Consider the following 57,671-nt stretch of genomic DNA (forward strand, 5'->3'; position numbering starts at 1 on the left):
GTAACTGCGTTAACCATTGCCGGGTGACAGTGACCCAAACAGCTCACAGCGATACCACCAGCAAAGTCGATATACTCTCGGCCTTGTTGGTCCCAAACGCGTGCGCCTTCCCCTTTTACTGGGATCATTTCCATTGGGTTATAACAAGGCACCATCACCTCATTAAACAGACTACGTTCTACTTTATTTTCCACTGTCATCGTACATTCCTTCTCGATACCGCAAGCTTCGCAAATAAGCGTAATGGTTCATAAGTGAGACAAAGATATTTTGTCTCGCCATAATCCCGCTGCAGCATTATATTTACATTTAATTAACCTTTTCAATAGTAGATTATTCTTTAGCCATCCCTCACAACCAGCTAAACGTCACTACCTATGACTATTTATGCATCAATTAATCTGTTTTATGAAGCTTTTTTTACCTAAACGTATGACTAGTAATAGCAAAGCCTTACTGGCACAGCGGTATATAGGGTTCGAGAGGAAATAACGCGAATAATTTTGCATAGGCTAAAAACTTAGCGAAGCGAGAGAGAAATGTTATAAAAAGTGATCGGCGTCAGAGGGAGAGAGGCGTGTAAAGCCCGAATTTAAACGCTTAACGAATGGGCTGACAGGTTTAACTGGCTTATTTAGGCGGAGAAAGGGTCAAATTTAAACACTTAGCGTGCTAGGAAGTTAGCGAGAAGTTGGTGTCCTTGCTCTGTTTTAATCGATTCAGGGTGAAATTGCACCGCATCAATCGGCAAGGTTTTGTGTTGATAACCCATGATCTCATCCATGCTGCCATCTTCAAACTCCGTCCAAGACGTCAGTTCAAAGCAATCTGGTAGCGTGCCATTTTTCACCACGAGTGAGTGGTAACGTGTCACGGTCAATGGGTTGTTCAATCCCTGAAAAACACTCTTGCCATTGTGGCGTATCGGAGAGGTTTTACCGTGCATCACTTGTCTGGCTCTCACCACTTCACCACCAAACACTTGGGCAATGGCTTGATGACCAAGACACACTCCTAAGAGCGGCAGTTTACCAACGAAGTGTTCGATGACTTGTAGAGAAATGCCCGCATCATCCGGTGTACAAGGACCCGGCGAGATAACAAGATGACTAGGATTTAGCGCTTCGATGCCCGCAATATCAATCTCATCGTTGCGAACAACTTTTACAGTTACCCCTAACTCACAGAAATACTGATACAAGTTATAGGTAAAGGAGTCGTAGTTATCGATGATAAGTAACATGGGTCGAAATCGTTTGCTAAATACTAAAGGATTGGGAGATATAGGGGCGGTATTGTGCAATACCCATAGCGAAAGGCAAGTGGAAACTGCATTTCGCTAATAATTAAGGCCAACCTAAGTTGACCTTAATTGTTTACAGATAGCCTTAAGTTATCTGAATTGGCTTGCTTGTATGGCTTGCCAATCTACAGACGATTTAGCTACTTGCGACGACGCCACATTGCTAGGCCAAACAATGACATCAATGCACCCAAGCCGAATGAACCGCCGACTCTTAGCTCAAGAACCGCAGGATCATGATCCGATGAACGGAAGTGATCTTGGTACTTAGGCAGATCGCCTTTGTACTCTTCGTTGTAGTCAAACAACGTCGATTCGCCACCGTTAATGTGCCAGTCAGTTGCATCCACAACCATGTCTTTCAGGCTGTCGCTGATCAACAGGTGATCCAGTGCGCCCACTTCGTCATTGTATGAGTAGCTCCAGCTGTCTGGGTGCTTTTGAGCCACAGCATTAATGTAACCGTAGTTCTTAGTAATCACCGCGCCGTTATCACCAAACTGTTCAACACCATCAATGTAAGTGTTACGAGCCGCTTTGATTTGCTTACCGTATTTCTCTTCAGAGTAATCGGTTAGCACCAGCATTGGATCTTCCATGCCGTACGAGTTCATATCACCCAGGATCACTTTGTGACCTTTGATACCATCGAGCGCTTCACCCAGTGCCACCGCCGCAGCTACGCGGAAGTTCTCACATGAGCCTTGCTTGTCGGCATCAACACCACCTTGACCACCCTGTTCAACCGGTGCTGCATCTTCCCAACACTTAGAGCCTTTAGATTTAAAGTGGTTAATCGCTACGGTCAGTTTCTCTTTGGTACCTTTGACCTTGAAGGTTGGCGCTAATGAGTCACGCTGGTAGTTCTTACCGTCCTCAATCACCTTACCTGAATCGTCTAACACCTCTGGTGCTTGTTGGCTTGGCATCGCGATAACGCGGCTGTCTTTTAGCTTAACTACCTTCTTACGGTAAATAACACCGGTTGTGATTACGTCAGTACCAATCGAGTCCATCTCGTCGGTTACGCCATCTTCATTTGAATCAACAGCGACAAACGTATAACGGTCTTTCTTACGCTCAATGCGATCATTCAGCTGGTTAACAAGCTGTTGAATGGCAGAACCTTCACCAAAGCCGTTGTTCTCAATTTCCATCAAACCAATGATGTCAGCGTCTAGACGAAGAATCGCGTTCACAATCTTATCTTGCTGCATTTCAAACTCAGTAATGGTGTTCGCGCCACGGTTGTTGCCGTGCTGGTTCGCGTCACCGCCAAATGGAGAGTTGAAGTAGTTCAGTACATTGAAGGTCGCGATACGTAGGTCACCTTCATCCATATCTGGCTTGTCAGTACGTGGGTCGTTACGAACGAAGTTTTCAGCCGAGATCTGGTTAGTCGCAATTAAACGGTACTCACCGTAGCTGTAAGTCAACACACCTTCTAGGCCAACAATGGTGTCATCGATACGGATGTAGTCTTCGGTCGAACCATCTTGGTCAATGTCGGTACGACCAAAATCTGGATAAAAAGGAACTTGGCCATCACCCGCTTTTTGATCCGTTTCTACGAAAAGACGACGATCAGCGTTATCTTCTGTTTGCTGTTTCGCTTCATCAGAACCTGCGGCGAAAAGCTGGTTCGGTTGCATGTTGATACGCTCATGGGCCAATACCATGTTGTTACGACGACCTGCGTAGTCATAACCAAAGGTACGCGTCACACGCATATCAAGCGCTTCGGTTGTTTTCACCAACATGCCTTCGTAGCGTTCAAGCGTTGCAGCGAAGTTCTCATCACTGTCTAGCGCTTCAATCGCCGTCGCTTCAGGGGCTTGTTGTTCGCCCTGCTTTAGCGATTGGTTATTTTCAACTTTAAGCTGAGTGTGGCTGTAGTATTCTTGAACCTTACCTTTCACACACACCACATCACCCGCAACTAAATCTGAGCTTGACTGGTTAGTGTGAATAAATAGACCTTCAGAGGTACTTGAATTGAAGTCATCCTCAATCGCTTGCAGATAGAAGCCTTTGGTTAGGCCAGTAGTCACTGCGCTAACTACACCTTTTACGAAGTATTCATCGTCGGTGATGTACGGGTAGCCATCGATGAACGGTGATGTTGCACCCTCGCCTTGGATCTCTTGAATGGTGGTAAATACCGGATCTGAGCCATCTTCTGTACAAGTAAAGGCTTCTGGCAGCTCAACACTGTCTAGTGAACCTAGCCCTTCAATACTGTCTTTTGGTAGCGATACCCATTGTGAAGCATCAAACGTCGCAGAAGGTGTTTGTGTCGCACGAACCAAAGTAACATCTTTGCCCCAGTCCACATCGCCCATCAAACCAACAACATCATGCACCGAACCATCTGCATTCAAGATAGCTAGCGGGTCGTCACCATTATGATTAGCCAATGAAGCATTTAGAATGTCAGCGACCGCCTTAATCTCATCACTAGCACTGGTATGAGCAACAACAAGCACCTCACCGGGCGCCAAAACGTGGCCATCTAAAGGTAAAGTGGCGCCCCATGATCCGTTGCCATTGGCAGACTTCGCCAGTGAGTAACCATCTAAGTTAATGCTGCTACCGCCGTTATTGGCGATCTCAACCGCTTTGTTGTAGCTGCCGCCTTCCACATATTGTGAAATAAACAAATCAGCGTGTGCGCTTGTGGTCAACAAGCTACCAATTGCCACTGCTAGCAATGAAGGTTTGTGTAAAAGAGCCATCCGTTTCACCTGAGTTCATTGATTTATAGTCACTGCCATCTATGGGCAGTCATGTATTTTGTGGTAACTATCAGGTTTATTTATGAAAGGAATAAGTCAGTTGGCAAGAAAATGAGGAACTTATCACTTTGGAATCATCAATTGTTTGGCACGTTATATATTTCCAACATATATAGAAATGAGTATGAATTTATAAAGTTCAGAAGTGCTGAATAAGATCACCTGCACAGCATTAATATGATGGATATGCTAGTCAGATACTGCGTAAATTATCAATTCAAACAAGGGGGTTTCGAGGAAGGTAAATGGAATGGGCATTAAAAAGCCCAAAGTAAACAAAAGCTACTTTGGGCTCAAATTTTCAAGCGAGTCGTGTTAGTTCACCCTATGGGCGAGTAACAAAACCTACTGCTTCGTATGCTTTTTTCAGTGTTACTGCAGCACGCTCAGACGCTTTTTCAGCACCCGCTTTCATTACTGCATCCATGTAAGCACGGTCAGCACGGATACGGTGGTATTCAGCTTGAATCGGCTCAAGCATCTCAACTAATGCTGCGCCTACATCTTTCTTGAATGGACCGTACATCTCAACACCTTGGTATTGCGCTTCGATCTCTTCAAACGTTTTACCTGTCGCTGCTGAGTAAAGACCCATTAGGTTAGAGATACCCGCTTTGTTTTCCCAATCGTGAGCAATACGTGGCGGTGTTTCTGCATCAGTTTGCGCTTTGTTGATCTTCTTGATGATCGACTTAGGCTCTTCTAACAGAGTAATCACGTTCTTACGGTTATCATCCGACTTAGACATCTTCTTAGTCGCATCTTGCAGGCTCATTACACGTGCATTCACTGTTGGAATGTAAGGTTCTGGCACTTGGAAGATTGGCGTTTCAGGACCGTAGATGTTGTTGAAACGAGTTGCGATATCACGCGCTAGCTCTAGGTGTTGTTTCTGGTCACTACCTACTGGCACTTGGTGAGCACCGTAAAGCAGGATGTCTGCAGCCATCAACACTGGGTAGTCGTATAGGCCTACGTTTACGTCGTTTGAGTGACGTGCAGACTTATCTTTAAACTGAGTCATACGGCTCAGTTCACCCATTTGCGTGTAGCAGTTAAGAAGCCAACCAAGTTGAGCATGCTCTGGTACGTGTGACTGAACAAATAGCGTGCTCTTCTTTGGATCAACACCGACAGCAAGACAGATTGCGAGTGCGTCTAGAGTCGCTTCATGCAGTGCTTTCGGGTCTTGGCGAACCGTAATTGCGTGAAGGTCTACAACACAGTATTGGCAATCGTAATCATCTTGCATCTGTTGCCATTGACGTAGAGCACCCAAGTAGTTACCGATACTTAGTTCACCAGATGGTTGAACACCACTCAATACGATGGGCTTGCTCATGGTTTTAATTCCTTTGCTTATTCGCTAAGTTTATTGAACGCTTAGCTTCTTAACTTAAATATAGAAAAGCCGCACAGCTCTTTCTGCGCGGCTCATCCAGTGTACTCATTGATAAGTATTTTGCTAGTGGGTTAGCTAACTTTTGTCCGCTTTATGCTGAAACTAGAACGACATCTAGTAATTGAGCAACGTTATCCGCCACATAGTCAGGGTTTGATGCTGAAATTGGCTCACCGTGATTGTAGCCATAAGTCAGACCAAACGAGTGGCAACCCGCATTCTTAGCCGCTTTGATGTCGTTGCTTGAATCACCAACCATCAACATCTCTTCCGCTTTAACGTTGTGCTTTTCTAGCAACCAGTTCAGCGCTACTGGATTCGGTTTTTTCTCTGGGAAAGAGTCGCCGCCTAAAACATCAACAAAGTACTTATCGATACCGTGTTGCGCCAGAACGTCGGGTACAAACTTCGATGGTTTGTTGGTCACAAGCGCCATAGTGAAACCCGCATTATGCAGCTCTGCCAGCGTCTCTTTTACTGATGGGTAAAGGTGGCTCAGCTTGTGGCCGCCCTGCTCGTAGAAATCATCAAACAAGATGCGTGCTTTCTTCAGCAGCTCAGGATCTAGGCTTGGATCAACAGTTAGGTTACGGCTGAGTGAACGCCCGATAAGCACGTCAGCACCATTGCCAACATAGTCGCGAACTTGTTCTTCACTCACTGAAGGGAAACCCAGCTCCTGACAAGCTTGGTCAGCGGCGACAGCTAAATCAGGCACGCTGTCTAACAAGGTTCCATCCAAATCAAAGGCGATCAGTTTTATTGAGCTTAATGACATCTTACTTTCCTATTAATTATATTCGTCTCATGTGTTGAGCTATAAGACGTAAAAAAGGGGCCAATGAGCCCCTTTATCTAAATTTTTGATTTTAGGTCAATGACCCTAGTTCTACTTTTATGCGTTAACTTTTGCAAGCTCTGCACGCATCTCATCAATCACTTCTTTGTAATCAGGTTGATTGAAGATAGCTGAACCAGCAACGAACATGTCTGCACCCGCTTCTGCGATTTCACGGATGTTATCCACCTTCACGCCGCCATCAATCTCAAGGCGAATGTCACGACCTGATTCGTCAATTAGCTTACGAACAGCACGTAGTTTATCTAGCGTGTGAGGAATGAAAGATTGACCGCCGAAGCCAGGGTTCACAGACATTAGTAGAATCATGTCTACTTTGTCCATGATGTAATCTAGGCAAGAAAGCGGTGTTGCAGGGTTAAGAACCACACCCGCTTTACAACCGTGCTCTTTGATGAGCTGTAGAGTGCGATCGATGTGCTCTGAAGCTTCAACGTGGAAGGTAATCATTGATGCGCCCGCTTTTGCAAACTCAGGAACAATACTGTCCACAGGCTTAACCATAAGGTGAACATCGATAGGAGCAGTAATACCGTAGTCGCGCAGCGCTTTACAAATAGGCGCGCCAAAAGTCAGGTTAGGTACGTAGTGGTTGTCCATCACATCGAAGTGCACAACATCAGCACCAGCTGCGAGTACTTTTTCTACGTCTTCACCAAGACGAGCAAAATCTGCAGACAAAATCGATGGAGCGATTAGAAAATCTTTCATACCAAACCTCTTAAGAGTGAGTAAATTACGAATGTCACCGTCTTAGTGATATCTCATACACAAATACAAGACTCAAGCCCAAGACTATTTGGTGTGCAATTCTACCTAAGCACCTAAGCAGATCCTAGCAGTTCGAAAGATTAGTTTAAGAAAGTATCCGTTGGTCACTCAATTTAATGAGTTTGGCGGCTGTTCTGACCAGAACTATTCCGCTGATGTGTGTTGCTGGTTTTTCTCTTTATGGAAAAGCGCCAGCAGCTCATCAACTTTATTACGCCCAGCGCCATTACGGCTGATGGTGCGTTTCACCTTGACCACGTTTAACTCAGCACCATGATATAAGCGACGCGTTAGTGTCGTATCGTGGTTTGAAATCAAAACAGGAATACCACGCTCCATTGCTGCTTTTTCAGCAACATCCGCCAATGCAGCTTGGTCATCTAAGCTAAAGCCATTACCTGCGTATGAGGTAAAGTTAGCCGTGTTCGACAACGGTGCGTATGGAGGATCGCAGTAAACCACACAGCCTTTGCGCGCGCGGCTAAAGGTTTCATGGTATCCCTCACAGACGAAGGTGGCCTTTTTCGCTTTCTCGGCAAAAAACTCCAGCTCGGCTTCTGGGAAGTAAGGTTTTTTGTAAGAACCAAATGGGACGTTAAAGCCGCCCTTCTTGTTGTAACGACATAGGCCATTAAAGCCAAATCGATTCATATACAAGAAAGCCAACGAACGATACATGACGTTATCTGTACCATTGAACTCAGCGCGAATATCTAAGAAGGCTTCTTTGCGGTTGTTCTCAGGACAGAACCAGCGCTTCGCTTCCGTGATATAAGTTTCAGGATCGGTTTTAAGTAGGTTGTACAGGTTGATAAGATCGGGGTTGATATCTGCAAGCAGGTACTGTTCAAAGTCAGTATTCAGAAATACTGAGCCGGCACCGACAAACGGTTCTACCAATTTACGAGCAGGTGGCAGGTGACGTTGGATGTCTTCAACTAGGCCATATTTACCACCAGCCCATTTTAGAAAGGCACGCTGCTTTTTCATTTACTGCTCTATCTATCAACTCAAAAATAAGGCTGCGGAATGTAACATATTTTGAGGCTAAGCTCAGGGTTATTTCGCACGTTCTATCTCTCGATGCACTTGATTCATCGATTTTGCCCAAGGTTCCAACTGTTGAAGGGGTTTTGATAACGCACTTACCGCGTCTCGCGCCACTTGAATCGTTGGGTAATCTTGATAAGTGATGATAAACCACTTGGTGTCGTTACGAAGTGTTGGGTAAATACGAACCTTGTTCTCAAGGTCATATTCTTCAATGAAGGATTGCACATCCTCCAATGAGGTCATCGCACTCAACTGCAAGGTATACGCGCGCGGCGAGATAGCTTGTAACTCTTCACGAGCAAATGAGAAGGTAATCTTTTTAGTCGGCGGTGTTGAATCAGTTAGATCTGATTCTTCATCAACTGTTGGTTGTGGTTCGGCTTGTGCTGCATCAGGTTGCGCGCTAGCCGCTGCCTCTGTATTTTCCTCAACAGCCGCATCAATCGCGCTGGTATCGGCACTTTCAGGCTTATCATCAAGCAGAGCATCAACCACGTCAGAGGTGATCACAACGCGTTGCTGATCTTGTTCCACTTCCCCAACACTCGCGGTATCTTCAACGACAGTTGGCGGCAAAGATGAGCTATCGTCGTCAGCGCCTTGGTAACTCATGTCAGCTTCGGTTTCAGAATCTACCATTCCGTCGATACCAGCTTGCTCGGTACCACTTTCCACTTCAAAAGTTGGGATAGCTGTCTGTTCAATCGGTGCGATAAGCGACTGCGCTTTATCGTCTGGTGTTGGCTGACTGAACATCCACCAATAGCCGCCACCAATTAAAACCAACAACAAGGCCACCACAATCGCGATATTGATCGGTGAGCCAATAATTGAGCGAATAATAATCCTTTTTTCCACTTTCAATTCTCCTAAAGCCATTAACTCACCGGGCAGAGGTTGCGCTTTACTAAACGCACGTCGCACGCGAGTTTCAGACTCATCATCAACATATCGAATCACCAGTGATTCAAAGAAATGTTCAGCTTCTGGTTGCGAAAGGTCATCGATCTCGAGATCGATAGGCTTGTGTTGTTGACCGTAACTCAAACGCGTTAATAACGTATCTAAGTGGCCAGGTTCCGAGAAGAGAACGATATTGATCGTCCATTGAGGGTTTGATTGAGCTTCCAGTACCAACATCCATAATTCGGATACCAATAGCTCAGAAAGTCGTTGGGCATCATCAACGACGATAACCACATTACACGGCTCTCCATCCAGTAACCTAGTCAGGCTATCTGATAAAGAATCATGTTGATTAAACAGGGGATCAGAAACAATTTGGCTAAGAATAAGCGCGCGGCATTGTTGATCGTCTTGGCTTGGATGACAAAGCAGTAAACACTGATTTTTTTCTGTCGACCATGCTTCAAGATAACGCTGAGCTAACCAAGATCGGCCAGAGCCAGCTTTGCCAGCCACCGTCACAAGGTTTGAACCAAAGTTAGTCAAAAGCTGTAAGCGCTCTAGCAGCTCAACTTGAGATTCTAACTCTAATACTCTTAATTCATGAGCCAAACTCATTGGGGATCCCTACTGATAAGATCGATCAGTAAAACGCTTCAGTTGCCTAGAGTTTAGCTAGGCAACCTCACAACCAAATTTAAAGAGTACGGCAGAAATCGATCGCTTGTTTAATGATGTCTTGAGGCACATCAGCAACCACTTCAGCAGCACCAATACTTGTTGGTAATACCAAACGCAACTGACCAGACAGCACTTTTTTATCGCGCATCATGTGCTTCATAAAGTCTTCAAAAGACATGCTTTCTGGCGTATGGATTGGTAGTTTCGCATTCTTGAGTATAGAAATAATTCGCTCAAGTTGCTGCTGAGAGATCAGTCCCTGTAATTGAGCTGTTTTAGCTGCCATTACAGTGCCTGACGACACAGCTTCACCATGTAGCCAATTACCATAGCCTAGTTCTGCTTCAATCGCATGACCAAATGTATGACCTAGGTTCAATAACGCTCTGATTCCTGACTCTTTTTCATCTAGAGCCACCACTTCAGCCTTAATTGCACAACAACGAGCAATCGCGGTAATCAGTGCTTCTTCATCAAGTTGATAAAGTTTCTCTAGATTCTGCTCCAACCAATCAAAGAAGGCTTCATCGTAAATGATGCCGTATTTGATCACCTCAGCAATGCCGGCTGCAAACTCACGCTCTGGAAGCGTTGATAAACAGTTGGTATCGATGATCACAGATTTCGGTTGGTAAAAAGCGCCGATCATATTCTTGCCAAGAGGATGGTTTACTGCGGTTTTACCACCAACAGAAGAGTCCACTTGAGAAAGAAGGGTCGTCGGGATTTGAATGAAATCAATACCGCGCTGGTAACAAGAGGCAGCAAAACCGACCAAGTCACCGATTACACCACCACCTAAAGCAATCACCACCACATCGCGGCTGTAATTTCCTTCAAGCATGTAGCTCATCACTGAATTGAACGTTTCAAGGGTTTTGTACTGTTCACCGTCTGGCAGCTCGAGAAGAGATGTCTGACATCCGACTTGATCCAATAGCGATAAAATTTTATCAGCATAAAGAGGGGCTACTGTCACATTACTGATAACAACAACTTTCTGCTTACCTGATAAAAAAGAAAGGTACGCCGGGTCTTCAAATAACCCGGCGCCAATAGAGATAGGGTAGCTACGCTCAGCTAGATTGACCGTAATCCGTTCCATGGGTTTGCTCTCCGAAAAAATGAACTTAACGTTCTTCTAGCATTTTTACGATCTGGTTGGCTACCACTTTTGCACTTTGGTCGTCAGTACGAACTGTGTAGTCCGCCACTTCTTCGTATAGTGCGTTGCGAGATACAGCTAGATCTTCTAGCACATCACGCGGGTTGTCTGTTTGAAGTAGAGGGCGTTTCTTGTCGCGGTTAGTGCGAGCAAGTTGCTTTTCAATTGTTGTCTCTAGGTATACAACAATGCCTCGTGCAGATAGACGGTTACGGTTTTCTTTGCTCAACACTGAACCACCACCTGTCGCAAGAACAATACCTTGTTCTTCTGTCAGATCATTGATTACAGATTCTTCGCGCTTACGGAAACCTTCTTCGCCCTCAACATCAAAAACCCATGCGATGTCTGCGCCAGTGCGCTCTTCGATCACAGTGTCAGAGTCTAGAAACTCCATATGAAGTTGGGAAGCTAGGTGTCTACCAATTGTACTTTTGCCGGCGCCCATTGGGCCAACAAGAAAAATATTGCGTTTCTCAGCCATGTTTTTAGCAGTAATTTACAACGTTAATTCAATGACATCGCCACAAGGTAGGTCAGTACAAGTACTGAAATTAAAAGGCCCGTGGCACCGATTCCTCACAGATAATTCGTGATAAGACCCGAAATTATCAAGGTTAGGTGCCACTAATGCAACTTTATTTTTAATCTAATTGTTCATTACTGAATCACAACTTTGGGTGTAACAAAAATAAGTAGTTCACTTTTACCCACATTTTCATAGCTACGACGGAATAATGCACCCAAAACTGGCAGGTCTCCTAACAGAGGAACTTTGTCCACTGTACTGCTCACACTGTGCTGAAATATCCCGCCAAGTACGACTGTTTCACCATTATTAACAAGCACTTGCGTCCCTATACGTTGAGTATCAATGGCAACAGCCTCACCCGTTCCCGTTTTCACTACTTGCCCTGGCCTATCTTGAGTCACGCTTAAATCCAATACCAAACGATTGTCGGGCGTGATTTGTGGTGTCACCTTAAGACTCAACACCGCTTTCTTAAATGCGACCGAAGTAGCACCACTTGAAGACGACTCTAAATAAGGAATTTCAGTACCTTGCTCAATATAAGCGGGCTTTTTATTGGTGGTGATTAAACGAGGGCTGGAAATAATCTCAGCTTTTGACTCTTGTTGTAGTGCCGACAATTCAAGATCAAGCAAGGTATCTGAACCCAGTTTGGCCACCTGAAACGCAATGCTTGATGCATTAGGAGATGTCGCCCCTAGATTAACGTTGAGGAAATCGTCAATCGCACTATTCCCACCATTATCGTCATACGGCGTAATTTGCGATGGGTGGTTGCCCTCTATCGAGCCGCCAACTTTGAAGCTACCGTTGGTGGAAGAAACACCCCAACGCACCCCTAACTCATCAAGGTTACCCTCGGTAACGGTTACGATGCGCGCCTCTATCTGGACTTGCTTCACGGGGATGTCCAAAGAATCAATGATGCCTCGTATCACGGCAATGTTTTCTTCCAGTTCACGAATCAATAGGGAATTGGTGCGTTCATCAATGGTAATCGAGCCACGATCGGACAACATGCTCACCGCACCTTCACCGCCAATCATGTCGGCAATGTCGGTGGCTTTAGCAAAATTAATCTTGATGATTTCCGACTTAAGCTCCCCTAACTCCTCTTCCAAGCGAGATTTCTCTAACGCTTGTTGCTCTCGAAGATCGAGTTCTGCTTTTGGCGCCACCAAAATAACATTGCCATCAACGCGCTTATCTAGTCCTTTAACTTGCAAGATAATGTCGAGAACTTGCTGCCAAGGTACGCCATCTAAACGTAAAGTGAGGTTACCCGCTACTGAGTCAGACACCACGAGATTGAAATCGTTGTAGTCAGCAATCAGCTGCAGGACATTTCGTACCGGGATATCTTGGAAGTTAATCGATATCAGTTTGCCCTCTTTTTCTAAAACGCTTTTCTCTTTGGTCGCTTCATTGATAACAGGCTTGCTGATCACCACCTCTATGAAGCGACCTTTTAGGTTATATTCATACTGATAGTCACCAGCGATCGTCGCCAACAGTCGTGTGCTGGGCGTCTCTTTATAGACTTCAATACCTTCCACTAGGGTCGCGAAATCCTTCACATCCAAAAGATAAAGCTTATCGTCATTAACTTGAGTATTGAGTAATTCGATACTTAACCCTTCCTGAGCACGTTGAACATCCACCACAGCGGTGCTGGTTGCCAGCTCAATAATAATGACGGCGTCTTTATCTTTGTTTACCCTAAAATCAATATTCTCCAATTGATTAGGTAAGCTCTCGGCGTGACCGAGCACACTAAAGACTAACATCACAGACACAGCAAAACCTTGTAGAGCCTTGCTCACTAATCCACTTATTCCTTTAATCATATTTACATCTCATATCCACATCATGTGACATTGGTTTACTTCAGAGCCAGTCTAACGTTGCGCTTATGCCAACAACCTAAGCCATCTGGAAGAGTTTCATTAATCTGAACGTACTGGCTCGTCACTTTAGTAACTCGGCCGTTGTTTAAGCCGATAAACTGGCCTTTTTTGACGTTTACCACGTTCCCTTTGGGTGTTTGCACTAACCCAAACACACTTGTTCCGCTTCCCATGACGCCTCTTAAACGAAGCTTACTCAACGGGTACTTTTCTAATTTTCCATTACGAGAACGCGCGCTAGGTTGCCAACAGTCTTTCTTAACTAAAGGCTGATTTTGCACGATGGCTTCTTTAGGCAGTTCAAACGGAGGACGAAAGGCTCGGCGCTGATAAGTCGCCGCCGTGAATTCAGTTGCTGGGACAAGTTGCTCGACATCTTTTCTCGCCTTAGTTTCAACCTGTGCCACGAAGTCTGGGAGTGAATCCTGATTTGCTTTGCAGCCTGACAGTGCAAGCAGCAACACGATTGAGTAAAGCGCGCTATTGGGTTTCATCATTGACCTCCGATTTAAACTGGTAGGTATAAGCTCGAACCCTAAAGTGCAGAGTGCTACTTTCTTGGCTAACTCGCTGCCAGTTCACATCATCAAAGCTAATGATGCGCGGCAGCTTAGCGATGGCAGCCGAAAAGTCACCAATCTCATGGTAGTCACCCGTCAGCTCGATATTGAGCGGTAAACGATAGAGAAACTCCTTGTTCTGTTTTTGTCCCCAATCGATTCGAGTAAAGGTCAGCGAATTATCCAAGCCGAGTTCATTCACAGACGCCAACATACTGGCTAGCTCTTTTTGAACAGGCAGCTGCTCTAACAGGTAATCGTAGCGACTGGTTAGTTCATCCAGCTGACTCTGCAATTTAGGCAAGGCTGCAACCTTATTGGCCTTAATTCGCAAGGTCGTCTTTAAGGTTTGTTCTTGTTGCTTCATCTGTTGCAGTTCATCGTCGAGTGGCAACACATAAAGCCAAGTGCCTACACCTTGGATTAACACTATCAACACCAGAATCACGAGAAGCTGAGGCAGCAATGGCCATTCAGTGATCTCATCAACATCGAGATCTTGTAAGCTCATCCTGTTTTGCCAACTAATCCTATTTTGAAAACTAGCCATGATGCACCCCCTGATCTTTTCTGCTCGCGGTTGTGTTTTCTAAAGACACAGGGCTGAACACAAAAGAGACCTTGAAGGTCTGAAACTCTTTATTGAAGCGCTTGCGATTATGAACGATAGAGTGCATCTCGACCCCTTTCAGGGAATCAGAACGCTCTAGATTGTCCAACATGGTAGCGAGACGAGCAGTACTGTCGCTGATGCCCGACATTTCAATCTCCTGACCATTCATCTTTATTTTGTCGACATACACACCCTCTGGAATCAGCTCCGGCATCAAGTTCATAAAGTCGGTGGTCTTATTGCGGCCAAGCTGCAGCGACTCCACTACATCAAGTCGAGTCAGAATGGCTTTGTGTTCTTGCTCTGCGACTTTTAACGATTGAATTTGTCGGTCGAGATCAGCAATGTACTGATTGAGGTAATTGAGGCGAGCTTGCTGCTTGGCTTGTTGGTCGTGAAAATAGTGACCAACCGCCCATTGCCCTATAAGCGCAATGATGACGCCAAGAATGACCAGATGGATAAAACGCTTCTTGTGCTGAGCACGAATCTCATCACGCCACGGCAGCAGGTTAATTTGATGCAACATGCTTCTCTCCCTGCCACTTGAGTCCACTCATCGCCATACCTGCCGCGATACCAAAGTGTTGCCAGTCCATCGGCAGTCGGCGTCTCTTGCCGACCTTATTCTCAAACAGAGACAAAGGATTCAATGACTCACAGCTCAGCTGAAAATGACGTTCTAGCTCTTCGGTTACCATCGGAATGCTGGCGCCCTCGCCCATCAGCCAGATCCCTGAGATAGGTTGATGCGCATTTCCCGAGGAGTAGAGCTGCAATTGACGCTTGAGCTTCTCAATCAGGTTAACGATGAATTGATGTGTCTCTTCCATAGTACCGAACACGCTCTCGATATCATTAGGGTCATCTGAGCTGCGAAGATCTTGAGTGCCAAAGGCGATGTCTTTATAGAAAGGCGCCGAATTCTGCGGGATAATCCCTAGCGAAGTTTGGTCGACTCCAACATCCACCAGCAACCAGTTTTTCTTATCGGGATACAGACGCGAGGCCAATTGCCAGATATTCAGCAGCCCATGCGCCTGTGTATCCACCACCACAGGATTGAAACCAGCCTTAGTTAATGCATCCGCTCGGCTATCCACCACTTCCTTACGAGTGGCGTATACCTGATAACTGCTTGTCGAACCTTTACCAAATCGTTTGTCTTCCAGCTTTACAAAATCTAAACTCAGCTCCTCAATAGGAAAGGGAGATTGATGGGCGAAAGTTTGATAGATAGAAAACTCTTTTTCTCTGTCTTCTAACTCACTCTCTATTTGCAGTACTTTGCTGATCACTGTGTTATCAGGTACCGAAATGGCGACGTTGCGACAGCCAAAAGGCAGTCCTTTCCTAAGTTCTTTAAGTTTCTTAACAGTTTTCTGATACTCCAAAGTATGGTTAGCTGTAAAAATGTCGTCCGAAATCGGCAGCTCTTTGTATCCCACTAGGGCATACAACTCCCCCACGGGTTTTAGTACTACGGCTTTGATGCTGTGATGATTTATATCTATACCTGTAATTAATGATGAACCCATGTGACCTAGCTCCTGAAGTGCCAAGCATTTCGTTGATTATCTAGGGGTTGTGATTATTAGTTAAATAAGCGTTAATAAACGAAAGCTAAGTTTTTAGCCTAGAGTACAAGGGTTTGCTGCTTATCAGCCTTAACTAATCAGGGATTATCCGGTGAAGTTCATAAAGCGATTATTCATATTTACATTGATTTGCATGATTCTTGGAGTCAGTACAATTTTCGGGTTTTATTTTTACGTAAAACCAGAGTTGCCTGATGTTGCCACTTTGCGCGACGTAGAACTCCAAACGCCGATGCAAGTCTTCAGTCAAGACGGTAAGTTGATCTCTCAATTTGGTGAAAAGCGTCGTAATCCAGTCACTTATGACGAGATTCCTCGCCACTTAGTTGAGGCTCTGATTGCCACCGAAGATAGCCGTTTCTATGAACACCCAGGTATTGACCCAATCGGTATCACACGTGCAGCACTCGTGGTTGCCATGTCGGGTTCAGCCAAACAAGGGGCGAGTACTATTACTCAGCAGCTTGCGCGTAACTTCTTCTTATCTAATGAGAAAAAGATTATGCGTAAGATCAAAGAGATCTTCATTGCGATCCACATTGAGCAGCTTCTTAGTAAAGAAGAGATCATGGAACTTTACGTTAACAAGATCTTCCTTGGTCACCGTTCGTATGGTTTTGGCGCGGCAGCACGTGTTTACTTCGGTAAAGATCTTCCTGATCTCACGCTGAGTGAAATTGCGACCCTTGCGGGTATGCCAAAAGCACCTTCGACAATGAACCCTATTTACTCTGTTGAGCGCGCGACTAACCGTCGTAACGTTGTATTGCGTCGTATGTTAGACGAGAAATACATCACTCAAGCAGAGTTCGATGACGCTCGTAGCGAAGAGCTTATCTCGAAATACCACGGTGCAGAGATCGAACTGAGCGCGCCATATGTTGCTGAAGTTGCACGTGCTTGGATGGTGGAACGCTATGGTGAAGAAGCTTATACATCAGGCATGAAGGTCTACACGACCGTTGATTCGAAACTGCAAAAAGCAGCGAATCAAGCCGCAATTAAGAACCTACTTGGCTACGATGAGCGTCACGGCTACCGTGGTGCTGAAAAAGTATTGTGGCAGACTGCGCAATCAGCGTGGGATCAAGAACAAATCGTTAAACACCTTAAGTCTCAACCAACCTATGGTGACCTAGTCCCTGCTGTTGTTACCGCGGTTGATTCGAAAAGTGCTCAAATTTGGGTTAAGAACCAAGGTGAAGGCACTATCGAATGGCAAGGCATGAACTGGGCGCGTAAATTCCTAACGGATAACCGCCAAGGACCAGCGCCTTCTCAAGCGAAAGAGATTCTGGCGGTTGGTGAGCAAATCTGGGTTCGCCATGAAGCCGTAACAGGTGACGAAGCCTCTGAAGAGCCGACAGAAGAGTCAGCGACAGCAGAATCGGAAACACCTGTTGTTTGGCGTCTAAGCCAAGTGCCAAATGCAAACACTGCGTTTGTGGCAATGAACCCGAACAACGGCGCAGTATTGTCGATGGTGGGTGGCTTTAACTTTGTCCACAACAAGTTCAACCGTGCGACGCAATCTATTCGTCAGGTCGGTTCTGGCATCAAACCATTTATCTATTCAGCAGCGATTGAGAAAGGCTTAACACTGGCTTCACTGATTAACGATGCACCGATTAACCAATGGGATAAGAGCCAAGGTACGGCATGGCGACCAAAGAACTCACCACCAACCTACGTTGGCCCGACTCGTTTACGTATTGGCTTAGCTCAATCGAAAAACGTAATGGCGGTACGTGTACTGCGTGAAGTTGGCTTGGATGATACTCGTAACTACCTAACTCGTTTCGGCTTTGATATTGATGAAGTGCCTCGTTCAGAAACCATTGCTCTGGGTGCTGGCAGCTTAACGCCAATGAAAGTAGCGCAAGGTTACTCAGTATTCGCTAACGGTGGTTACTACGTTGAACCTTTCTATATCAGCCGCGTTGAGACACCATTTGGCGAGACTGAGTTTGAAGCAACGCCAAAAGTCGTGTGTAAAGAAAATTGCAAGCAGACCATTACTGCAGATCCAATGGCGGACGAGTTTGCAGAGCAAGATGTGGATGCCAAAGTACAATACGCACCTCAAGTTATCTCTGAACAGAACGCATTCCTTGTTCGTGAAATGATGTACAGCAACATCTGGGGTGGCGGTGATTGGAGCGCAGGTACTGGTTGGAACGGTACAGGTTGGCGTGCACAGCCGTTGAAGCGTCGGGACATTGGCGGCAAAACGGGTACCACCAACGATTCGAAAGATACTTGGTACAGCGGTTACGGCCCTGGCATGGTTGCAACGGTATGGGTTGGTTTTGATAACCACAACCGTAACCTAGGCAGAACCAAAGCGAACTCGAACCTTGGTAAGAATCAGATTACTGGTGCAGAAGCTGGCGCGAAAACAGCAGAACCTGCATGGGTTGATTTCATGGGTACGGCGTTAGCGGGTGTTCCTGCTGAGCGTAAAGAGATTCCTGAGAACATCGTTCGTGTTCGTATCGACCGTGAAACTGGCTTACTGACCAACAAGTTCGATAGCTCATCAATGTTCGAGTACTTCGAGAAAGGCACTGAGCCAACCGAGTACATCACTGAACGTTTCAATGATGACATCTACTCAACCTCATCAGGTGAAGCAATAGAAGAGCTGTTCTAACTAGGATTTGTAGAACCTAGTAACATGAACCAATAAAAAGGGTTGATATGCATTCATATCAACCCTTTTTTTATATCTATATCTGACCAGACTAGGATCTAAACTCAAGCGCTAAGCCGTCTTCTCCAGTTGAGTGCGAATCGTCTCAGCCAGTTGGTCGAAACGTCCCTTCAATGGAGAGCCCGGACGGTAAGCCACGACAATTCTACGTGAAGGTGTAGGATTCACCGCAGGTACGTAACACACACCATCTTTCTGCTTTTCCTTTGGCACCGATAACTGAGGTAGCAAGGTAATGCCCGCCCCCGCCGCGACCATGTTACGCAGCGTTTCTAAGCTGGTTGCCTTAAAACGTTCGTCATCTTTGGCACCCGCAGCAAAACAGAAGCCCAAGGCTTGGTCTCTTAAACAGTGGCCGTCACCTAGCGCCAGTACGGTTTGTCCATTTAGCTGCAGCATATCGACAGTGTCTTGCTGAGCCCACTCGTGGTCACATGGAACGGCAACACTTAATGGCTCGTCATACACATCAATCTCTTTAAACACCGCCGTTTCATCAACTGCAGCCAGCACCAAGCAATCAAGCTTGCCATCTTCTAGTTGGCTCACTAGCTGATGGGTCTGCGCTTCGTGCAGGTAAAGCTCAAGATCTGGGAAACTCTCTTTTAGATGAGGAATAATCTTTGGCAAAATGTACGGGCCAACGGTAGGGATAAAACCAATGTGCATTGGCCCCGTCATCGCTTCACCGTGTCCACTCGCCATATCTTTAAAAGTTTTCACTTCATTGAGAATACGCTTGGCTTGTTCAACAAGTTGTAACCCTGATTCTGTAAATATTACCTTCCTTGGACTACGCTCGGTTAACTGAAGTCCAATTTCATCTTCTAGTTTGCGTATTTGACCGCTTAGTGTCGGCTGACTGACAAAGCACGCTTCTGCCGCTTTTCGGAAGTGTTTATGCTCTGCGAGCGCCACCAAGTATTCAAAGTCACGAATGTTCATGATCAGTCTCTTACCTCAGGTTTTAATAAGAACAAGGGTTCTAATAGAAACATTTAAAAGAAAAATGCTCTTGATAGAATTTACCTATCAAAACCATAACATCAAACGATTAGAGCTATCAAAGGATTTATCTAATAATGGGCTCAACGAAACGAAACAGAGCGAAGAAAAACGTTAAGCTCTGATAGAACAAAATTAAAAATACTATTTAAGGAAATCAATATGTTTGCATCTAAAGAAGGTCAATCAATCCCTCAAGTAACATTCCCAACTCGCCAAGGTGATGCATGGGTTAACGTAACGACGGAAGAGCTATTCAAAGACAAGACAGTTATCGTATTCAGCCTACCAGGTGCGTTTACACCAACATGTTCTTCAAGCCACCTTCCTCGTTACAACGAGCTACACTCTGTATTCAAAGAAAACGGTGTTGATGACATTCTGTGTGTTTCAGTAAACGACACATTCGTAATGAACGCTTGGAAAGCAGACCAAGAAGCGGAAAACATCACATTCATCCCAGATGGTAACGGTGATTTCACAGACGGCATGGGTATGCTAGTTGAGAAAAACGACATCGGTTTCGGCAAACGTTCATGGCGCTACAGCATGCTGGTTAAAAACGGCGTGGTAGAAAAAATGTTCATCGAAGAAGACGTACCAGGCGACCCGTTCAAGGTTTCTGATGCAGATACTATGCTTAACTACCTTGCTCCTGAGCACAAAGAGCAAGAGTCAATCACAGTATTCACTAAGCCAGGCTGCCCTTTCTGTATGAAAGCAAAACAGAACCTAATCGACAAAGGTCTGAACTACGAAGAAGTGGTTCTAGGTAAAGATGCAACAACAGTAAGCCTACGTGCAATCTCTGGTCGCACTACCGTTCCTCAAGTATTCATCGGTGGCAAACACATCGGTGGTAGCGAAGAACTAGAAGCTTTCCTAGGTTAATCACTTAGTCGCAAGTAAACGCTTAGTAAATAAATAGCAGTAATACCAGCTAACCCACCCTCTTGTGGGTTAGCTATTCCAAACCACTCTTATCTGAGTTTTGGAAAGAGAATATAGCCTGTGGCTCGCCCACTTTGAACTAACCTATAGTTAGTAACAAGAAGCAGCTAGTAACAAAAAGCAGAACCACAAGCTAAACCTAATAAAACAGAATCACAAAACTGCCCCGTTATCCTGACTCTCAAACAATCACCAGAGTTGGAGGGGGTCGTTCAAACTAAATTCAGCCATTGCGAGAAAATTATTATGAAACAAGTCAATGTAGATGTAGCAGTTATCGGGGGCGGTACGGCAGGTCTAGGTTCTTACCGCGCTGCAAAAGCACACACTGACAGTGTCGTGATGATTGAAGGCGGCCCTTACGGCACAACCTGTGCTCGTGTTGGTTGTATGCCATCTAAACTGCTTATTGCAGCTGCAGAAAGCGTACACCAAATCGAGAAAGCTCCGGCTTTTGGCGTTCACCCACAAGGCGATATCGTGATTAACGGCCGTGAAGTGATGGACCGAGTGAAGTTTGAGCGTGACCGTTTTGTTGGTTTTGTTTTAGAGGGTGTTGATGAAATCCCAGAGCAAGACAAGATCTCTGGCTACGCAAAATTCTTAGACGACAACACGCTACAAATTGATGACCACACGGTTGTAACGGCTAAACGTATTGTTATCGCGACAGGTTCGCGCCCTGCATACCCTGCAGTTTGGAATGAACTTGGCGACCGCCTAATCATTAACGATGACGTGTTTAGCTGGGATGACTTACCAGAATCGGTTGCTGTATTTGGCCCAGGTGTTATTGGCCTTGAGCTTGGTCAGTCACTACACCGATTAGGTGTGAAAACCAAACTGTTCGGTTTGGGTGGTCAAGTTGGCCCAGTAACCGACCCTGAGATCATGGCTTACGCAGATAAAGCCTTCAATGAAGAGTTCTACCTAGATGCCGACGTGAAAATCGAAAGCATGAAGCGTATTACCACTGAGTCAGGTGAGGCTCGCGTCGAAATCCAGTTCATCAATAAGCAAGGTGAACTAGAAACTAACGTCGTTGAGTACGCACTGGCAGCAACGGGGCGTCGTCCCAACACCGACAAACTTGGCCTAGAGAATACCTCTCTAGAACTTGATGAGCGTGGTGTTCCAATCGCTGACCACTACACGCTACAAACATCATTGCCATCAGTATTCATTGCAGGTGATGCAAGCAACCAACTGCCTCTGCTACATGAAGCCGCAGACCAAGCCCGCATTGCAGGTGACAACGCTGGTCGCTTCCCTGAGATTCGTGCAGGCCTACGCCGCTCTAAAATCTCAGCGGTATTCTCTGACCCGCAAATCGCGATGGTTGGTGAAACCTACAAAGAGATCACCTCCCGCTTAGGCACTTGTGGTTGTTTCGCAACGGGTGAAGTGTCTTTCGAAAACCAAGGTCGTTCTCGAGTAATGCTGCGCAACAAAGGTATTCTGCACGTTTACGGCGAGCAAGGTACAGGCCGCTTCCTTGGTGCTGAGATGATGGGACCAAACGCAGAACACTTAGCTCACTTGTTAGCATGGGCACACCAGAACAAGATGACGGTTTCTGAAATGCTAGACATGCCGTTCTACCACCCAGTAATCGAAGAGGGTGTACGAACAGCGCTGCGTGACCTCAACGCGAAACTGCACTTAGGCCCAGAGATGGTGAAACACTGTCTAGATTGTGGACCTGGTTGTTAATCTCGGTTGATTGAGACAGAACACATAAATTAGATACTAAAAAGGAAAGCCATTGGCTTTCCTTTTTGTTTTTCGGCAACGAACAAATAACAGATTCCCGACTACGCTCCTTCGTCGCTCTCGGGAATGACAGCAATTTTCATACACGTCTAGGCGAAGCTAACCAGAATAACGGTGCTTTTCAAAACGCGTCTAAACTGAAGCAAATCAAAGTGACGCATCAGCTAAACCAAAACTAAACTCGTCATTCCAGAACCGAGGGACGAGGTATCTGGAATCTCTTGAAGCAATTGCCGGTAGCTAAAGACTTAGCTATTACTTCTCAGCAGCAATCACAGAGATCTCAACAAGTAGCGCTTCGCGAGCCATGTCGCCAGTCACACATGCGCGAGCTGGAGCGTGGCCTTCTGGAACCCATGCATCCCAAACTGCGTTCATTTCTTGGAAGTCTTTCATATCTTTCAAGTAAATCGTTGCTGACAGCATGTGCTCTTTGTCGCTGCCTGCTTGCTCAAGTAGGGCTTCTACTTTATCCAGCATCGTCTGTGTTTGCTCTGTGATGTCTTTGGTTGCATCAGCACACACTTGGCCACATAGGTAGATAGTGCCGTTGTGTTTCACAATACGGCTCATGCGTTGTTTGGTTTCTTGGCGCTCAATCATCGACTTTCTCTCTCTGTGTCACCGTGATCCAATATCTTGTGACGTGTTATTATTAGGGCAACAAGCATAACGCGAATCAAACCCAAGATGACATGCATTCATTGCAATAAAAGTGAAAAAATCCGCAACAAACTCGGTCGCTGCCAGCGTTGCATGAATCAGCTGATGGTGTTGTCGATTTTGAGTTGGGGAGTATGGTGGCTATTTTTCAGAGAAGACCCAAAAACCATCAATGCCATCGCTTTGATGATGGCCGCTTTCGCGTTCAGTGGCTTGCTATCGTTGCATTGGGTCATGAAGTTTGTGGTGCTACCGTTAAAGGACAAAAAACGTTAGCTGAAAGTCTTTATTAGATAAAGAGTAGTGATTAAAGACAGGGCTAAATAATCCGATAATTCATCATAATTATCGAGCCATCATCATTTCCCAAACAGCAGATAGAAAAAAGCCCCAGAACCAATCGATTCTAGGGCTTTCTTAGAAAATTCTAAGAAAAAGCAGTGGTACTTTAATAGACCGGGCTTTTCTTAATTTGTTCCCAAAAAAGATCAGATTTTCGATCTTTTTTTTAGGGCTATAAAATCAATGCCTTATGCAACATTCACCTTAGCGATAATCTGCTCGACCAAGTTCACTTCCAAAGCCACTTCATCACACGCATGTTGACGAGGGCACTGGTCGCAATCTTTCAGTACCTTCTCAGGTAGCAGAGATTTCGATGTTGGTAAGAAGTCATGCTTCATAAAGAATTCAGGCGTACGAGTCAGTACAAACACCTTCTTGATGGCCATTTGGCGTGCTTTCTCAACCAAGTGCTGCACAATTGCTGTCCCCTGCCCTTGACCTTGCCAACCCGCTTCAACGCCCAATGAACGTATTTCTGCTAGGCCAGAGTCATACACATAGAGTGATGCACAACCTGTCACCTCACCATGATGTTCTGCGACTGCAAACGAGCCAATATCACGCACCAGTTCATTACGAGAACGAGGTAGGTTTTCACCCATGTTCGCCCAGTAAGCGACCATGCCTTCTAACGCTTCAATATCAGTCAGACGAGCAGGACGAACCTTAACGATGGAAGTGTCACGCTGTGATAAACGTTTCTCAGCTTGGTCAACCGCGTAAGCCACTTGCTGTGGAGATACACCACCTAGCGCGCTACGTTTTTCAAGACACGATTCAATGGTCAGGATGTCATATACATCCTCTTCAATCACCTCAGAGAACTCTTTCATCTCTGCGATGGTTAATTCTTCCAGTGCACAGCCTTTAGCAATCGCCGCCACTACTGTTACACCAACAATATGGTGAGCTTCACGGAAAGGAATGCCTTTCGCTACTAGGTAATCAGCCAGTTCCGTAGAGTTTGCATAACCTTGCTTCGCTGCTTCCAGTGTACGTTCGCCGTTCACTTTAATGCCGTCAAAACAAAGTGCAGCCATTTCCATACAATCATTCCAAGTGTCTAAAGCGTCGAACAGACCTTCTTTATCTTCTTGCATGTCTTTGTTGTATGCCAAAGGCAGAGCTTTCACTGTCATCATCATTGCTGCTAATGAACCGTACACACGGCCCGTTTTGCCACGAATAAGTTCTAGCGCATCCGGGTTTTTCTTTTGTGGCATCAGAGATGAACCTGAAGTCACGGTATCTGCTAACTCGATGAAGTTTGATTCACCAGAGTTGTAGAAAATCATATCTTCTGCAAGACGCGAAAGGTGAAGCATAGAGATAGAAGCGATCGACATCAGCTCCATCACATGATCACGGTCAGAGACTGAATCTAGAGAGTTGCGCGTTGCACGACGGAAACCTAAGTTGTGAGCTAACTCTTCACGGTCCATCGGGTAAGCTGTTCCTGCAAGGGCACCAGAACCCAGCGGACATGTATCTAAACGCTTAATCGCATCATTCAAACGAGAATAATCACGCTCAAGCATTTCAACGTAAGCCAAGCACCAGTGAGCAAAAGTTACCGGCTGAGCACGTTGTAAATGAGTGTAGCCAGGAAGCACAGTTTCTTGATGCTGAGAAGCAACATTCACCATTTGGCTCTGTAGGCGATCAAGCGCTAGCAGCAGTTGATTACCTTGCTGACGACACCAAAGCTTAAGGTCAGTCGCTACTTGGTCATTACGAGAACGGCCAGTGTGAAGTTTTTTGCCCAAATCACCGACTTTACCGATAAGTTGTTGCTCAACCCAGCTGTGAATATCTTCTGCATCAGAACGTAGAATCTGTTCAGGATCTTCCATCACCTCAAGTTTTAGCTCATTCAGCGCTAACTCAAGCTTCTGTTGCTCTTCTTCTGTTAATACGTTGACCGACAGTAGAGCTTTAGACCAGGCAATTGAGCCCACAATGTCTTGCTCAGCCAATCGGTAATCAAAACGAAGAGAATCGTTAAAATCTTTGAACCGGGTGTCTGCTGCTTGGGTAAATCTACCGCCCCATAATGCCATTGTGTATCTCCTAATTGCACAGTGCTCACTGTTTTTGCAAATGATAATTCTGATTAAGATTCAGTATTTTTCTGATGGTTTAAACTTACGGCAATTCAAAATGAAAATAAAGTATTAATTCATTATTTTCACATATTTATTCACCAGGAGTTGAATACATTGATTATTTTCAGCGTCGAGCGCGAATTATATGCCAATCGATAGTAAAAACCGAAGCTGATTTATTAAGCGAATAGAAAGTAAAAAGCCCACTCACTAATCAATAGTGAATGGGCTTTGCATAATAATGTCTGTTTACTGACCTTTAATTTTTCATCAAAGGCTAGCTCACTAACTCATTGTTAGGATTACTTTTGGCTATTCAGAGCACGGATACGGCTTGATAGCGAGTAAAGGCGGATGAAGCCTTCAGCGTGGCTTTGGTCGTAAACTTCGTCTTCACCAAAAGTAGCAAACTCTTCAGAGTATAGGCTGTTGTCAGAACGCTTCTGAGTTACCGTCGCATGACCTTTGTAAAGTTTGATAACCACTTCACCATTCACGTCTTGTGCTAGTTCTTCTGTCGCTGCAAGGATTGACTTACATAGCGGAGTGAACCAACGACCATCGTATACAAGGTGAGATGCTTTAACACCTAACTCTTCACGGAATTCGAATGCCGCTTTATCAAGAACCAGCTGCTCTACTGCACGCAATGCTTCCATCATGATTGTGCCACCCGGAGTTTCGTAACAACCACGAGACTTCATGCCTACAAGACGGTTTTCTACGATATCTATACGACCAACACCGTGCTTAGCGCCCTTCTCATTTAGGTAAACCAGTGCGTTGTATGGCGTCATCGCTTCACCATCAACCGCTACCACTTCACCTTTTTCAACTTTAAGCGTCACTGTTTCAGATTCGTTTGGTGCCTGCTCTGGGTCTACAGTCCAAGCCCAGCAATCTTCGTTCGGTGCGTTCCATGTATCTTCTAGAACGCCACCTTCTGTTGAGATGTGCCATGCGTTTGCATCACGCGAGTAAATCTTAGTCAAAGAAGCAGTACAAGGGATGTTACGTTCTGCTAGGTAATCTAGACACTCTTCACGGCTCACGAGATCCCACTCACGCCATGGTGCAATTACGTGTAGGTCTGGTGCTAGTGCTGCGAATGCACCTTCAAAACGAACTTGGTCATTACCTTTACCAGTACACCCGTGACACAGTGCGTCTGCTCCTACTTTACGAGCAACTTCAACCTGCGCTTTCGCAATGATTGGACGAGCCATAGAAGTACCTAGTAGGTATTTGCCTTCGTAGTAAGCGCCCGTTTTTAGCGTCGGGTAGATGTAGTCAGCAACCATCTCTTCTTTAAGATCTGCGATGTAACACTCAGATGCACCAGAAGCCTTTGCTTTCTCTTCGATACCAATCAACTCTTCGTCGCCTTGACCAACATCCGCGACAAACGCAACCACTTCACAGTCATAGTTCTCTTTCAACCATGGAATGATTACTGATGTGTCTAGACCGCCAGAGTAGGCTACTACAACTTTCTTTACGTTAACTTTGCTCATTTTCTTTCTCCTAGTTTCCATACTGCACATGGCGGTCAGCGTTGGAAATGACTTCATAATTATATGTTTATTTAATTTGTCTAAATTCTTTAAGTAGTGACTCGTTGTGAGACCTACTGAGGTAAAAACTGTGTTCCTATGCTTTTACCTGAAAACAGTTGTGTTAGCTTTTCTGGGTATCGCCAAGTGGCAACTTCGATTGGTCGACCAAGGTCGTTAGCGGCTTCTAGTGCGGCTTGAACCTTAACGATCATGCCGTCGGTAATCACTTTGCCTGTAATAAGGTCATCAGCTTGTTGTTGATTAAGGCTTGGAATGAGGTGGCCTTTGCCATCCAACACACCACTTACATCAGAAAGCAGTACCAGTTCAGCATCAAGCGCGCCTGCAACGGCAACCGCAGCTTGGTCGGCATTGACGTTCATCAGTTGGCCTTGTTCAGTTAGACCAATTGAGCTGATGATTGGCAGTGCGCCCGCATTAAGAATCGCTTGCAGAACGGTCGAGTCGCCCGGCTCCGCTTTTCCTACCGCGCCCAGTTCAGGGTTCAGTTCACTCACTTTGCATAAACCACCGTCTGCAAGGCTCAAACCAACGGCATTGATACCGTCTTTAATCGCCTGACCTTGAAGTAGTTTGTTGGCCGTGCCTGCTAGTGCACCAGCGATCACAGGGATCTGGTCATAAGGAGTAACACGTAGCCCTTCTTTCTTAACGGTTTCGAGGTTCAACTTATTCATCAAATCATCAACAAGGTAACCGCCGCCGTGAACAATCACGATTGGTCGTTGTGCCTGTTGTTGGTAAGCAGAGATAGCACCAAATAACTTGCTAAGTGTTTCACCACAAGATAGCGCAGCGCCACCTAACTTTATGATTAATGGTTGATTATTAAGGCTCATATCTAGATTTCCTTACACTAACGCAGTTAATGGCGCAAAACCATAACGTAAATTCAAACACTGCATCGCTTGGCTAGATGCACCCTTTAATAAGTTATCAATCGCTGAAACAACGATGATGTGCTGACCTTGAACCTTCCAACCTAAGTCGCAGAAAGGCGTCTGCTCTACATCTTGAATTCTTGGCAGTGTCTCTTCGAGTAGTCTCACCGCAGGTTTACCTTGGTAAGCTTGCTCAAAGGCATCTTGTATCTGTTGTTCTGTCACGCCTTCAGCCAATTTCATGGTGATGGTCGCTAAAATACCGCGCTTAAAGTTGCCGAGATGCGGAGTAAAAATCACATCACATCCTAAGTGTGCAGCCATTTCAGGTTGATGACGGTGATTGAACACGCCATAAGCTTGCAGACTCACTTCGCAAAAGCTGTTAATCATAGTCGCCTTACGACCCGCTCCAGTAACACCGCTGGTCGCGTTAATCACAGGCCATTGGTTCTCATCCAGTAACTTCGCTTCAACCAAAGGCTTAATCGCCAATTGTGATGCGGTTGGATAACAACCCGCGACTGCAACAAGTTGAGCTTCTTTAATCGCTTGCTCATTCCATTCCGCTAAACCGTAAGCGGCTTTATCTAGCCATTGTTCGTGTTGGTGTTCAAAACCGTAGAACTCTTGGTAGAAGTTCTCGCCTTTAACTCTGAATGCACCCGATAGATCGAAGACTTGGCAATCGTTCTCTAGAAAGATTGGCGCTAGGTCGTGACTGACCTCGTGTGCTGTTGCTAAGAAAATCACATCAGACTGTTTAGCTACTTCTTCCGGATTTGTTAAAGGTTGTACTGGCATATCAATCAAACCAGCTAACTTACCGTGCAGTGCCGCAATAGGTTTACCTGCGTCTACACTATTGGCTGAGACATATAAACCTGATAGCGTGAGCTCAGGGTGTCTGTTTATCATTAGAGCCAGTTCTGCTCCTGTGTAGCCGCTTGCGCCAATGATCGTGGTTTTCAACATCTCAACACATCCATTCCTGAGGTAAGTTACATTTCAAAATTTGACTATTCATACTTAATTTTTGGCTTTATTTGATTTCTTATGCATTAAATATGATTTAATATGTGTTTTACCGACTTATAGTTTTCCTGTCAATAGTAGAAGTGAAGATATTATGCAATTACCGAGTTTTCTTGAGGTCTACAAAGGCCTAATTTCCACCGACTCTATTAGTTCTACCGATCCAAGCTGGGATCATGGCAACGAAAAAGTGATCGAAAAAATGGCTCAATGGTTTAAAGACTTAGGCTTTAGCGTTGAGGTCGTGGAGGTCGAGCCCGGCAAGCATAATATGGTCGCAAAGATGGGGGCTGGCGAAGGTGGCTTGCTACTCGCAGGGCACAGCGACACCGTGCCATTCGATGAAGGACGCTGGAATTTCGACCCTCATGCACTAACAGAACACAACAATCGCTTCTATGGATTAGGTACGGCCGATATGAAAGGCTTTTTCGCTTTCGTTTATGAAGCGGCAAAGAAGATGGATTGGAGCAAACAGACCAAGCCGCTATATGTATTGGCAACCTGTGACGAAGAGACCACCATGCTGGGTGCGCGTCATTTCACTGAAAATGCACCGTTTAAACCGGATTACTGCATTATTGGTGAGCCAACCAGCCTTGTGCCGATTCGTGGTCATAAAGGCCATGTTGCTAATGCTGTGCGAGTAACGGGTAAATCAGGTCACTCTTCAGATCCGGCATTAGGTGTCAACGCCATCGAGATCATGCATGAAGTGTTGTTCGCTTTGATGCAGCTGCGTGACAAGCTAGTCAAAGAGTATCACCACCCGGGTTTCGCAATTCCAAGCCCAACGCTAAACCTTGGCCATATTCACGGTGGCGACAGTGCCAACCGTATCTGTGGTTGCTGTGAGCTGCACTATGATGTGCGTCCTTTGCCAGGCATCAGCCTAGATGGCTTGGATAACATGCTGCGCAGCGCACTCAAAGAAGTGGAAGCAAAATGGCCGGGCAGAATCGAGATTACGCCACTGCACGAACCTATCCCAGGTTACGAGTGCCAACACGACCATCCATTTATCGGTGGCATGGAATCCGTTTGTGAGATTGAATCGCAAACCGTGAACTACTGTACTGAAGCGCCTTTCCTTCAAGAACTTTGCCCAACCTTAGTGCTGGGTCCTGGCTCAATCGACCAAGCTCACCAACCAGATGAGTTCCTAAGCTTCGATTTTATCGATCCAACGATTGATGTTCTGAGTAAATCGATCCGTAAATATTGTTTCTAGTTATTACTTTTCTTCCAATATTTTCGTATAAAAGCCACCCAAAAGGTGGCTTTTATTCTGCCATCCCTGACACAGCCTGATCTTGTAATTAAATTTCACTTTAATTCCGAACTATTGGAAAATTTACTTCTCCCGCATTTCGAAAACTAATAATTGCAAACTTAGAATGCTTTATTTGACTAGATACAGCACTTTTCGCTAGATTGTGTACTTAACAAGGAACAATGGATGTAATTTTTTTACGAGGCAGGATGACAATGAACGAGAAATACGCCGCTCTCAAGAGTAACGTAAGCATGCTGGGACGCTTGCTAGGTAACACAATCCAAGATGCACATGGTGACGTTATCTTAGAGAAAGTGGAGACTATCCGTAAACTTTCCAAATCCGCCCGCGCAGGCAACAAAGCTGACCGTGACAGCCTAGTTGAAGAAATCAAAAACCTGCCGAACGAACAACTCACTCCTGTTGCTCGTGCATTTAACCAATTTCTCAACCTCACCAACATGGCAGAGCAGTACCACACCATCTCTCGCCACTGTGAGGAGCATGTTTGCGAACCAGACGTGCTGCAATCTCTATTTTCCAAATTAAACCAGAATGACATCAGCAAGCTAGATGCGGCTCAAGCCGTTCGCGACCTGAACATTGAACTCGTTCTGACTGCACACCCAACAGAAATCACTCGTCGCACCATGATCAACAAGCTCGTTAAGATCAACGAGTGTCTGTCTAAATTAGAATTAAGCGACCTATCACACAAAGAGCGCGTGAAAACAGAACGTCGCCTAGAGCAACTTATCGCTCAAGGTTGGCACTCAGATGTGATTCGTCAGCAACGCCCTACCCCACTTGATGAAGCGAAATGGGGCTTTGCAGTTGTTGAAAACTCACTTTGGGAAGCTGTACCAGATTTCCTACGTGAAATGGATGGCCGACTAAAAGGCTACCTTGGTAAAGGCCTACCAATTGATGCGCGCCCGGTACACTTCTCATCTTGGATGGGCGGCGACCGCGATGGTAACCCATTCGTAACGCACACCATCACCAAAGAAGTACTGCGCCTATCTCGCTGGAAAGCCGCTGACCTTTACCTAGGTGACGTAAACGAGCTGATTACTGAACTGTCGATGACTAAGTGTAATGATGCCGTTCGTGAGCTAGCGGGTGACGAGCACGAAGCTTACCGTGCAATCCTAAAGAGCCTACGTACTCTGCTGAACAACACGTTAGAAGTGCTTGATGCAAAACTGCATGATGCTGAAGTACCGAAGAAAGAAACACTACAGAACATCGACCAACTTTGGACACCGCTTTACGCGTGTTACCAATCGCTGCACGAATGTGGCATGGGCGTAATCGCAGACGGTTCTCTACTTGATACCTTGCGCCGCCTAAAAGCATTCGGTGTACACCTAGTGCGTCTCGATGTTCGTCAAGAAAGTACACGTCATTCAGATGTGCTGTCTGAACTGACTCGCTACCTAGGCATTGGCGACTACGACCAGTGGAGCGAGCAAGACAAGATTGCTTTCTTAACCAATGAATTAAGCTCAAAACGCCCACTACTTCCTCGTGATTGGGAGCCATCTGAACAGGTTAAAGAGGTTTTGGACACCTGTAAGGTCATTGCTGCTCAACCTCGTGAAGCCTTCGGTGCTTACGTGATTTCTATGGCTCGCACTGCATCGGATGTACTGGCTGTTCACTTGCTGCTGCAAGAATGTGGTTGCCCGTACCGCATGGACGTATGTCCGCTGTTCGAAACGCTAGACGACTTGAACAACTCAGAAGCGGTAATGAAGCAGCTAATGAGCATCGACTTGTACCGTGGCTTTATCCAAAACCATCAAATGGTAATGATCGGATACTCTGACTCGGCAAAAGATGCCGGCGTAATGTCTGCAGGTTGGGCTCAATACGATGCGATGGACAAGCTGGTTAAGGTTTGCGACGAAGAAGGCATTGAGCTGACTTTATTCCACGGTCGTGGCGGTACGGTTGGTCGTGGTGGTGCGCCAGCGCACGCTGCTCTTCTTTCTCAGCCACCTAAGAGCTTGAAAGGCGGTTTACGTGTAACTGAGCAAGGCGAAATGATCCGCTTTAAGCTTGGTTTACCAGACGTTGCTGTAAACAGCTTTAACCTTTACGCAAGTGCGATTCTAGAAGCGAACCTTCTGCCGCCACCAGAGCCAAAACAAGAGTGGCGCGACCTAATGGAAGTGCTGTCTCAAGTCTCTTGTGAGGCTTACCGTAACGTGGTTCGTGGTGAAGAGAAATTCGTACCTTACTTCCGTCAAGCGACGCCTGAACTGGAGCTAGGTAAACTGCCTCTTGGTTCTCGCCCTGCAAAACGTAACCCGAATGGCGGCGTAGAAAGCCTACGTGCAATTCCATGGATCTTCTCTTGGAGCCAAAACCGTTTGGTACTTCCTGCATGGCTAGGTGCTGGTGAAGCCATTCAATACTCTGTAGACCAAGGCCATCAAGCGCTACTGGAAGAGATGTGTCGTGAATGGCCATTCTTCTCAACTCGTCTGGGTATGTTGGAAATGGTGTACTCGAAGTGCAACATGGAAATTGCGAAGTACTACGATCAACGTCTTGTTGACGAAGAGCTATTGCCTCTGGGTGAGTTACTGCGTGAACAGCTACAAAAAGACATCAAAGCGGTACTGAATGTAGAAAATAACGAGAACTTGATGCAGAGCGACCCTTGGGGGCTTGAGTCAATTCGCTTACGTAACATCTACGTTGAGCCACTAAACATGCTTCAAGCAGAACTGCTGTACCGTACTCGTAAGTGTGAAACACCACCAGCAGAGCTAGAAGAAGCGCTAATGGTGACGATTGCAGGCATTGCAGCAGGTATGCGAAACACTGGTTAATTAGTGATTCCTACTATAAAAAGAACAAAAGGTCGCCACGCGCGACCTTTTTATTTTGCAAAATAACCACTAGTGAGTATTTTGTCAGTTTTTTGGGTTATTTTGTCCATGTATTCTACTTTATGCTTATTATTTAGATATACTACTGCTCCGCTGCGGAAACACTCCAAAAAAATAATCTGCAGCAATTTGACCAATAAACTGGTCAACCTAGGTGATAAACGGCTTTGTAAGGTGACATAACCAACCGATGAGTTGGTGCTACTTAGACATAACCAATATAACGTGCCATTAGAAGCACACTTGTTGTTTAAGTATTTGTTTACTGTTTACCATTTGGATTTCAGACATGTCATTACCACACGTAATTCTAACCGTTTTAAGTACACGCGATGCTACTGGTTACGATATCACAAAAGAATTCTCCGCAAGCATTGGTTACTTCTGGAAAGCTAGCCACCAACAAGTTTACCGCGAGCTAAATAAAATGGCTCAGAACGACCAGGTAACTTGCGTGCTTGAGCCTCAAGAAGGCAAACCAGATCGTAAAGTTTACTCTATCACTGATGCTGGCCGTAGCGCGCTAGGTGAATGGTTTGAACAACCAACTGCACACCCAACCGTTCGTGACGAGTTCTCAGCTAAGCTAATGGCTTGTGCTGTACAACCTTCTGACGCTTACCGTGTACAACTTGCTGAGCTAGTAGAAGAGTCTCGCAAACTGGTTTCTCACTACCGTGAAATCGAAGCGGCTTACTACGCAACGCCATCAACACTAGACAAGCAAGCTCGCCTTGAGCGTCTTACTCTTCGTCGTAACCTACTTATCCGTGAAGCATGGATTGTATGGGCTGAAGAAGTACTGCTTGAACTTGGCGCTCTAGCTTAAGCTAGAAGCTAGAAGCTAGAAGCTAGAAGCTAGAAGCTAGAAGCTAGAAGCTAGAAGCTAGAAGCTAGAAAAGCAAAAGGCTTGAACTCTATGAGTCCAAGCCTTTTTTGTATCTATAGGATTTGAAATTTTACAGTCAGAGGCTTTTTACAAACGCTTAGGCTTTACTTCTAGACTTTGCTTAAAGCGCAGCGACTTGCGGACGAACACCTAATGTGTGGCAAAGTGCGTAAGTCATTTCTGCACGGTTTAGCGTGTAGAAGTGGAAGTCTTTCACACCTTCGCGGCTCAGTGTACGAACCATATCAATCGCTTGGCTAGCACCAACAAGCTGACGAGTCGTTGGATCATCATCCAAACCTTCGAACTGCTTCGCCATCCAGCCTGGTACTTTTACGTTGTTCATCGCAGCAAAGCGAGATGCTTGCTTGAAGTTAGAAACCGGTAGGATGCCCGGAACAATTTCAACATCTACACCAGCCGCCACACAGCGGTCTCGGAAACGTAGGTAGCTTTCAACATCGAAGAAGAACTGAGTGATAGCACGGTTAGCACCCGCATCGACTTTACGCTTAAGGTTAATAAGATCCGATTGAGCGCTTTTTGCTTCAGGGTGAACCTCAGGGAATGCCGCTACTGAGATATCAAAATCGTGGCGAGATTTAAGTAGCTCAACTAGGTCAGATGCGTACATATCTGGCGCGCCGCCGCCTGCTGGAATATCACCACGCAACGCAACAATACTCTCGATACCATTCGCCCAGTAATCGTCGGCAATTTGAATCAGCTCTTCGCGACTCGCATCAATACACGTTAGGTGCGGTGCAGCCACTAGGCCGGTTTGGTTCTTAATTTCTTTAATGATTGAGTGAGTACGGTCACGTTCGCCCGAGTTTGCACCGTAAGTTACCGATACAAACTTTGGTTGAAGTGTTTTAAGACGGTGAACAGAATTCCACAGGGTCTCTTCCATCTTCTCATTGCTTGGTGGAAAAAACTCAAATGACACATTGATGTTGTCAGAAAGCTCAGCGATATTCTGATTTAAAGCGTCGATATGACTAGCGTGTGTGTATCCCATCTTACTCTCCCTGTGGCAAAAGCAACCACTAAAAACTCAAATCCTTAAACGACGTTTAGACGTCTATATGTCTGTAGAATGTATTGAATACGATTTAATGTCAACAGATCCATTATGAATTTTTTTCAAGTAGATCGTGAGTAAAACTCAAGTCGTTAGATGGGTCGCAAAGCAGAAATAAGGAAGAAAAAAGGCTGAGAAACACATCGTGCTTTCAGCCTTATTTATCTTAGTGAATAGTATGCTATTTAAGTGTCATAGCAAATGATCTGAGTATTAGAACAGGCTCGACATTCGGTTCAAATCAGACTGAATTGCACCAGCCGTCACTTCACGTCCAGCACCCGGGCCACGAATAACCAATGGATTATCTTTGTACCATTTACTCTCGATCGCAAAGATATTGTCGCAAGGCAGCAAGTTCGCCAGAGCGTGCTCTTTCGATAACGCTTCAACACCTACGGTTGCTTTGCCGTTCTTCTCTAAACGCGCGACGTAACGCAGAACTTTCTGTTGAGAGTGCGCTTTCTCTAAACGCTCGGCCAACTCTTCGCTTAGCACCGAAGCCTTATCAAAGAAGTCATCTACCGACAGATCTTGCAACTCTTCAGGGACCAATGATTCCACTTTGACGTTTTCAGGCTCGATATCTAAACCCGATTCACGAGCCAGAATCACCAGCTTACGCATCACGTCTGAACCATCTAGGTCAGCACGAGGGTCAGGTTCAGTCAGGCCTTGTTGCCACGCTAAGTCAACCAACTCGCTGAATGGCACGGTGCCATCAAACTGTTGGAACAACCAAGACAGCGTGCCTGAGAAGATACCTGACAGCGCAATAATGTCATCGCCACTTTCACGCAAGTCTCTGACTGTGTGGTTAATCGGCAGGCCTGCACCAACGGTCGCGTTGTACAACCAATGACGGCTGATCTTAGCGAAAGCATCTTGTACTTGATGGTAATACTCGCTCGATGCAGAACCAGCCACCTTGTTAGCCGAGATCAGGTGGATACCTTGTTGTGCAATTTGTAGGTACTTTGCTGCAAGCACAGGGCTTGCAGTGACATCGAGTACCACAGCTTCATCGTAACCCTGAATAGAACCCAAACGCTCTAACCAGTCATTACCATTGTTAGCAATCGCTTCATCGTCAAAACACTTACTCACTGAGGTCGCATCAATGCCTTGATCGTTGAACCAATAGGTTTGGCTATCAACCACGGCTACCAATTCAAAGTTCATTCCACGGCGCTTTTCAAGTTCCGCTTTTTGCTCTGCAAACAGGCTTAACCAACTTGAACCAATGTTGCCCTTACCACACAAAGCAATCGCAACACGCTTCTGCGCTTGGAACAGTTGAGAGTGAATGCCTTTCACTAGACTTGATGTTTCACTCTTACGAATCACAGCCACCAAGCTTAAGCCTGAGTTCGCTTCTGAGATGAACTCAACCGGTGAGCTCTTAAGCTGTTGGTAGAAACCGTAGCAATGGTTCGGGTTCTTAGTCACACCCGCCCCCACAGCAGCAATCAGAGAAAAACCTTCTTTAAGCTTAATCTCAGCTTCAATCGCGTGGTCTTGTAAATATTCCAATGCACCACCAGCGATCTCTTCCGTATAGGCAAGACGCAAGCAGTGTTGATCCGGTTCAAGCTCATAAGCCAGCGGCTCAAGTTGAGCACGCTTAAGCCCTTCAAGCACTTCACTCTCTAGACGGTCGAAATCATGGCCGTGACCAAAGGTCAGCTGCACGATAAGAACTTCATCCAGAGAGGTAATAATTTTTGCTCCACGACCCGATGCCAGTACGCGCTCAATCTGTGTAGAGCCCGCCTCTGGCTGGTAGCTGCAGCGTAAGCTGAGATCCATAGCACTTTGAGCCACAGGCTGTAGCGTTCGGCTATGAAGCACTGGAGCGGCAAGACGAGCCAATTCACTGGCTTCATCAAGGCGAAGTAGAGGCAGTAGACACGCATCTGAAACCAAACGAGGGTCAGCGCTGTAAACGCCCGCCACATCACTCCAAATCGTCACGCGTTCAACTTCAGCCAAAGCACCAATCACGGTTGCTGAGTAATCCGAACCGTTACGACCAAGTAATACCGTTTCACCCTCGAAGTTCTGAGCCATAAAGCCCGTAATCACCACGCGGCAATGTGCATGCTGCGCTAAGGCTTCTTTGATCAGAGGATAAGAACGTGCGCGGTCAACTTCAGGTTGAGCACCCGCTTCTGCACGTAAAAAGGCACGTGCATCCTGAGCAACTGCTTGTAAGTCATGCTGGCATAACAAAGCCGCAAGTAAACGTGAAGACCAAACCTCACCGTGTCCAAGCACTTTTGCTTTTTGCGCTTCGCTTAAAGGAGCTGTTAGCTCACCCAAAGCGGTAAATTCTTGTTGAATGGTGTCCGTAAGTTGTGCAGCAGATTCACCCTCAAGCAGTGTTTCAATCAGTTCAAGCTGGAACTGACGAAGTGCCTGTAGGCATTCATGAGCAATACGACCATCTTTGTCGAGCGCTTCAACAAACTCAATCAAGCGGTTAGTTGTTTTACCCGCTGCCGATACCACCACCAAATCAGTTGCTGTTGAGTATTCTCTAAGAATGTTGACCACGCGCTGGTAACACTCAGGATTCGCTAAACTGCTGCCACCAAATTTATGTAGCTGGCGAAAGGTTGCCATTATTAACCCTCCCCTTCAGCGATAAAGCCTTGTGTCTTTTCAAACGCTTGCTTGAGGTCGTCAATCAAGTCTTCAGCATCTTCAAGGCCAACAGATAGACGCAGTAGTTGCTGAGAAACACCGGCTTCTGCTAATGCTTCTTCGCCCATCGCGCGGTGAGTCATCGACGCTGGGTGACAAATTAGGCTTTCAACACCTCCCAATGATTCTGCCAAAGAAAACAGCTCTAATTTATCAACAAAGTATTTAAGTGCCTCGAATGAGCCCGCAAACTCAAAGCTCAGCATTGAACCAAAGCCAGACTGCTGTTTCTTCGCAATATCATGACCTGGATGTTCAGGAAGACTTGGGTGATAAATAGTGCCAACGAGATCTTGCTGCTGCAGAGACGCCAGAATTTCACGTGAGCTTTCTTCGTGAACTCGCATACGCGCACCTAGCGTACGAATACCACGTAAAGTCATGTAGCTATCAAATGGTGTGCCGGTCGCACCAATACAGTTGCCCCACCATGCTAACTCTTCAGCGTGTTCTTCAGTTTTCGTCACCACAACGCCACCAATCACATCTGAGTGTCCATTGATGTACTTAGTGGTTGAGTGGATAACAAAATCCGCACCCAGCTCTAAAGGCTTTTGGAATACAGGTGTCAAAAACGTGTTGTCGACAGCAACCAGAGCACCAACCTCTTTCGCTTTACGGCAAGTCTCTGCAATATCAACCACACGAACCAACGGGTTCGATGGCGTTTCTATTAAGATCAACTTTGGCTTGAGCGCGATCGCCGCATCCAACGCTGCTTGATCCGATTGATCAACGAACAAAACTTTGAAGTCACCTTTTAACGAGCGGGTATTAAATAGGCGGTAAGTACCACCGTAGCAGTCGTGTGGTGCGATAATAAGATCATCACCGCCTAAGAAAGCGGATACCCACAAGTTAAGTGCCGAAGTGCCACAGTTAGTCACCACTGCACCTTTGCCAGATTCAAGCTCAAACAATGCCGTTTCTAATAAACCACGGTTTGGGTTACCGGAACGGGTGTAATCGTACTTTGGCACTTCACCAAAAGCGGGAAACCCATAGTTAGTCGAAAGATAAATAGGTGGGACAACGGCATGGTGTTGCGTGTCTGACTCGATACCAGTACGTACTGCGATGGTTGCTGGCTTCCGGCTGCTCATAGGTGCTTCCTTACAAGTTTTGCGTCTGAGAATCACAGCTGCTTGTCGGCATTTTGCGGCTGTGTTAGATATATGTTATTCACTTTACTTTCATAAACGTGAGACGTCAACACTTCTAGACGTCTATATGTCTTTGCTTATGGCAGTAAATCCCGCTAAAATCACCACTATTAATTTATTCTAACAACTAAAGTGATGAAGGTACGCAATGGCCGACTGGAATGGTGAATACATAAGCCCATATGCTGAGCATGGAAAGAAAAGCGAACAAGTAAAGAAAATTACAGTTTCTATCCCTCTAAAAGTGTTAAAGGTTCTAACTGACGAGCGTACTCGCCGCCAGATTAATAACCTACGCCATGCAACAAACAGTGAGCTACTGTGCGAAGCCTTTCTACATGCGTACACAGGCCAACCACTACCAACGGATGAAGACCTTCGTAAAGATCGTCCTGACGATATCCCTGCTGAAGTTAAAAAACTGATGACAGAAATGGGTATCGAGTTCGAAGCGTTTGACGAAGAATAAAAACAACTCAGTCACTGCCTTCATTATTGATTCGCTATAGCTGACCCTATCTATCACATTATGCATTGCGTTTTTATGACTACGCTGCGAATGATAGACATAAAAAAACCGACTCCAGATGAGTCGGTTTTTTATTATTCTTTTCTCTCAATAGAGCAGCAGCTACTACGCCATGTAGTTAGCAGGCATCTCGATACGAGCTACGCCAGATTCAACAGCCGCTTCCGCAACTGCTCGTGCTACGCGAGGAAGTAGACGTGGGTCCATTGGCTTAGGAATGATGTAGCCTTTACCAAATTCCAGTGCGGTCTCACCCGCCGCTGCCAGTACTTCAGCCGGAACTGCTTCTTTCGCCAGTTCACGAATCGCTTTAACCGCCGCTAGCTTCATTTCGTCATTGATTTCGCTTGCACGCACATCTAATGCACCACGGAAAATGAATGGGAAACAAAGTACGTTGTTTACTTGGTTAGGGTAATCACTGCGGCCTGTACCCATGATTAGGTCAGAGCGAACTTCGTGTGCAAGCTCAGGCTTGATCTCTGGATCTGGGTTTGAACATGCAAACACAACAGGCTTATCAGCCATCAGCGTTAGTGCTTCAGCAGGCAGTAGGTTAGGACCCGATACACCCAAGAACAGGTCAGCGCCTTCGATAACATCTTCAAGAGTGCGCTTATCAGTGTTGTTTGCGAACAGCTCTTTGTATTCGTTCAGATCATCACGACGAGTGTGGATCACACCTTTACGGTCAAGCATGTAGATTTTTTCACGCTGAGCGCCACACTTAATCAGTAGTTCCATACAAGCAACCGCTGCTGCGCCAGCACCTAAACAAACGATCTTACACTCTTCAAGTTTCTTTCCTTGAAGCTCGATCGCGTTCAGCATACCCGCTGCCGTTACAATCGCTGTACCGTGTTGGTCATCGTGGAATACCGGAACATCACAACGTTCAATCAAGCGACGTTCAATCTCAAAACAGTCTGGTGCTTTGATGTCTTCCAGGTTAATACCGCCGAATGTATCTGCGATATTCGCAACCGTATCAACGAACTCATCGATTGTGCGGTGTTTTACTTCAATATCGATAGAATCTAAACCAGCAAAACGCTTAAACAGGAGCGCTTTACCTTCCATAACAGGTTTAGAAGCAATAGGGCCAAGGTTACCTAGGCCAAGAATCGCTGTACCGTTAGAGATAACAGCAACCATGTTGCCTTTACCTGTGTACTTATAAACGTTATCAACGTTCTGTGCGATCTCGCGAACAGGCTCAGCCACGCCTGGGCTGTATGCAAGTGCTAGGTCTTCTGCAGAGTTTGCAGGCTTCGTCAGTTCTACGGCAATTTTGCCTGGAATCGGGAACTCATGATAATCAAGAGCTTGCTGACGGAATTGTTCTTGAGGCGATAATTCTTGAGAGGATTGAGCTTGGCTGCTGTCTTCAGACATAGGTGTAGGTTCCTAGGATATTATTATTTGGGGGATCTTGTTCATGTTAATGGATGTACTTCAAAGTTCCTAGGTGGTTGAAGCCTCTGTCTCATTAAAAAACGAGATTTCACTACTAATAAGACCAGTGAGCAGTTGAAATTACTGTCGCTTGTTGAACTTTCGAGCTGAATTTTGGTGAAGAGAGATACGCAAGGAATTGCCCTGCAATAAAAAGGCAGGCACCTTATCGTTAGGCGGGATTGAAGCTTGAATGAAAGTCAGTGCTTTCTCAAATTACAGGCAACAAAAAAGGACACCGAAGTGTCCTTTTTCATGTCTAAATAGCGAGAATTACTTCTTGCTAGAAAGAGCACCGAAACGCTTGTTGAAGCGATCAACACGGCCGCCAGTATCTACGATACGTTGCTTACCAGTGTAGAACGGGTGACATTTGTCACATACGTCTAGGTGGATAGATTCTTTTGCAAGAGTTGAGTTGAACTCAAATGTGTTGCCGCAAGAACAAGTTGCAGTAACTGCTTTGTATTCTGGGTGGATTCCAGCTTTCATGGGATAACCTCAAGTAGGCCGTGTCGCTATACGATTCTAAGCCGCACACCACACGTAGTTTAAAAAAGAAATAAAGACACCGCATCGACACAAAAGAGTGATGAAGCCATACCTTTAAGGCGCAGTATAGTAATGAATCTATAAGGCAGGATCAACTGATTTGATACATTTTTCACCAATTCTCTCTTTATTTCCTTTATCGGCCTGAGATTTCGAGCTGTCGTTGTCTGTATACGTTAACTCGCTGCCTTCATCCAAACTGCTTCTCGAATTTAACCGCCTTATCCTTTAGACTGTTCGCTCTCGTCAACTCAGATAAAGCCGTCCCTTTATGCGTCCAATGATTGCCCGCGTGGCACTGCCTGTTCCACTCGACAAGCAGTTCGATTACAAGATTCCTAGCCACCTATTTCCGATTATTGGTGGACGAGTCTCTGTGCCTTTTGGACGACAAACCTTAACCGGTATTGTAACGGCTCTAGTTAACGAATCTGAATTCGAGCTAGACAAGCTCAAACCCATTAAAGCCCTATTAGACAATCAGCCTGTTTGGCCGGAATCTGTCTATTCACTGTTAATGTGGTGCAGTCAATTTTATCAGTACCCTCTTGGCGAAACCTTTGCTAACGCCCTTCCGAGCGCTCTAAGAAAAGGCAAAGCCGCCGACTTCGCAACGCTGGTTGAGTGGCAGTTAACGCCATCAGGCAAAGACCAACTGATGCAAGGTTTTGGTCGCGCAGTCAAACAAGCCAAAGTGATGCACATGCTTGAGCACGGCCCCGTTCCCCATCAAGAGTTCATTGATGAAGAAGTTGGCAGCGCCGTACTCAAGACACTAGAAGAGAAAGGCTGGATTGAATCGGTAGAGAAAAAGCCGAAGCGTCAGCCGTGGCCAGTTGATCTTGAAAACGACCAAGACAAACCTAAGCTCAATGCTGAACAGGCCATCGCGATTGCGACCGTTAATAGCCAAACCGACTTTGGTTGTTTCCTGTTAGAAGGCGTCACTGGCTCAGGTAAGACCGAGGTTTACCTGAATATGATTAAGCCGATTCTCGATCAAGGTAAACAAGCGTTAGTACTCGTGCCTGAGATTGGTCTCACCCCTCAAACGATTAACCGCTTTAAGCGACGCTTTAATGTGCCTGTTGAGGTTATCCACTCAGGTTTAAACGATTCTGAGCGACTGAATGCTTGGTTATCGGCACGCGATAAAATAGCGGGCATCGTGATTGGTACCCGTTCAGCTCTGTTCACGCCGTTTGCTGACCTAGGCATTATCATTGTCGACGAAGAACACGATGCTTCTTATAAACAGCAAGACAGCCTGCGCTACCACGCTCGTGATGTGGCGATCATGCGTGCTCATAAAGCGCAGATTCCAGTAGTGTTAGGCTCGGCGACTCCGGCCTTTGAAACACTGCACAACGCTCAGATCGGCAAATACAGTTATCTCACCCTTACTTCACGTGCGGGTGTCGCACTGCCGACCACCAATAAGGTATTGGATGTTAAAGGTGAATATCTAGAAAGTGGCTTGTCTGCGTCGTTAATTGCAGAGATGCAAAGACACCTCAAAGCAGGCAACCAAGTGATGCTGTTCCTCAATCGCCGCGGGTTTTCTCCCGCATTGATGTGTCACGATTGTGGTTGGACTGCCGAGTGTAAACGTTGTGATGCTTACTATACCTATCACCAATACAGTAATGAGATGCGCTGCCACCACTGTGGTTCTCAGCAGCATATCGTGCACAATTGCCAAGGTTGTGGGTCTGCGAACTTAGTGACTGTGGGTGTCGGCACCGAGCAGTTAGAAGCTCAGCTTGGCCAACTATTCCCTAAATACAAAACCATTCGTATTGACCGCGACAGCACCCGCCGTAAAGGCAGCTTAGAAAGCGCACTCGAGTCGATTCGTAAGGGTGAATACCAAATTCTTATCGGTACACAGATGCTCGCTAAGGGTCACCATTTCCCTGATGTGACACTTGTGGCGTTATTAGATGTCGATGGCTCTTTATACAGCAGTGACTTCCGAGCGTCTGAACGTCTTGCCCAGTTATTCATCCAAGTAGCGGGACGCGCTGGCCGTGCTAGCAAGCCCGGTGAGGTGATCTTACAGACTCACCACCCAGAACATGGGTTGCTGCAAGCCCTGCTGCACAAAGACTACAACCACTTTGCTCAGACGGCACTGGCAGAACGTAAGCAGGCAATGTTACCGCCTTATACCTTTATGACGCTGTTTAGAGCAGAAGCGAACGACACGCGCTTGGTGGAAGAGTTCTTACGTCAAGTTCGTCACACATTGGAATCGCATCCGCTGTTTGATCAATATTGCATGGTGTTAGGGCCAACCCCAGCCCCATTAGCAAAACGAGCAGGTAAGTCGCGCTGGCAATTGATTCTACAAACTCAAACTCGTTCGTTAATGCAGAAGTTATTAATGAGTGCTAAGCCGGCAATCAATATGTTACCTGCTGCGAAAAAAGTCCGTTGGTCACTCGATATTGAGCCGCAAGATTTGAGCTAAACCCACTTGGGTTAAAACTAATGATAAGTTTGTTCACAAATATTTCATATTTCTCGTGAGCAACTTCACACTAGTCATGTGATTTTTGTTAATCTAGCCGTAACTTTACACGGACTAAACGAATAAAATATTGCAATAAAAAAAGTGTTAGCAACACTTTCATAATATCTATTCGATTACATTTATTATTCATGCCTTAGATACTTAGGCAGCAAAGGAACTTAAAAGAGGGTTTAATTTATGGCGACAATGAAGGATGTTGCCCAGCTAGCAGGCGTCTCAACAGCCACAGTATCACGTGCATTGATGAACCCTGAGAAAGTCTCAGTTTCAACTCGTAAACGAGTGGAAACAGCAGTGCTTGAAGCTGGATACTCACCCAATACATTAGCTAGAAACTTACGTCGCAACGAATCAAAAACCATCATCACTATTGTTCCTGATATCTGTGACCCTTATTTCGCCGAGATCATTCGTGGTATTGAAGATGCCGCAGTAGAAAATGACTACCTTGTTCTACTGGGTGACAGTGGCCAACAAAAGAAGCGTGAATCTTCGTTTGTTAACTTAGTTTTCACCAAACAAGCTGACGGCATGCTGTTGCTTGGCACTGACCATCCGTTTGATGTCAGCAAACCTGAACAAAAAAACTTACCGCCGATGGTGATGGCGTGTGAGTTTGCCCCTGAACTTGAACTTCCTACCGTACATATCGACAACCTGACCTCGGCATTTGAAGCGGTTAACTACCTAGCTCAGTTAGGTCATAAACGTATTGCTCAAATCTCAGGCCCAGTATCAGCAACACTTTGTAAGTTCCGTCAACAAGGCTACCAACAAGCGCTACGCCGTGCTGGAGTCTCAATGAATCCAGCCTACAGTACGGTCGGTGATTTTACCTTTGAAGCGGGTGCTCAAGCAGTTCGTCAATTGCTAGCACTACCTGAGCAACCAACCGCTATCTTCTGTCACAACGATGCGATGGCCATTGGCGCTATTCAAGAAGCGAAGAAGCTGGGCTTACGCGTTCCTCAAGACCTATCGATTGTCGGCTTCGATGATATCCAATTTGCTCAATACTGCGATCCACCGCTCACCACCATCTCTCAACCTCGTTATGAGATTGGACGCCAAGCGATGTTGATGATGCTTGATCTACTGAAAGGCAACGATGTGCAAGCAGGTTCGCGTCTACTTGAAGCTAAATTAGTGGTTCGAGGCAGTACAGCACCACCTCGAATGTAACCCTCAAAAATACCCTTACAAATCTGCGGCACATTTTGATGTGCCGCTTCCATTTCAGCACTATTATCCTCGCGCAATCTGGATTACCATGAGGGCAGAATCAGCAACTATTGAATTGTCTTGTGGCTAATAGAGATTATGTAAAGCGCGGTCGTGGTACGAAAAAACCGACCAAGAAACAAGCCCCTCGCCGTAAACCTTGGCGCAGTGGTCTTTTGGCGATCCTCCTTGCCGGTGGTTTTGGTTACGGACTTTACCTATTGAGTAATGATCCTGAGCCGCCAGCACCTGCTCCTGTGGTAACCACACCAAAACCTAAGCCAAAACCAGCGAAAGTGATTCCACCGCCTCCTGAAGAGAAGTGGGACTACGTTGAAACGCTGCCAAGCCGCGAAATTGAAGTAAAAGCCAAAGAACAACAGATCTCTAAGATCCCTTACATCATGCAGTGTGGCGCTTACAAAACCTCGTCGCAGGCAGAAGCACGTAAGTTGGATATTGCCTTCCAAGGTATCTCGAGTGAGATCCGCAAGAAAGATGGTAGTAGCTGGTACCGTGTGGTTCTAGGACCCTACAAGTTGAAGCGTGACGCAGAACGCGATCGCCATAAGCTGCAACGAGCGAAAATCGAACCTTGTGCTATTTGGAAAGACACCGAGTAATTTAGATTCAACGGTAATCTCAGCCTTAGTAAAAGCCGAAAAACAAACACCGAAAACCTCCCACTGTGGAGGTTTTCTTTTATCCCCCTCCCCTTTAACCAAATTTCGTTACAACTTCCGCCGATAAGTTTGCACGACATCACTCACCCTTCCTTGAATTATCCGAGCACCATCCTCATATACTTTTTATACCCAAAGATAAGAAATATTAAGAGGCCCTACTCGTGACTACCATTGTATCTGTACGTCGTAATAATAAAGTCGTCATCGCGGGTGATGGACAAGTATCTCTAGGCAATACTGTAATGAAGGGCAATGCCCGTAAAGTACGTCGCCTATACAACAACAAAGTACTGGCAGGTTTTGCTGGCGGTACCGCTGATGCTTTCACGCTATTCGAAAAATTTGAAAGCAAGCTGCAAATGCACCAAGGCCACCTGACCAAAGCTGCCGTTGAGCTAGCGAAGGATTGGCGTAGCGACCGTGCTCTACGTAAGTTAGAAGCACTGTTAGCAGTCGCGGATGAGACCGCTTCACTAATCATCACAGGTAACGGTGACGTAGTTCAACCTGAGAACGACCTGATTGCGATCGGTTCGGGCGGTAACTTCGCTCAAGCTGCCGCTACTGCACTATTAGAAAATACTGATTTAGATGCGCGTGAAATCGCAGAAAAGTCGCTGAACATTGCAGGCGACATCTGTGTCTTCACCAACCATCACCACACTATTGAAGAACTAGAAAGCACCGTTGAGCTGCCAAAGCCAGAGTAACGACCGCTTCCATCAATAACGTTGTATTCAACAGTGATTAAAGAATTAAGGAAAAACCATGTCTGAGATGACTCCTCGCGAAATTGTTCACGAACTCAATCGCCACATTATCGGCCAAGACAACGCTAAGCGTTCAGTGGCTATCGCTCTGCGTAACCGCTGGCGTCGTATGCAGCTTGAAGAAAGCCTGCGTGTTGAAGTATCACCAAAGAACATCCTAATGATTGGCCCGACGGGTGTCGGTAAAACTGAAATTGCTCGCCGTCTAGCGAAACTAGCAAACGCGCCTTTCATCAAGGTAGAAGCGACTAAGTTCACCGAAGTTGGCTATGTTGGTAAAGAAGTTGAGACCATCATCCGTGATCTAACGGACGTTGCCATCAAGATGACGCACCAACAAGCGATGGAAAAAGTACAGTACCGTGCTGAAGAACAAGCTGAAGAACGCATTCTTGATGCCCTACTGCCACCAGCACGTGATGCGTGGGGTCAGAACGAACAATCAACTGAAGACACCACCTCTTCAAACACTCGCCAGATTTTCCGTAAGAAACTGCGTGAAGGTAAACTGGACGACAAAGAGATCGAAGTCGATGTAGCCGCACCGCAAATGGGCGTTGAAATCATGTCACCTCCAGGCATGGAAGAGATGACAAACCAGCTACAAGGTATGTTCCAAAACCTAGCTGGCGACACCAAGAAAAAGCGTAAGATGAAAATCAAAGACGCATTCAAAGCACTGACAGAAGAAGAAGCTTCGAAGCTTGTGAACCAAGAAGAGCTAAAAGAGAACGCTATCTTCAACGCTGAAAACAACGGTATCGTATTCATCGATGAGATCGACAAAATCTGTAAGCGTGGCGACAGCTCAGGCCCAGACGTATCTCGCGAAGGTGTGCAACGTGACCTACTGCCTCTTATCGAGGGCAGCACAGTATCAACCAAGCACGGCATGGTGAAAACGGACCACATCCTGTTCATCACATCAGGCGCATTCCAAGTGGCTAAGCCATCTGACCTGATCCCTGAACTACAAGGTCGTCTACCAATCCGCGTAGAACTTGAAGCGCTTTCAGCACATGACTTCAAACGCATCCTGACAGAACCAAAAGCCTCTCTAACAGAGCAATACATTGCCCTGATGAAAACAGAAGATGTCAGCATTGAGTTCACTGAAGATGGCATCAACCAGATTGCGGACGCAGCATGGCGCGTAAACGAAACCACTGAAAACATCGGTGCGCGTCGTCTACACACGGTAATGGAGCGTCTAATGGATGAGATTTCATTCGAAGCAACAGACAAAGCTGGCAGCAAGCTAGTGATTGATGAAGCTTACGTAACATCGAAACTTGGCGAATTCGTTGAAGACGAAGACCTAAGCCGCTTCATCCTGTAGCACACCAAACTCCAACTTATTGCTCTATCTCAAAGAAATAGCAGCTAATAAGCGAATTCAAGGCCCACTTTCGAGTGGGCTTTTTATTACCCGAAAAATGGGCGTATACTCAAATCACAGTATGAAACGAAGACTTACAAAGAATTAGACCTACGATGAAACAATCTCTACTGATTTGGCTTGATGCCGCACGACCAAAAACTCTGCCTCTCGCACTTGTCTCTATTCTTACAGGAAGTAGTTTAGCGTTCGCCGGTGGTCAGTTTTCTTTATCAATAGCATTACTGGCTTTTTTAACCGCCACCCTATTACAGATTCTATCAAACCTCGCCAATGACTATGGCGACGCAGTAAAAGGCACAGACAACGAAAACCGTCTGGGGCCTACACGTGCCATGCAATCTGGCGCGGTAACAGCGAAAACCATGAAGCAAGCGATCATCCTCAACATCGTGTTTACCGTGATTGCCGGGCTGATTCTTATTTTTCATGCGCTGAGCTCTCTCGAAAGTATCTTATCTTTCATTGCGTTAGGCGTATTAGCCATTGTTGCAGCCATCGCTTACACCGTCGGTAATAAACCTTATGGCTATATTGGCCTTGGTGACTTATCGGTGTTTATCTTCTTCGGTTTGTTAGGTGTTTCAGGGACTTACTTCTTGCACACTGGCCATGTTGAACCAAGCCTGTTTTTGCCTGCTTTAGGCTGCGGACTGATGGCGGTGGCGGTACTCAATATCAACAACATGCGTGATATCGAAAACGACAGCGAATGCGGTAAGCGCACCATGGCGGTTCGCCTAGGACAGCGCAAAGCAAAGCACTATCATTTTGCACTGCTTGGCCTCGCCCTCGCGTCTTTCGCTATCTACCTACTTATTCAAGAAAAACCAGCCTGGATCAGTCTGCCGTTTTTACTGAGCATTATTATCGTTTATAAGCATGGTAAGGCTGTTTGGGAAACCGAAAAACCAGCACAGATCGCACCAATGATGCCTGTGATTGTGAAATGTTCATTGGTCACTAACCTATTGTTTGCAGGGGTTGTCGTAGCTCAAACTCTATTGAGTTAATTGAGACTAATCATTGCAAAGGGATCAAGCACCGATATACTCAAAGTAAGCTCATTGTTCAAAAGGTATACGAATGGAATACAACACTTCAGCACTGTGCGACATATATTTGGATCAAGTTGATGTCGTGGAGCCAATGTTCAGCAACTTCGGTGGACGTGCATCCTTCGCAGGACAGATCACGACATTAAAGTGTTTTGAAGACAACGCTTTGATTCGCTCGGTATTAGAACAAGATGGTCTAGGGCGTGTACTGTTAATCGATGGTGGCGGATCACTGCGCAAAGCGCTGATCGATGCTGAAATTGCCTTACTTGCCGAAGACAATGAGTGGGAAGGAATTGTGGTTTACGGCTGCGTTCGTGAAGTCGATGAGCTTGAAGACATGAACCTAGGCATCCAAGCCTTGGCTTCTATCCCTGTTGGAGCGAGCCAAGAAGGAGTCGGTGAAATAGACGTTCCTGTGAACTTTGGCAGCGTGACCTTCTTACCAGAAGATTATCTCTACGCCGACAACACCGGCATCATTCTTTCTGCAGAACCTCTAGATGTAGAACTCGATCTGGATGTCGAAGAAGAAGAGGTCGAGTAATTCACTCGGCTTTGAATAATAAAACAAAGATTAAGTACAAACAAAAACGCCCGCTACTGAGTAGCGGGCGTTTTTTTAAATCTGAAGAGTCGATTACTCTACTTCATCCATTTTACCAAGAAGGTTACGGATGCGATCTTGCCATGCTGAATGCTCTTCCTGCATTTGCTGAGTTTTTTGCTCTAGCTCGTGACGGCTTGCTTTAAGCTCACCAGCTTCTGTTGCTAGTGCTTGTTTCTCTTCTTTAAGCTCTTCCACTTCCATTTGAAGAAGTGCAATTGTATCTACTGCTGTTTGAATTTTTGCTTCTAGCTGCTCTAGTACTTCAAAAGACATTCTGGCCTACCTTTAAGTTATCCGTTTGATGGTGAAGGTTCACTCCACTTATTTCCCCATTCTACTCAGCAGAGCAAGGATAAACACTCAATATATTCGATATTTTGCGCCATTCGATGAAAAAAACAGCGCTTTTTACCGAATATTGACGTGAACGATTACCGCCACAACGGCAAACCGATTATTTTGATGAATAATAACTGTTTTCCACTGCGAATTGATCGAGAGCAATCTCCAAAAAACAAAAAGGCAAACGTTTCCTTTTGGATATGGTAAAATTCGCCGCGAAATTTCTATTCCCCCTTTGAAAATTTTGGAGTCCGCATGAAACGCGATTTAGCAATGTCATTCTCTCGTGTCACAGAAGGTGCAGCACTAGCTGGTTACAAGTGGCTTGGCCGTGGCGATAAAAACGCTGCAGATGGCGCTGCTGTAGAAGTAATGCGTAGCCTATTAAACAAAACCGAAATTAGCGGTGAGATTGTTATCGGCGAAGGTGAAATCGATGATGCACCTATGCTGTACATCGGCGAAAACGTAGGTGTGGGCGGCGACGCTGTCGACATCGCAGTTGACCCAATTGAAGGGACACGCATGACAGCAATGGGCCAATCAAATGCATTGGCTGTATTGGCGGCAGGCGAAAAAGGCAGCTTCCTTAAAGCGCCTGATATGTATATGGAAAAGCTAGTTGTTGGCCCTGGCGCTAAAGGCGTGATTGACCTAGAACTGCCACTCACAGAAAACCTAGAAAACATCGCTAAAGCACTAGGTAAAACACTCGATACTTTAGTCGTAACCACACTTGCGAAGCCTCGTCACGATCAAGTAATTGCCGATATGCAAGCCATGGGCGTCCGTGTATTCGCAGTACCAGACGGTGATGTTGCAGCGTCTATCCTAACCTGTATGCCAGACAGCGAAGTAGACGTCATGTACTGCATCGGCGGCGCACCTGAAGGTGTGGTTTCTGCTGCGGTAATTCGCGCACTCGACGGCGACATGCACGGACGTCTTCTACCTCGTCATGAAGTTAAAGGCGACACAGAAGAAAACCGCAAGCACGGTGAACTTGAGCTTGAGCGTTGTGCTGAAATGGGCGTAACGGCGGGTATCGTGTTGAAGATGGAAGACATGGCTCGCAGCGACAACGTTGTGTTCTCAGCAACGGGCATCACTAAGGGTGACTTGCTAGAAGGTATTTCTCGTCAAGGCAATATCGCGACAACAGAAACCCTGCTTATCCGTGGCCGCTGCCGTACGATTCGCCGCATCAAATCTATCCACTACCTAGAGCGTAAAGATCCAGAAGTAGTAGGTCATATCCTGTAAGCCTAAATTCGGTGAAACAGAAAATTCCAAGGCTGATACCTAGTATCAGCCTTTTGTTTTATTAGCGCACCAGAATCTGACCATGGCTGCCAATAGAGTAAAACGCTATCTATATAGTAAATAGTTTGCTTTATAAACACCTTGCCTCATAATAGTAAGGTTGATGAGGTAGGGATAGTATGAAAACAAGCGACAAAATCTTACAGACCATTAAGCGTCAAGGCGCGGTAACCGCGAAGCAGCTGTCAGAAGAATTTGGCATGACGACAATGGGTGCAAGGCAACACCTGCAAAGCCTGGAAGATGACGGTATTCTTGCGTTTCATGACGTCAAAGTAAAAGTGGGGCGCCCGACTCGCCACTGGTCTCTGACGCAACGAGGTCACAGCCAATTTTCAGACCGACATGGTGAACTCACCATTCAAGTGATTGATGCTGTGGAGAATCTATTTGGTAAAGAAGGGCTGGCTAAGGTTGCTGCCGAGCGTGAACAACACACACTCAAGCAGTATCAAACTGCATTGTCTGACTGTAATTCACTCATCAGCAAGCTTAAAAAACTTACCCAGCTTCGTGAAGACGAAGGCTACATGGCTGAGCTTCAAGAGCATGATGATCACTACATCTTGATTGAGAACCACTGCCCTATCTGTAAGGCTGCAACTCGCTGCCCTAGCCTGTGCCAATCTGAGCTCAACGTGTTTACTGAGTTACTAAAAGATGAGTGCCACGTGAGCCGTACAGAGCACATCATTACTGGCGAACGACGCTGCACTTATACCTTAACGCCCTCACTTTTCTCCTAACTTCAGGCAATTGATGCTGTCTCAATATTGAGAAAACACAGATAGATTAAAATTTGTACAGATTTCTTTCTTAAGCTTATAGCATATGAAACATGCTTAATGCTAAGGAAGGAATCATGGCATATCCGCAACCCGCTCAAAAACTGCCACCCTTTGATGAACTGGTCCAACTCGCAAAAAGCGATCCTAAAGCATTCAACCAATTCAAACACGAGATGTGCGAGCAGATGATTTGTTCGGCTTCTGAAGCCATGCAAGGCAGGCTACGCGCTCAGCAAAGTCACATCGACTTAGTGGTTAGCCGTTGTAAAAACCCACACCATGCCAATGTTGTGCTCATGCAAGAACTTCGTTGTCAGGTATGTAAATTCCAAGAGGCACTCGAAGGCCGTTGCAGATTCGAAGAATCTCTACCTGAGAATGTTGTGCCCTTCAGGCCGGATACAGAGCCCAAAATGTACTGAAAGTAGAATAGTATAAAAAAGAAAAAAGGGAGCGCGATGCTCCCTTCTTATCTATTCCTTGTTAATACTTACACGGGTCTTCGCCGTAGTCGTTGCGGCCTTCTGTACCTTTCAACAAGCCACACTCAATAAGAATCCATAAACCACACACTAATGCCGCAACGGTTGCCGCCATATGAACTGGCGATACCGACTCTGTGGTAGTCGCAGCCATTGGTGAAGCTAAGCGACCCAGAACCAGAGGCACATTTAACAATAACCAGTAATTCGACTTATTGCGATCGTGCCAGCGCTTAGCGGTAACCGCTAGATCTGGGATCACTAGCAGCAATAGGAAGATTGGTAGCAGGATATAAGAGTAAGCAGGGAACAATACAGAGATACCAGAAGCAAAACCGGTAATCGCTATGTAGTAGAAAATATTCCAAATCCAGTAAGTCTTACGACCAATTCTCCCCTTGAAAGAGAGCAGTAATTCTTTCATCGACATCTTAAATACTCAAATTTATACGCCGCTAAAAGTCAGCAGCAATGGTTAGTTTATTACTTTTTGAAAGCAACTTTTATCCATATCACGAATATTCACCGTTAAGCTTCTTACATGACTCGCTTGTTCTTGCAGGATCTGCATTAACGATCGTGACAATTCTCGCTTTTGCTCTTCCGTTCGTCCCGAAAGTAACTCAAAGCTGATATGAATAAAGTCTACACTATCTTCCTCATCACCGACCAACCAATTATGGCAACGCAGTGAACGAGACTTCACTGACGGCACATCAAACAAGCCACATGTGAGAGCGACTTGGTGGAGATCTTCCAGCAAGCCTTGGATATTTACTCGCTCATCCACTGAATTGGAGTACTCTAGAACTAGATTCGGCATTGTTACTTCCTGTTGTTAACGCAATCGTTTGTCCCTTAATAACAACTAACGATGAAAAATCCGAGAAGTTAGCTATTATTCTGTCTGCCGGATCACTGATATATGCTCAAAATCTACTCTGACCATTGAGTAAGATCCAAGAAAGTCATGACCACAGTCATGATCTGTTGATATTAATCTGTTATATTATTTCGTAATAAAGTTTACTTTTTTACATTCGATTTATTTAAATACTTTGGAGATATTCCTATGCGTCATCCTGTAGTTATGGGTAACTGGAAACTAAACGGCAGCAAAGAAATGGTTGTTGATCTACTAAACGGTCTTAACGCTGAACTTGAAGGCGTAACAGGCGTAGACGTAGCAGTTGCTCCACCAGCACTTTTCGTTGATCTTGCTGAGCGTACGCTTACTGAAGCGGGCAGCGCGATCATCCTAGGTGCTCAAAACTCTGACCTAAACAACAGCGGTGCATTCACTGGCGACATGTCTCCAGCAATGCTTAAAGAGTTCGGCGCATCTCACATCATCATCGGTCACTCTGAGCGTCGTGAATACCACAACGAATCAGATGAGTTCGTAGCTAAGAAATTCGCATTCCTAAAAGAGAACGGCCTAACTCCAGTTCTTTGTATCGGTGAATCTGAAGCACAAAACGAAGCAGGCGAAACGGTTGCAGTATGTGCTCGTCAACTTGACGCTGTTATCAACACTCAAGGTGTTGAAGCTCTTGAAGGCGCTATCATCGCTTACGAACCAATCTGGGCTATCGGTACTGGTAAAGCAGCTACAGCTGAAGATGCACAACGCATCCACGCTCAAATCCGTGCACACATCGCAGAGAAATCTGAAGAAGTTGCTAAGAAAGTTGTTATCCAATACGGCGGGTCTGTTAAGCCAGAAAACGCAGCAGCTTACTTCGCACAACCAGACATCGACGGTGCTCTAGTTGGCGGCGCAGCTCTAGACGCGAAAAGCTTCGCAGCTATCGCTAAAGCAGCAGCTGAAGCAAAAGCTTAATTTAAACTTCACCGTTTAGATTAGATGAAAGGTCAACTTAGGTTGGCCTTTTTTATTGCCTGTCATTCCAGAAACCTCAAACGGCAGGCACAAAAAAACCGCTGAAGAATCAGCGGTTTTTAAATTCTTTAAGCGAACGCTAAGCGTGGCTTAGAACAACTCTTCTGCAACGCGGAACAGCTCAGAACGGTCTGGGTTCTGCATGTTCTCGATACAGTCGATGATGTCGTGGTGAACAAGTTCTTCTTTCTCGATACCAACACAACGACCACCGTGACCTTCTTGAAGAAGGTGAACAGCGTAGTTACCCATGCGAGAAGCCAGTACACGGTCAAATGCAGTAGGACGACCACCACGTTGGATGTGACCAAGAACCGTTGCACGAGTTTCACGACCAGTTGAAGATTCGATCTCTTTAGCCAGTTCGTTAGCATCCATCATTAGCTCAGTTAGAGCGATGATTGCGTGCTTCTTACCTTTCGCAATGCCATCTTGGATGTTGCTGATAAGCTGTTCTTTATCTAGACCAGTCTCTGGAGTAATGATGTACTCACAACCACCCGCGATTGCTGACATAAGCGTAAGGTCACCACAGTGACGGCCCATGATTTCAACAATAGAAATACGTTGGTGAGAAGAAGACGTGTCACGTAGACGGTCAATTGAATCGATAACAGTGTTAAGCGCTGTTAGATAACCGATTGTGTAGTCAGTACCCGCGATATCATTATCGATAGTGCCTGGAAGACCGATACATGGGTAACCCATTTCAGTCAGTTTCTTAGCACCCATGTAAGAGCCGTCACCACCGATAACAACTAGTGCTTCGATACCGTGCTTCTTAAGGTTCTCGATGCCTTTCTCACGAACAGCAACGTCTTTGAACTCAGGGAAACGTGCAGAACCTAAGAAAGTACCACCACGGTTGATTACGTCAGATACGCTTGAACGGTCAAGCTTTTCGATACGATCTTCAACAAGGCCTTGGTAGCCATCGTAAATGCCGTAAACTTCAATGCCAACTGATAGTGCAGTACGAACTACGCCGCGAACTGCTGCGTTCATGCCTGGAGCGTCACCACCACTGGTCAAAACACCGATCTTCTTAATCATGCTCACCCTCGATTTTTGGGAATCTATTATTCAATTCTTTTGCTTGCTGACTGTATATCAACAAGATTTTAAATCTATATTTGTGCTTTATGTTACATTTCCTCAAAGGGAATAGCACTTAAATCGCGTAAATTTATGTAACATTTCTACTTCTGTAAGAGTATTACAGTTTTACTCAATAACTTTGTTGATTCACATCAGAATCAACATTAATTGTTATCAGCTGTATTTTGTCTCACCAAAGAACTAGCAATTTTTACTCACTTTAGTTCAAAAGCCACTCACTTACCATTTGCTACCCATTTTTTAGCTCGCTTACCATGAGTGGGATTTCTGCTGCTTCTCTGGTCCAAATACGACCGAGTATGGATCTTGATGAATTAATACATCAGCATCAGGGAAAACAGAGATAAGCTTGTCTTCTACTTCGTCAGAAATGCGGTGCGCTTCAATAAGTGGGATATTATCTTCGAGTTCTAAATGTAATTGAATGAACCGAACAGGCCCTGAACGGCGCGTTCTTAGTTGATGCACACCCAATACCCCTTCAACACTCAACGATGTCTCTTTAATTCGCTTGAGCTCTTCATCAGGCAACTTCCTATCAAGCAGAGATTGAATCGCTTCCATCGCCATTTGATAAGCGCTGTAAAGAATGTAGATACCGATACCAATAGCGAATACTGAGTCTGCTTGACCGATGCCAAACCAGCTAAGTGCCAATGCCAGCATGATCGCCGCATTCATATAAAGGTCAGACTGATAATGAAGAGAATCGGCAGCTATCGCCTGGCTACCCGTTTTACTCACAACGTATTTTTGGAATCGAACCAAACCAAAGGTCATTACAATCGCGAACAAGCTGACATAGATACCAATTTCTGGAGAGTTCAGCTCATGTGGTCGGAAGAAACGCTCGATACCATTGAGAATAAGGAAACAAGCGGAACCGGAAATAAACATAGCTTGTGCTAATGCGGCAAGAGATTCTGCCTTACCATGGCCAAAGGTATGTTCTTTATCAGCAGGTTGCAGAGAGTAGCGAACGACGACGAGGTTGACGACAGAAGCGGCGATATCCAACAGCGAATCAACAACAGAAGCTAATAAACTGACTGAACCTGTCACCCACCACGCTGCAACCTTCACAACCAATAATATGGTAGCAATGATGGTGGCAGCCCAAGCGGCGAGCGTAACTAAACGTGCATATTCTTGTTTCATAAACTGGCTATAAAGTGACTAATAGCACAAAGTATAACTCGCAAACAACCGATTGAATATGACAGCCATGATGTAAAATATTCATTTTTAAGGATCAAAAAAAGCGGCACACAGCCGCTTATTTGCAAACACCTTCATTCAACTCGGCTTTTCAAGCCATGAATTACTTATCTTTGTTCATGTGCTTTTCCATTTTGTCCGCACATTTCACCATGCGCTCTTGCTGGATTTCTTTCAGTTGAGTCTTTTGTTCAGCCGTGAGTACACTCATCATTTGATGCTGCTTCTTAAGCATTGTTACACGACGTTCAGCTTGCTTCTCAGCCATTTGGCTTGCTAAATCGTTTGCTGCTGCTTCATCAAAGTTGTCTGCAAGCACCAATGCTTGAACTTTCTCGTGATGCGCTTTCATTTTCGCCATCTTGTCAGCTTTATTACCTGAGTGTTTTGCTTTCATCTCAGCACGGTTCGCTTCACGCATCTCTTTTAGTTCTGCTTTTTGAGCATCAGTCAGGTCTAGTTGACG

The 57,671-nt window shown here is 45.7% G+C and carries 52 protein-coding genes (2 of these 52 running past the window's edge); 20 read left to right on the plus strand and 32 right to left on the minus strand.

The window, feature by feature from the left end:
• The 15 genes from ATB74_RS16420 to pilM form a co-directional block, all read right to left on the minus strand.
• Nucleotides 1-200 carry the 5' end (the start) of an aspartate aminotransferase family protein gene (locus ATB74_RS16420; RefSeq protein ID WP_061019171.1) on the minus strand. It extends 1,012 nt beyond the left edge of the window, so 200 of the gene's 1,212 nt are visible here — the first part of the coding sequence; its start codon is at nucleotides 198-200; the stop codon falls past the left edge of the window.
• Nucleotides 201-664: 464 nt separating this feature from the next.
• Nucleotides 665-1,243: an aminodeoxychorismate/anthranilate synthase component II gene (locus ATB74_RS16425; RefSeq protein WP_048605375.1), complete on the minus strand. Its 579-nt coding sequence runs from the start codon at nucleotides 1,241-1,243 to the stop codon at nucleotides 665-667.
• Between the two features lie 200 nt (nucleotides 1,244-1,443).
• Entirely contained in the window at nucleotides 1,444-4,038 is a 2,595-nt protein-coding gene (locus tag ATB74_RS16430; RefSeq protein ID WP_061019172.1) for an ExeM/NucH family extracellular endonuclease, read from the minus strand.
• Between the two features lie 385 nt (nucleotides 4,039-4,423).
• Complete coding sequence (gene trpS, locus ATB74_RS16435; protein WP_016796005.1) at nucleotides 4,424-5,440, minus strand: tryptophan--tRNA ligase; 1,017 nt, start codon at nucleotides 5,438-5,440, stop codon at nucleotides 4,424-4,426.
• 151 nt (nucleotides 5,441-5,591) lie between these two features.
• Nucleotides 5,592-6,278 carry a phosphoglycolate phosphatase gene (locus ATB74_RS16440; protein WP_048659158.1) on the minus strand — a complete coding sequence of 229 codons (687 nt, stop codon included), beginning with the start codon at nucleotides 6,276-6,278 and terminating at the stop codon, nucleotides 5,592-5,594.
• 117 nt (nucleotides 6,279-6,395) lie between these two features.
• Nucleotides 6,396-7,070 carry a ribulose-phosphate 3-epimerase gene (rpe, locus tag ATB74_RS16445; protein ID WP_017068835.1) on the minus strand — a complete coding sequence of 225 codons (675 nt, stop codon included), beginning with the start codon at nucleotides 7,068-7,070 and terminating at the stop codon, nucleotides 6,396-6,398.
• Nucleotides 7,071-7,274: 204 nt separating this feature from the next.
• On the minus strand, nucleotides 7,275-8,120 hold the full coding sequence (locus ATB74_RS16450) for a Dam family site-specific DNA-(adenine-N6)-methyltransferase (RefSeq protein WP_048659159.1): 846 nt from the start codon (nucleotides 8,118-8,120) through the stop codon (nucleotides 7,275-7,277).
• Nucleotides 8,121-8,189: 69 nt separating this feature from the next.
• Nucleotides 8,190-9,707 (minus strand): SPOR domain-containing protein, encoded by a 1,518-nt coding sequence (locus tag ATB74_RS16455; RefSeq protein WP_061019173.1) that lies wholly within the window; start codon nucleotides 9,705-9,707, stop codon nucleotides 8,190-8,192.
• 79 nt (nucleotides 9,708-9,786) lie between these two features.
• The gene (gene aroB, locus ATB74_RS16460; protein WP_061019174.1) at nucleotides 9,787-10,875 is read right to left on the minus strand and encodes a 3-dehydroquinate synthase; all 1,089 of its coding nucleotides are present in this window, start codon (nucleotides 10,873-10,875) and stop codon (nucleotides 9,787-9,789) included.
• Nucleotides 10,876-10,900: 25 nt separating this feature from the next.
• On the minus strand, nucleotides 10,901-11,419 hold the full coding sequence (gene aroK, locus ATB74_RS16465) for a shikimate kinase AroK (RefSeq protein ID WP_017061125.1): 519 nt from the start codon (nucleotides 11,417-11,419) through the stop codon (nucleotides 10,901-10,903).
• 176 nt (nucleotides 11,420-11,595) lie between these two features.
• Nucleotides 11,596-13,314 (minus strand): type IV pilus secretin PilQ, encoded by a 1,719-nt coding sequence (locus ATB74_RS16470; RefSeq protein WP_061019175.1) that lies wholly within the window; start codon nucleotides 13,312-13,314, stop codon nucleotides 11,596-11,598.
• A gap of 35 nt (nucleotides 13,315-13,349) precedes the next feature.
• Entirely contained in the window at nucleotides 13,350-13,868 is a 519-nt protein-coding gene (locus tag ATB74_RS16475) for a pilus assembly protein PilP (RefSeq protein ID WP_061019176.1), read from the minus strand.
• Nucleotides 13,855-14,484, minus strand: a complete 630-nt coding sequence (locus ATB74_RS16480; protein ID WP_050652567.1) for a type 4a pilus biogenesis protein PilO — start codon at nucleotides 14,482-14,484, stop codon at nucleotides 13,855-13,857. The genes ATB74_RS16475 and ATB74_RS16480 overlap by 14 nt, the downstream gene beginning before the upstream one ends.
• Entirely contained in the window at nucleotides 14,477-15,076 is a 600-nt protein-coding gene (locus ATB74_RS16485) for a PilN domain-containing protein (protein WP_061019177.1), read from the minus strand. The genes ATB74_RS16480 and ATB74_RS16485 overlap by 8 nt, the downstream gene beginning before the upstream one ends.
• Entirely contained in the window at nucleotides 15,060-16,085 is a 1,026-nt protein-coding gene (pilM, locus tag ATB74_RS16490; RefSeq protein WP_061019178.1) for a type IV pilus assembly protein PilM, read from the minus strand. Before pilM ends, ATB74_RS16485 begins: the two co-directional genes overlap by 17 nt.
• A 151-nt stretch (nucleotides 16,086-16,236) precedes the next feature.
• Between pilM and ATB74_RS16495 the strand changes: the two genes are divergently transcribed.
• A complete protein-coding gene (locus ATB74_RS16495; protein ID WP_061019179.1) occupies nucleotides 16,237-18,798 on the plus strand; it encodes a penicillin-binding protein 1A in 2,562 nt (853 codons plus the stop codon).
• Between the two features lie 111 nt (nucleotides 18,799-18,909).
• Here ATB74_RS16495 and oxyR read toward each other — a convergent pair whose 3' ends face one another.
• Nucleotides 18,910-19,803, minus strand: coding sequence for a DNA-binding transcriptional regulator OxyR (oxyR, locus tag ATB74_RS16500; RefSeq protein WP_061019180.1), 894 nt, complete (start codon nucleotides 19,801-19,803; stop codon nucleotides 18,910-18,912).
• On the opposite strand from oxyR, the gene ATB74_RS24515 reads away from it, so the two are divergent.
• From ATB74_RS24515 to ATB74_RS16515, 3 genes are all read left to right on the plus strand, one after another.
• The gene (locus ATB74_RS24515) at nucleotides 19,802-19,981 is read left to right on the plus strand and encodes a hypothetical protein (protein ID WP_017096544.1); all 180 of its coding nucleotides are present in this window, start codon (nucleotides 19,802-19,804) and stop codon (nucleotides 19,979-19,981) included. The two genes, oxyR and ATB74_RS24515, sit on opposite strands and share 2 nt — an antisense overlap.
• Nucleotides 19,982-20,025: 44 nt before the next feature.
• Entirely contained in the window at nucleotides 20,026-20,754 is a 729-nt protein-coding gene (locus ATB74_RS16510; RefSeq protein ID WP_048659171.1) for a glutathione peroxidase, read from the plus strand.
• Between the two features lie 306 nt (nucleotides 20,755-21,060).
• The gene (locus tag ATB74_RS16515; RefSeq protein WP_061019181.1) at nucleotides 21,061-22,527 is read left to right on the plus strand and encodes a dihydrolipoyl dehydrogenase; all 1,467 of its coding nucleotides are present in this window, start codon (nucleotides 21,061-21,063) and stop codon (nucleotides 22,525-22,527) included.
• A 315-nt stretch (nucleotides 22,528-22,842) separates the two neighbouring features.
• Here the strand turns inward: ATB74_RS16515 and ATB74_RS16520 are convergent, their stop codons facing one another.
• Nucleotides 22,843-23,190: a RidA family protein gene (locus ATB74_RS16520; RefSeq protein WP_004729674.1), complete on the minus strand. Its 348-nt coding sequence runs from the start codon at nucleotides 23,188-23,190 to the stop codon at nucleotides 22,843-22,845.
• An 87-nt stretch (nucleotides 23,191-23,277) separates the two neighbouring features.
• Here ATB74_RS16520 and ATB74_RS16525 point away from each other — a divergent pair, with 87 nt between their 5' ends.
• Nucleotides 23,278-23,526 (plus strand): DUF3624 domain-containing protein, encoded by a 249-nt coding sequence (locus tag ATB74_RS16525; protein WP_061019182.1) that lies wholly within the window; start codon nucleotides 23,278-23,280, stop codon nucleotides 23,524-23,526.
• 254 nt (nucleotides 23,527-23,780) lie between these two features.
• On the opposite strand, the gene argH is transcribed toward ATB74_RS16525, so the two are convergent.
• The 4 genes from argH to argC form a co-directional block, all read right to left on the minus strand.
• The gene (argH, locus tag ATB74_RS16530; RefSeq protein WP_017061136.1) at nucleotides 23,781-25,655 is read right to left on the minus strand and encodes an argininosuccinate lyase; all 1,875 of its coding nucleotides are present in this window, start codon (nucleotides 25,653-25,655) and stop codon (nucleotides 23,781-23,783) included.
• 347 nt (nucleotides 25,656-26,002) lie between these two features.
• Nucleotides 26,003-27,214, minus strand: a complete 1,212-nt coding sequence (locus tag ATB74_RS16535) for an argininosuccinate synthase (protein ID WP_061019183.1) — start codon at nucleotides 27,212-27,214, stop codon at nucleotides 26,003-26,005.
• Between the two features lie 113 nt (nucleotides 27,215-27,327).
• Entirely contained in the window at nucleotides 27,328-28,116 is a 789-nt protein-coding gene (gene argB / locus ATB74_RS16540) for an acetylglutamate kinase (RefSeq protein ID WP_017061138.1), read from the minus strand.
• 12 nt (nucleotides 28,117-28,128) lie between these two features.
• Complete coding sequence (argC, locus tag ATB74_RS16545; protein WP_061019184.1) at nucleotides 28,129-29,133, minus strand: N-acetyl-gamma-glutamyl-phosphate reductase; 1,005 nt, start codon at nucleotides 29,131-29,133, stop codon at nucleotides 28,129-28,131.
• A gap of 154 nt (nucleotides 29,134-29,287) precedes the next feature.
• Here argC and argE point away from each other — a divergent pair, with 154 nt between their 5' ends.
• The 3 genes from argE to ATB74_RS16560 all read left to right on the plus strand — a co-directional run bounded on the left by argE (nucleotide 29,288) and on the right by ATB74_RS16560 (nucleotide 34,201).
• Nucleotides 29,288-30,424 carry an acetylornithine deacetylase gene (gene argE / locus ATB74_RS16550; RefSeq protein WP_061019185.1) on the plus strand — a complete coding sequence of 379 codons (1,137 nt, stop codon included), beginning with the start codon at nucleotides 29,288-29,290 and terminating at the stop codon, nucleotides 30,422-30,424.
• 251 nt (nucleotides 30,425-30,675) lie between these two features.
• Nucleotides 30,676-33,312 (plus strand): phosphoenolpyruvate carboxylase, encoded by a 2,637-nt coding sequence (gene ppc / locus ATB74_RS16555; protein ID WP_179946924.1) that lies wholly within the window; start codon nucleotides 30,676-30,678, stop codon nucleotides 33,310-33,312.
• Between the two features lie 349 nt (nucleotides 33,313-33,661).
• Nucleotides 33,662-34,201 (plus strand): PadR family transcriptional regulator, encoded by a 540-nt coding sequence (locus ATB74_RS16560; protein WP_061019186.1) that lies wholly within the window; start codon nucleotides 33,662-33,664, stop codon nucleotides 34,199-34,201.
• 181 nt (nucleotides 34,202-34,382) lie between these two features.
• Here ATB74_RS16560 and metF read toward each other — a convergent pair whose 3' ends face one another.
• The 3 genes from metF to ATB74_RS16575 form a co-directional block, all read right to left on the minus strand.
• The gene (gene metF, locus ATB74_RS16565) at nucleotides 34,383-35,282 is read right to left on the minus strand and encodes a methylenetetrahydrofolate reductase (protein WP_029405383.1); all 900 of its coding nucleotides are present in this window, start codon (nucleotides 35,280-35,282) and stop codon (nucleotides 34,383-34,385) included.
• 276 nt (nucleotides 35,283-35,558) lie between these two features.
• Nucleotides 35,559-37,970 (minus strand): bifunctional aspartate kinase/homoserine dehydrogenase II, encoded by a 2,412-nt coding sequence (locus tag ATB74_RS16570; protein WP_061019187.1) that lies wholly within the window; start codon nucleotides 37,968-37,970, stop codon nucleotides 35,559-35,561.
• Between the two features lie 2 nt (nucleotides 37,971-37,972).
• Nucleotides 37,973-39,154 carry an O-succinylhomoserine (thiol)-lyase gene (locus tag ATB74_RS16575; protein ID WP_017632080.1) on the minus strand — a complete coding sequence of 394 codons (1,182 nt, stop codon included), beginning with the start codon at nucleotides 39,152-39,154 and terminating at the stop codon, nucleotides 37,973-37,975.
• Nucleotides 39,155-39,362: 208 nt separating this feature from the next.
• Between ATB74_RS16575 and metJ the strand changes: the two genes are divergently transcribed.
• A complete protein-coding gene (gene metJ, locus ATB74_RS16580) occupies nucleotides 39,363-39,683 on the plus strand; it encodes a met regulon transcriptional regulator MetJ (protein WP_004415993.1) in 321 nt (106 codons plus the stop codon).
• Between the two features lie 165 nt (nucleotides 39,684-39,848).
• On the opposite strand, the gene ATB74_RS16585 is transcribed toward metJ, so the two are convergent.
• Nucleotides 39,849-41,138, minus strand: a complete 1,290-nt coding sequence (locus ATB74_RS16585) for a malic enzyme-like NAD(P)-binding protein (RefSeq protein WP_019821524.1) — start codon at nucleotides 41,136-41,138, stop codon at nucleotides 39,849-39,851.
• Nucleotides 41,139-41,471: 333 nt separating this feature from the next.
• On the minus strand, nucleotides 41,472-41,690 hold the full coding sequence (rpmE, locus tag ATB74_RS16590; RefSeq protein WP_004737142.1) for a 50S ribosomal protein L31: 219 nt from the start codon (nucleotides 41,688-41,690) through the stop codon (nucleotides 41,472-41,474).
• Between the two features lie 331 nt (nucleotides 41,691-42,021).
• On the opposite strand from rpmE, the gene priA reads away from it, so the two are divergent.
• The 7 genes from priA to rraA all read left to right on the plus strand — a co-directional run bounded on the left by priA (nucleotide 42,022) and on the right by rraA (nucleotide 49,967).
• On the plus strand, nucleotides 42,022-44,223 hold the full coding sequence (priA, locus tag ATB74_RS16595; RefSeq protein WP_061019188.1) for a primosomal protein N': 2,202 nt from the start codon (nucleotides 42,022-42,024) through the stop codon (nucleotides 44,221-44,223).
• 240 nt (nucleotides 44,224-44,463) lie between these two features.
• On the plus strand, nucleotides 44,464-45,468 hold the full coding sequence (cytR, locus tag ATB74_RS16600) for a DNA-binding transcriptional regulator CytR (RefSeq protein WP_017103629.1): 1,005 nt from the start codon (nucleotides 44,464-44,466) through the stop codon (nucleotides 45,466-45,468).
• A gap of 122 nt (nucleotides 45,469-45,590) precedes the next feature.
• Nucleotides 45,591-46,130, plus strand: a complete 540-nt coding sequence (locus ATB74_RS16605) for an SPOR domain-containing protein (protein WP_061019189.1) — start codon at nucleotides 45,591-45,593, stop codon at nucleotides 46,128-46,130.
• 224 nt (nucleotides 46,131-46,354) lie between these two features.
• A complete protein-coding gene (hslV, locus tag ATB74_RS16610) occupies nucleotides 46,355-46,903 on the plus strand; it encodes an ATP-dependent protease subunit HslV (protein WP_004729692.1) in 549 nt (182 codons plus the stop codon).
• Between the two features lie 58 nt (nucleotides 46,904-46,961).
• Complete coding sequence (hslU, locus tag ATB74_RS16615; RefSeq protein WP_048605412.1) at nucleotides 46,962-48,302, plus strand: HslU--HslV peptidase ATPase subunit; 1,341 nt, start codon at nucleotides 46,962-46,964, stop codon at nucleotides 48,300-48,302.
• 155 nt (nucleotides 48,303-48,457) lie between these two features.
• Entirely contained in the window at nucleotides 48,458-49,375 is a 918-nt protein-coding gene (locus ATB74_RS16620; RefSeq protein WP_060983405.1) for a 1,4-dihydroxy-2-naphthoate polyprenyltransferase, read from the plus strand.
• A 73-nt stretch (nucleotides 49,376-49,448) separates the two neighbouring features.
• A complete protein-coding gene (rraA, locus tag ATB74_RS16625; RefSeq protein WP_060983406.1) occupies nucleotides 49,449-49,967 on the plus strand; it encodes a ribonuclease E activity regulator RraA in 519 nt (172 codons plus the stop codon).
• A gap of 93 nt (nucleotides 49,968-50,060) precedes the next feature.
• On the opposite strand, the gene zapB is transcribed toward rraA, so the two are convergent.
• Entirely contained in the window at nucleotides 50,061-50,303 is a 243-nt protein-coding gene (zapB, locus tag ATB74_RS16630; protein ID WP_008219652.1) for a cell division protein ZapB, read from the minus strand.
• Nucleotides 50,304-50,627: 324 nt separating this feature from the next.
• Between zapB and glpX the strand changes: the two genes are divergently transcribed.
• From glpX to ATB74_RS16645, 3 genes are all read left to right on the plus strand, one after another.
• Nucleotides 50,628-51,635, plus strand: a complete 1,008-nt coding sequence (gene glpX / locus ATB74_RS16635) for a class II fructose-bisphosphatase (RefSeq protein ID WP_017061153.1) — start codon at nucleotides 50,628-50,630, stop codon at nucleotides 51,633-51,635.
• A gap of 179 nt (nucleotides 51,636-51,814) precedes the next feature.
• Nucleotides 51,815-52,441: a helix-turn-helix transcriptional regulator gene (locus ATB74_RS16640; protein WP_060983407.1), complete on the plus strand. Its 627-nt coding sequence runs from the start codon at nucleotides 51,815-51,817 to the stop codon at nucleotides 52,439-52,441.
• 116 nt (nucleotides 52,442-52,557) lie between these two features.
• Nucleotides 52,558-52,905, plus strand: a complete 348-nt coding sequence (locus ATB74_RS16645) for a DUF3135 domain-containing protein (protein ID WP_060983408.1) — start codon at nucleotides 52,558-52,560, stop codon at nucleotides 52,903-52,905.
• A 61-nt stretch (nucleotides 52,906-52,966) separates the two neighbouring features.
• Here ATB74_RS16645 and ATB74_RS16650 read toward each other — a convergent pair whose 3' ends face one another.
• Entirely contained in the window at nucleotides 52,967-53,395 is a 429-nt protein-coding gene (locus ATB74_RS16650; protein WP_060983409.1) for a DUF805 domain-containing protein, read from the minus strand.
• Nucleotides 53,396-53,440: 45 nt separating this feature from the next.
• Nucleotides 53,441-53,788: a 5-carboxymethyl-2-hydroxymuconate Delta-isomerase gene (locus tag ATB74_RS16655; protein ID WP_017061157.1), complete on the minus strand. Its 348-nt coding sequence runs from the start codon at nucleotides 53,786-53,788 to the stop codon at nucleotides 53,441-53,443.
• A 249-nt stretch (nucleotides 53,789-54,037) separates the two neighbouring features.
• On the opposite strand from ATB74_RS16655, the gene tpiA reads away from it, so the two are divergent.
• Nucleotides 54,038-54,808 carry a triose-phosphate isomerase gene (gene tpiA, locus ATB74_RS16660; protein WP_017061158.1) on the plus strand — a complete coding sequence of 257 codons (771 nt, stop codon included), beginning with the start codon at nucleotides 54,038-54,040 and terminating at the stop codon, nucleotides 54,806-54,808.
• 150 nt (nucleotides 54,809-54,958) lie between these two features.
• On the opposite strand, the gene pfkA is transcribed toward tpiA, so the two are convergent.
• The 3 genes from pfkA to ATB74_RS16675 form a co-directional block, all read right to left on the minus strand.
• A complete protein-coding gene (gene pfkA / locus ATB74_RS16665) occupies nucleotides 54,959-55,921 on the minus strand; it encodes a 6-phosphofructokinase (RefSeq protein WP_017061160.1) in 963 nt (320 codons plus the stop codon).
• Nucleotides 55,922-56,236: 315 nt separating this feature from the next.
• Entirely contained in the window at nucleotides 56,237-57,145 is a 909-nt protein-coding gene (gene fieF, locus ATB74_RS16670; protein WP_060983410.1) for a CDF family cation-efflux transporter FieF, read from the minus strand.
• Between the two features lie 163 nt (nucleotides 57,146-57,308).
• Nucleotides 57,309-57,671 carry the 3' portion of a CpxP family protein gene (locus ATB74_RS16675; protein WP_061019190.1) on the minus strand. 147 nt of this gene lie beyond the right edge of the window, so 363 of the gene's 510 nt are visible here — the last part of the coding sequence; its start codon lies off the right edge, out of view; its stop codon occupies nucleotides 57,309-57,311.

Origin of the sequence: Vibrio splendidus, from assembly GCF_001557875.1 — a bacterium.
GTDB lineage: Bacteria > Pseudomonadota > Gammaproteobacteria > Enterobacterales > Vibrionaceae > Vibrio > Vibrio splendidus_F.

Bases quoted from the DNA above. Each gene is read 5' to 3' on its own strand.
- ATB74_RS16650 (WP_060983409.1), bottom strand. From the start codon at position 53,395: ATGTCGATGAAAGAATTACTGCTCTCTTTCAAGGGGAGAATTGGTCGT.
- argB (WP_017061138.1), bottom strand. From the start codon at position 28,116: ATGAGCCTTAATAATCAACCATTAATCATAAAGTTAGGTGGCGCTGCG.
- oxyR (WP_061019180.1), bottom strand. From the start codon at position 19,803: ATGAACATTCGTGACTTTGAATACTTGGTGGCGCTCGCAGAGCATAAA.
- argH (WP_017061136.1), bottom strand. From the start codon at position 25,655: ATGGCATTATGGGGCGGTAGATTTACCCAAGCAGCAGACACCCGGTTC.
- ATB74_RS16430 (WP_061019172.1), bottom strand. From the start codon at position 4,038: ATGGCTCTTTTACACAAACCTTCATTGCTAGCAGTGGCAATTGGTAGC.
- ppc (WP_179946924.1), top strand. From the start codon at position 30,676: ATGACAATGAACGAGAAATACGCCGCTCTCAAGAGTAACGTAAGCATG.
- ATB74_RS16515 (WP_061019181.1), top strand. From the start codon at position 21,061: ATGAAACAAGTCAATGTAGATGTAGCAGTTATCGGGGGCGGTACGGCA.
- ATB74_RS16455 (WP_061019173.1), bottom strand. From the start codon at position 9,707: ATGAGTTTGGCTCATGAATTAAGAGTATTAGAGTTAGAATCTCAAGTT.
- rpmE (WP_004737142.1), bottom strand. From the start codon at position 41,690: ATGAAAGCTGGAATCCACCCAGAATACAAAGCAGTTACTGCAACTTGT.
- ATB74_RS16645 (WP_060983408.1), top strand. From the start codon at position 52,558: ATGGCATATCCGCAACCCGCTCAAAAACTGCCACCCTTTGATGAACTG.
- zapB (WP_008219652.1), bottom strand. From the start codon at position 50,303: ATGTCTTTTGAAGTACTAGAGCAGCTAGAAGCAAAAATTCAAACAGCA.
- tpiA (WP_017061158.1), top strand. From the start codon at position 54,038: ATGCGTCATCCTGTAGTTATGGGTAACTGGAAACTAAACGGCAGCAAA.
- rpe (WP_017068835.1), bottom strand. From the start codon at position 7,070: ATGAAAGATTTTCTAATCGCTCCATCGATTTTGTCTGCAGATTTTGCT.
- aroB (WP_061019174.1), bottom strand. From the start codon at position 10,875: ATGGAACGGATTACGGTCAATCTAGCTGAGCGTAGCTACCCTATCTCT.
- ATB74_RS16425 (WP_048605375.1), bottom strand. From the start codon at position 1,243: ATGTTACTTATCATCGATAACTACGACTCCTTTACCTATAACTTGTAT.
- ATB74_RS16570 (WP_061019187.1), bottom strand. From the start codon at position 37,970: ATGGCAACCTTTCGCCAGCTACATAAATTTGGTGGCAGCAGTTTAGCG.
- ATB74_RS24515 (WP_017096544.1), top strand. From the start codon at position 19,802: ATGATCAGTCTCTTACCTCAGGTTTTAATAAGAACAAGGGTTCTAATA.
- argE (WP_061019185.1), top strand. From the start codon at position 29,288: ATGCAATTACCGAGTTTTCTTGAGGTCTACAAAGGCCTAATTTCCACC.
- rraA (WP_060983406.1), top strand. From the start codon at position 49,449: ATGGAATACAACACTTCAGCACTGTGCGACATATATTTGGATCAAGTT.
- ATB74_RS16560 (WP_061019186.1), top strand. From the start codon at position 33,662: ATGTCATTACCACACGTAATTCTAACCGTTTTAAGTACACGCGATGCT.
- cytR (WP_017103629.1), top strand. From the start codon at position 44,464: ATGGCGACAATGAAGGATGTTGCCCAGCTAGCAGGCGTCTCAACAGCC.
- fieF (WP_060983410.1), bottom strand. From the start codon at position 57,145: ATGAAACAAGAATATGCACGTTTAGTTACGCTCGCCGCTTGGGCTGCC.
- ATB74_RS16520 (WP_004729674.1), bottom strand. From the start codon at position 23,190: ATGATTGAGCGCCAAGAAACCAAACAACGCATGAGCCGTATTGTGAAA.
- ATB74_RS16575 (WP_017632080.1), bottom strand. From the start codon at position 39,154: ATGAGCAGCCGGAAGCCAGCAACCATCGCAGTACGTACTGGTATCGAG.
- pilM (WP_061019178.1), bottom strand. From the start codon at position 16,085: ATGGGTTCATCATTAATTACAGGTATAGATATAAATCATCACAGCATC.
- trpS (WP_016796005.1), bottom strand. From the start codon at position 5,440: ATGAGCAAGCCCATCGTATTGAGTGGTGTTCAACCATCTGGTGAACTA.
- ATB74_RS16450 (WP_048659159.1), bottom strand. From the start codon at position 8,120: ATGAAAAAGCAGCGTGCCTTTCTAAAATGGGCTGGTGGTAAATATGGC.
- metF (WP_029405383.1), bottom strand. From the start codon at position 35,282: ATGGGATACACACACGCTAGTCATATCGACGCTTTAAATCAGAATATC.
- metJ (WP_004415993.1), top strand. From the start codon at position 39,363: ATGGCCGACTGGAATGGTGAATACATAAGCCCATATGCTGAGCATGGA.
- argC (WP_061019184.1), bottom strand. From the start codon at position 29,133: ATGTTGAAAACCACGATCATTGGCGCAAGCGGCTACACAGGAGCAGAA.
- ATB74_RS16510 (WP_048659171.1), top strand. From the start codon at position 20,026: ATGTTTGCATCTAAAGAAGGTCAATCAATCCCTCAAGTAACATTCCCA.
- ATB74_RS16585 (WP_019821524.1), bottom strand. From the start codon at position 41,138: ATGTCTGAAGACAGCAGCCAAGCTCAATCCTCTCAAGAATTATCGCCT.
- ATB74_RS16620 (WP_060983405.1), top strand. From the start codon at position 48,458: ATGAAACAATCTCTACTGATTTGGCTTGATGCCGCACGACCAAAAACT.
- ATB74_RS16485 (WP_061019177.1), bottom strand. From the start codon at position 15,076: ATGTTGCATCAAATTAACCTGCTGCCGTGGCGTGATGAGATTCGTGCT.
- ATB74_RS16470 (WP_061019175.1), bottom strand. From the start codon at position 13,314: ATGATTAAAGGAATAAGTGGATTAGTGAGCAAGGCTCTACAAGGTTTT.
- hslU (WP_048605412.1), top strand. From the start codon at position 46,962: ATGTCTGAGATGACTCCTCGCGAAATTGTTCACGAACTCAATCGCCAC.
- glpX (WP_017061153.1), top strand. From the start codon at position 50,628: ATGAAACGCGATTTAGCAATGTCATTCTCTCGTGTCACAGAAGGTGCA.
- aroK (WP_017061125.1), bottom strand. From the start codon at position 11,419: ATGGCTGAGAAACGCAATATTTTTCTTGTTGGCCCAATGGGCGCCGGC.
- ATB74_RS16475 (WP_061019176.1), bottom strand. From the start codon at position 13,868: ATGAAACCCAATAGCGCGCTTTACTCAATCGTGTTGCTGCTTGCACTG.
- ATB74_RS16480 (WP_050652567.1), bottom strand. From the start codon at position 14,484: ATGGCTAGTTTTCAAAATAGGATTAGTTGGCAAAACAGGATGAGCTTA.
- ATB74_RS16640 (WP_060983407.1), top strand. From the start codon at position 51,815: ATGAAAACAAGCGACAAAATCTTACAGACCATTAAGCGTCAAGGCGCG.
- ATB74_RS16440 (WP_048659158.1), bottom strand. From the start codon at position 6,278: ATGTCATTAAGCTCAATAAAACTGATCGCCTTTGATTTGGATGGAACC.
- priA (WP_061019188.1), top strand. From the start codon at position 42,022: ATGCGTCCAATGATTGCCCGCGTGGCACTGCCTGTTCCACTCGACAAG.
- ATB74_RS16525 (WP_061019182.1), top strand. From the start codon at position 23,278: ATGACATGCATTCATTGCAATAAAAGTGAAAAAATCCGCAACAAACTC.
- pfkA (WP_017061160.1), bottom strand. From the start codon at position 55,921: ATGATTAAGAAGATCGGTGTTTTGACCAGTGGTGGTGACGCTCCAGGC.
- ATB74_RS16655 (WP_017061157.1), bottom strand. From the start codon at position 53,788: ATGCCGAATCTAGTTCTAGAGTACTCCAATTCAGTGGATGAGCGAGTA.
- ATB74_RS16535 (WP_061019183.1), bottom strand. From the start codon at position 27,214: ATGAGCAAAGTTAACGTAAAGAAAGTTGTAGTAGCCTACTCTGGCGGT.